This is a genomic window from Clostridium tyrobutyricum (assembly GCF_019144085.1).
Taxonomy (GTDB): domain Bacteria; phylum Bacillota; class Clostridia; order Clostridiales; family Clostridiaceae; genus Clostridium_B; species Clostridium_B tyrobutyricum_A.
Genome location: NZ_JAHHUY010000014.1, coordinates 1 through 57,671 on the forward strand (window position 1 = coordinate 1; position 57,671 = coordinate 57,671).

At 30.3% G+C, this 57,671-nt stretch carries 66 protein-coding genes (1 of these 66 running past the window's edge); 12 read left to right on the top strand and 54 right to left on the bottom strand.

Translation table 11 applies throughout. The features are described from left to right. The 8 genes from KM800_RS07765 to KM800_RS07800 form a co-directional block, all read right to left on the bottom strand. A partial coding sequence (locus tag KM800_RS07765) for a type II toxin-antitoxin system YoeB family toxin (protein WP_217812628.1) occupies positions 1 to 98 on the bottom strand: 98 nt, incomplete at its 3' end. Further along, complete coding sequence (locus KM800_RS07770; RefSeq protein ID WP_039657725.1) at positions 91 to 357, bottom strand: type II toxin-antitoxin system RelB/DinJ family antitoxin; 267 nt, start codon at positions 355 to 357, stop codon at positions 91 to 93. The genes KM800_RS07765 and KM800_RS07770, both read right to left, overlap by 8 nt. Before the next feature lie 304 nt (positions 358 to 661). Next, positions 662 to 1,072, bottom strand: coding sequence for an arsenate reductase ArsC (locus KM800_RS07775; protein WP_058953302.1), 411 nt, complete (start codon positions 1,070 to 1,072; stop codon positions 662 to 664). 68 nt (positions 1,073 to 1,140) lie between these two features. After that, on the bottom strand, positions 1,141 to 1,305 hold the full coding sequence (locus KM800_RS07780) for a DUF4177 domain-containing protein (protein WP_242862472.1): 165 nt from the start codon (positions 1,303 to 1,305) through the stop codon (positions 1,141 to 1,143). Between the two features lie 21 nt (positions 1,306 to 1,326). Next, positions 1,327 to 2,376 (bottom strand): ACR3 family arsenite efflux transporter, encoded by a 1,050-nt coding sequence (gene arsB / locus KM800_RS07785; protein WP_058953301.1) that lies wholly within the window; start codon positions 2,374 to 2,376, stop codon positions 1,327 to 1,329. Between the two features lie 20 nt (positions 2,377 to 2,396). Beyond that, complete coding sequence (arsA, locus tag KM800_RS07790; RefSeq protein WP_217812582.1) at positions 2,397 to 4,142, bottom strand: arsenical pump-driving ATPase; 1,746 nt, start codon at positions 4,140 to 4,142, stop codon at positions 2,397 to 2,399. After that, positions 4,142 to 4,513 (bottom strand): arsenite efflux transporter metallochaperone ArsD, encoded by a 372-nt coding sequence (gene arsD / locus KM800_RS07795; protein WP_058953299.1) that lies wholly within the window; start codon positions 4,511 to 4,513, stop codon positions 4,142 to 4,144. Before arsD ends, arsA begins: the two co-directional genes overlap by 1 nt. Before the next feature lie 25 nt (positions 4,514 to 4,538). Beyond that, the gene (locus tag KM800_RS07800) at positions 4,539 to 4,880 is read right to left on the bottom strand and encodes an ArsR/SmtB family transcription factor (protein ID WP_058953298.1); all 342 of its coding nucleotides are present in this window, start codon (positions 4,878 to 4,880) and stop codon (positions 4,539 to 4,541) included. Between the two features lie 332 nt (positions 4,881 to 5,212). Here KM800_RS07800 and KM800_RS07805 point away from each other — a divergent pair, with 332 nt between their 5' ends. Beyond that, the gene (locus KM800_RS07805) at positions 5,213 to 5,353 is read left to right on the top strand and encodes a hypothetical protein (protein ID WP_217812583.1); all 141 of its coding nucleotides are present in this window, start codon (positions 5,213 to 5,215) and stop codon (positions 5,351 to 5,353) included. 272 nt (positions 5,354 to 5,625) lie between these two features. On the opposite strand, the gene KM800_RS07810 is transcribed toward KM800_RS07805, so the two are convergent. From KM800_RS07810 to KM800_RS07830, 5 genes are all read right to left on the bottom strand, one after another. Next, entirely contained in the window at positions 5,626 to 5,799 is a 174-nt protein-coding gene (locus KM800_RS07810) for a DUF6440 family protein (protein WP_217812584.1), read from the bottom strand. Between the two features lie 156 nt (positions 5,800 to 5,955). Continuing rightward, entirely contained in the window at positions 5,956 to 6,726 is a 771-nt protein-coding gene (locus KM800_RS07815; protein WP_217812585.1) for a GNAT family N-acetyltransferase, read from the bottom strand. A 91-nt stretch (positions 6,727 to 6,817) separates the two neighbouring features. Then, positions 6,818 to 8,248, bottom strand: a complete 1,431-nt coding sequence (locus tag KM800_RS07820) for an MFS transporter (protein ID WP_058953290.1) — start codon at positions 8,246 to 8,248, stop codon at positions 6,818 to 6,820. 91 nt (positions 8,249 to 8,339) lie between these two features. Next, entirely contained in the window at positions 8,340 to 8,765 is a 426-nt protein-coding gene (locus KM800_RS07825) for a MarR family winged helix-turn-helix transcriptional regulator (protein WP_058953289.1), read from the bottom strand. Positions 8,766 to 8,907: 142 nt separating this feature from the next. Continuing rightward, entirely contained in the window at positions 8,908 to 9,357 is a 450-nt protein-coding gene (locus KM800_RS07830; protein WP_058953288.1) for a MerR family transcriptional regulator, read from the bottom strand. A 161-nt stretch (positions 9,358 to 9,518) separates the two neighbouring features. Between KM800_RS07830 and KM800_RS07835 the strand changes: the two genes are divergently transcribed. Beyond that, on the top strand, positions 9,519 to 11,003 hold the full coding sequence (locus tag KM800_RS07835) for an MDR family MFS transporter (protein ID WP_058953287.1): 1,485 nt from the start codon (positions 9,519 to 9,521) through the stop codon (positions 11,001 to 11,003). After that, entirely contained in the window at positions 11,003 to 11,737 is a 735-nt protein-coding gene (locus KM800_RS07840; protein WP_217812586.1) for a DUF4811 domain-containing protein, read from the top strand. Before KM800_RS07835 ends, KM800_RS07840 begins: the two co-directional genes overlap by 1 nt. Before the next feature lie 111 nt (positions 11,738 to 11,848). On the opposite strand, the gene KM800_RS07845 is transcribed toward KM800_RS07840, so the two are convergent. Further along, positions 11,849 to 12,640, bottom strand: a complete 792-nt coding sequence (locus tag KM800_RS07845) for an alpha/beta hydrolase (protein ID WP_217812587.1) — start codon at positions 12,638 to 12,640, stop codon at positions 11,849 to 11,851. A 145-nt stretch (positions 12,641 to 12,785) separates the two neighbouring features. Here KM800_RS07845 and KM800_RS07850 point away from each other — a divergent pair, with 145 nt between their 5' ends. Then, positions 12,786 to 13,664 carry an AraC family transcriptional regulator gene (locus KM800_RS07850; RefSeq protein WP_217812588.1) on the top strand — a complete coding sequence of 293 codons (879 nt, stop codon included), beginning with the start codon at positions 12,786 to 12,788 and terminating at the stop codon, positions 13,662 to 13,664. A 155-nt stretch (positions 13,665 to 13,819) separates the two neighbouring features. Here the strand turns inward: KM800_RS07850 and KM800_RS07855 are convergent, their stop codons facing one another. From KM800_RS07855 to KM800_RS07875, 5 genes are all read right to left on the bottom strand, one after another. Continuing rightward, complete coding sequence (locus tag KM800_RS07855) at positions 13,820 to 14,287, bottom strand: DUF6773 family protein (RefSeq protein WP_058953283.1); 468 nt, start codon at positions 14,285 to 14,287, stop codon at positions 13,820 to 13,822. Next, positions 14,274 to 14,486: a helix-turn-helix transcriptional regulator gene (locus KM800_RS07860; RefSeq protein ID WP_217812589.1), complete on the bottom strand. Its 213-nt coding sequence runs from the start codon at positions 14,484 to 14,486 to the stop codon at positions 14,274 to 14,276. The genes KM800_RS07855 and KM800_RS07860 overlap by 14 nt, the downstream gene beginning before the upstream one ends. 150 nt (positions 14,487 to 14,636) lie before the next feature. Further along, entirely contained in the window at positions 14,637 to 15,983 is a 1,347-nt protein-coding gene (locus tag KM800_RS07865) for a B12-binding domain-containing radical SAM protein (protein WP_058953281.1), read from the bottom strand. Between the two features lie 46 nt (positions 15,984 to 16,029). Then, a complete protein-coding gene (locus KM800_RS07870; protein WP_017752111.1) occupies positions 16,030 to 16,239 on the bottom strand; it encodes a helix-turn-helix domain-containing protein in 210 nt (69 codons plus the stop codon). 9 nt (positions 16,240 to 16,248) lie between these two features. After that, a complete protein-coding gene (locus KM800_RS07875; RefSeq protein WP_217812590.1) occupies positions 16,249 to 16,728 on the bottom strand; it encodes a DUF2975 domain-containing protein in 480 nt (159 codons plus the stop codon). Between the two features lie 201 nt (positions 16,729 to 16,929). Between KM800_RS07875 and KM800_RS07880 the strand changes: the two genes are divergently transcribed. Then, positions 16,930 to 17,745 (top strand): MerR family transcriptional regulator, encoded by an 816-nt coding sequence (locus KM800_RS07880; protein WP_217812591.1) that lies wholly within the window; start codon positions 16,930 to 16,932, stop codon positions 17,743 to 17,745. A 53-nt stretch (positions 17,746 to 17,798) separates the two neighbouring features. Here the strand turns inward: KM800_RS07880 and KM800_RS07885 are convergent, their stop codons facing one another. Beyond that, on the bottom strand, positions 17,799 to 18,647 hold the full coding sequence (locus KM800_RS07885) for a DUF1129 family protein (protein ID WP_217812592.1): 849 nt from the start codon (positions 18,645 to 18,647) through the stop codon (positions 17,799 to 17,801). Continuing rightward, positions 18,640 to 18,978, bottom strand: coding sequence for a PadR family transcriptional regulator (locus KM800_RS07890; protein ID WP_217812593.1), 339 nt, complete (start codon positions 18,976 to 18,978; stop codon positions 18,640 to 18,642). Before KM800_RS07890 ends, KM800_RS07885 begins: the two co-directional genes overlap by 8 nt. 168 nt (positions 18,979 to 19,146) lie before the next feature. Between KM800_RS07890 and KM800_RS07895 the strand changes: the two genes are divergently transcribed. Together KM800_RS07895 and KM800_RS07900 are read left to right on the top strand one after the other, a co-directional pair. Next, the gene (locus tag KM800_RS07895; protein WP_217812594.1) at positions 19,147 to 19,710 is read left to right on the top strand and encodes a TetR/AcrR family transcriptional regulator; all 564 of its coding nucleotides are present in this window, start codon (positions 19,147 to 19,149) and stop codon (positions 19,708 to 19,710) included. Positions 19,711 to 19,731: 21 nt separating this feature from the next. Beyond that, complete coding sequence (locus tag KM800_RS07900) at positions 19,732 to 20,823, top strand: radical SAM protein (RefSeq protein WP_217812595.1); 1,092 nt, start codon at positions 19,732 to 19,734, stop codon at positions 20,821 to 20,823. 26 nt (positions 20,824 to 20,849) lie between these two features. Here KM800_RS07900 and KM800_RS07905 read toward each other — a convergent pair whose 3' ends face one another. From KM800_RS07905 to KM800_RS07915, 3 genes are all read right to left on the bottom strand, one after another. Then, positions 20,850 to 21,584, bottom strand: coding sequence for a site-2 protease family protein (locus tag KM800_RS07905; RefSeq protein WP_017894994.1), 735 nt, complete (start codon positions 21,582 to 21,584; stop codon positions 20,850 to 20,852). A 92-nt stretch (positions 21,585 to 21,676) separates the two neighbouring features. Further along, positions 21,677 to 22,177: a hypothetical protein gene (locus KM800_RS07910; RefSeq protein ID WP_017752119.1), complete on the bottom strand. Its 501-nt coding sequence runs from the start codon at positions 22,175 to 22,177 to the stop codon at positions 21,677 to 21,679. Positions 22,178 to 22,233: 56 nt separating this feature from the next. Then, the gene (locus tag KM800_RS07915; RefSeq protein WP_017894992.1) at positions 22,234 to 22,461 is read right to left on the bottom strand and encodes a hypothetical protein; all 228 of its coding nucleotides are present in this window, start codon (positions 22,459 to 22,461) and stop codon (positions 22,234 to 22,236) included. A 571-nt stretch (positions 22,462 to 23,032) separates the two neighbouring features. Here KM800_RS07915 and vanR point away from each other — a divergent pair. Both vanR and KM800_RS07925 read left to right on the top strand, forming a co-directional pair. Further along, the gene (vanR, locus tag KM800_RS07920; RefSeq protein WP_217810748.1) at positions 23,033 to 23,731 is read left to right on the top strand and encodes a VanR-ABDEGLN family response regulator transcription factor; all 699 of its coding nucleotides are present in this window, start codon (positions 23,033 to 23,035) and stop codon (positions 23,729 to 23,731) included. Next, complete coding sequence (locus tag KM800_RS07925) at positions 23,709 to 24,854, top strand: sensor histidine kinase (protein ID WP_419195463.1); 1,146 nt, start codon at positions 23,709 to 23,711, stop codon at positions 24,852 to 24,854. The genes vanR and KM800_RS07925 overlap by 23 nt, the downstream gene beginning before the upstream one ends. A gap of 81 nt (positions 24,855 to 24,935) precedes the next feature. On the opposite strand, the gene KM800_RS07930 is transcribed toward KM800_RS07925, so the two are convergent. Beyond that, positions 24,936 to 25,640: a VanZ family protein gene (locus tag KM800_RS07930; protein ID WP_217812597.1), complete on the bottom strand. Its 705-nt coding sequence runs from the start codon at positions 25,638 to 25,640 to the stop codon at positions 24,936 to 24,938. Positions 25,641 to 25,795: 155 nt separating this feature from the next. Between KM800_RS07930 and KM800_RS07935 the strand changes: the two genes are divergently transcribed. After that, entirely contained in the window at positions 25,796 to 26,728 is a 933-nt protein-coding gene (locus KM800_RS07935) for a D-alanyl-D-alanine carboxypeptidase family protein (protein ID WP_217812598.1), read from the top strand. 6 nt (positions 26,729 to 26,734) lie between these two features. Here KM800_RS07935 and KM800_RS07940 read toward each other — a convergent pair whose 3' ends face one another. From KM800_RS07940 to KM800_RS07960, 5 genes are all read right to left on the bottom strand, one after another. Continuing rightward, positions 26,735 to 27,952: a DUF4179 domain-containing protein gene (locus KM800_RS07940; protein ID WP_017752720.1), complete on the bottom strand. Its 1,218-nt coding sequence runs from the start codon at positions 27,950 to 27,952 to the stop codon at positions 26,735 to 26,737. Further along, a complete protein-coding gene (locus tag KM800_RS07945) occupies positions 27,953 to 28,501 on the bottom strand; it encodes a sigma-70 family RNA polymerase sigma factor (protein ID WP_017752719.1) in 549 nt (182 codons plus the stop codon). 265 nt (positions 28,502 to 28,766) lie between these two features. After that, positions 28,767 to 29,177: a hypothetical protein gene (locus KM800_RS07950; protein WP_217812599.1), complete on the bottom strand. Its 411-nt coding sequence runs from the start codon at positions 29,175 to 29,177 to the stop codon at positions 28,767 to 28,769. Between the two features lie 165 nt (positions 29,178 to 29,342). Next, positions 29,343 to 31,277, bottom strand: a complete 1,935-nt coding sequence (locus KM800_RS07955) for a sigma-54-dependent Fis family transcriptional regulator (protein WP_217812600.1) — start codon at positions 31,275 to 31,277, stop codon at positions 29,343 to 29,345. 227 nt (positions 31,278 to 31,504) lie between these two features. Beyond that, entirely contained in the window at positions 31,505 to 32,641 is a 1,137-nt protein-coding gene (locus KM800_RS07960) for a glycerol dehydrogenase (protein WP_017895942.1), read from the bottom strand. Positions 32,642 to 33,017: 376 nt separating this feature from the next. Between KM800_RS07960 and KM800_RS07965 the strand changes: the two genes are divergently transcribed. Together KM800_RS07965 and KM800_RS07970 are read left to right on the top strand one after the other, a co-directional pair. Then, positions 33,018 to 33,485 (top strand): MarR family winged helix-turn-helix transcriptional regulator, encoded by a 468-nt coding sequence (locus KM800_RS07965; RefSeq protein WP_017752715.1) that lies wholly within the window; start codon positions 33,018 to 33,020, stop codon positions 33,483 to 33,485. Further along, positions 33,466 to 34,005, top strand: a complete 540-nt coding sequence (locus KM800_RS07970; RefSeq protein ID WP_217812601.1) for a GNAT family N-acetyltransferase — start codon at positions 33,466 to 33,468, stop codon at positions 34,003 to 34,005. Before KM800_RS07965 ends, KM800_RS07970 begins: the two co-directional genes overlap by 20 nt. A 53-nt stretch (positions 34,006 to 34,058) precedes the next feature. Here KM800_RS07970 and KM800_RS07975 read toward each other — a convergent pair whose 3' ends face one another. From KM800_RS07975 to KM800_RS15475, 24 genes are all read right to left on the bottom strand, one after another. Beyond that, positions 34,059 to 34,328, bottom strand: coding sequence for a hypothetical protein (locus KM800_RS07975; protein ID WP_217812602.1), 270 nt, complete (start codon positions 34,326 to 34,328; stop codon positions 34,059 to 34,061). Between the two features lie 34 nt (positions 34,329 to 34,362). Next, on the bottom strand, positions 34,363 to 35,724 hold the full coding sequence (locus KM800_RS07980; RefSeq protein ID WP_058952769.1) for a sensor histidine kinase: 1,362 nt from the start codon (positions 35,722 to 35,724) through the stop codon (positions 34,363 to 34,365). 110 nt (positions 35,725 to 35,834) lie between these two features. Further along, on the bottom strand, positions 35,835 to 37,238 hold the full coding sequence (locus KM800_RS07985) for a sensor histidine kinase (RefSeq protein ID WP_058952799.1): 1,404 nt from the start codon (positions 37,236 to 37,238) through the stop codon (positions 35,835 to 35,837). Between the two features lie 66 nt (positions 37,239 to 37,304). Continuing rightward, the gene (locus KM800_RS07990) at positions 37,305 to 37,652 is read right to left on the bottom strand and encodes a hypothetical protein (protein WP_058952770.1); all 348 of its coding nucleotides are present in this window, start codon (positions 37,650 to 37,652) and stop codon (positions 37,305 to 37,307) included. Between the two features lie 215 nt (positions 37,653 to 37,867). Continuing rightward, positions 37,868 to 38,032 (bottom strand): hypothetical protein, encoded by a 165-nt coding sequence (locus tag KM800_RS07995; protein WP_155594193.1) that lies wholly within the window; start codon positions 38,030 to 38,032, stop codon positions 37,868 to 37,870. 131 nt (positions 38,033 to 38,163) lie between these two features. After that, on the bottom strand, positions 38,164 to 39,024 hold the full coding sequence (locus KM800_RS08000; protein ID WP_217812603.1) for a PhzF family phenazine biosynthesis protein: 861 nt from the start codon (positions 39,022 to 39,024) through the stop codon (positions 38,164 to 38,166). 145 nt (positions 39,025 to 39,169) lie between these two features. Next, complete coding sequence (locus tag KM800_RS08005) at positions 39,170 to 40,123, bottom strand: 2-hydroxyacid dehydrogenase (RefSeq protein WP_217812604.1); 954 nt, start codon at positions 40,121 to 40,123, stop codon at positions 39,170 to 39,172. 224 nt (positions 40,124 to 40,347) lie between these two features. Then, on the bottom strand, positions 40,348 to 41,595 hold the full coding sequence (locus KM800_RS08010) for a dicarboxylate/amino acid:cation symporter (protein WP_217812605.1): 1,248 nt from the start codon (positions 41,593 to 41,595) through the stop codon (positions 40,348 to 40,350). 298 nt (positions 41,596 to 41,893) lie between these two features. Then, a complete protein-coding gene (locus KM800_RS08015; protein WP_254906493.1) occupies positions 41,894 to 42,676 on the bottom strand; it encodes an IclR family transcriptional regulator in 783 nt (260 codons plus the stop codon). Between the two features lie 190 nt (positions 42,677 to 42,866). Then, positions 42,867 to 43,847 (bottom strand): NAD(P)-dependent oxidoreductase, encoded by a 981-nt coding sequence (locus KM800_RS08020; RefSeq protein ID WP_217812606.1) that lies wholly within the window; start codon positions 43,845 to 43,847, stop codon positions 42,867 to 42,869. Positions 43,848 to 43,875: 28 nt separating this feature from the next. Continuing rightward, positions 43,876 to 44,976: an iron-containing alcohol dehydrogenase family protein gene (locus KM800_RS08025; RefSeq protein WP_217812607.1), complete on the bottom strand. Its 1,101-nt coding sequence runs from the start codon at positions 44,974 to 44,976 to the stop codon at positions 43,876 to 43,878. Positions 44,977 to 45,019: 43 nt separating this feature from the next. Then, entirely contained in the window at positions 45,020 to 46,207 is a 1,188-nt protein-coding gene (locus KM800_RS08030) for a pyridoxal phosphate-dependent aminotransferase (RefSeq protein ID WP_195510329.1), read from the bottom strand. A 33-nt stretch (positions 46,208 to 46,240) separates the two neighbouring features. Continuing rightward, positions 46,241 to 47,515: an aspartate aminotransferase family protein gene (locus KM800_RS08035; protein WP_217812608.1), complete on the bottom strand. Its 1,275-nt coding sequence runs from the start codon at positions 47,513 to 47,515 to the stop codon at positions 46,241 to 46,243. Positions 47,516 to 47,536: 21 nt separating this feature from the next. Further along, positions 47,537 to 49,195: a M20/M25/M40 family metallo-hydrolase gene (locus KM800_RS08040; RefSeq protein WP_217812609.1), complete on the bottom strand. Its 1,659-nt coding sequence runs from the start codon at positions 49,193 to 49,195 to the stop codon at positions 47,537 to 47,539. A gap of 92 nt (positions 49,196 to 49,287) precedes the next feature. After that, complete coding sequence (locus tag KM800_RS08045) at positions 49,288 to 50,154, bottom strand: AEC family transporter (RefSeq protein ID WP_217812610.1); 867 nt, start codon at positions 50,152 to 50,154, stop codon at positions 49,288 to 49,290. 13 nt (positions 50,155 to 50,167) lie between these two features. Next, positions 50,168 to 50,818: a GntR family transcriptional regulator gene (locus KM800_RS08050; protein ID WP_217812611.1), complete on the bottom strand. Its 651-nt coding sequence runs from the start codon at positions 50,816 to 50,818 to the stop codon at positions 50,168 to 50,170. Between the two features lie 23 nt (positions 50,819 to 50,841). Next, positions 50,842 to 51,693, bottom strand: coding sequence for a dimethylarginine dimethylaminohydrolase family protein (locus tag KM800_RS08055; RefSeq protein WP_217812612.1), 852 nt, complete (start codon positions 51,691 to 51,693; stop codon positions 50,842 to 50,844). Positions 51,694 to 51,717: 24 nt separating this feature from the next. Beyond that, positions 51,718 to 52,497, bottom strand: a complete 780-nt coding sequence (locus KM800_RS08060) for an amino acid ABC transporter ATP-binding protein (protein WP_303396673.1) — start codon at positions 52,495 to 52,497, stop codon at positions 51,718 to 51,720. A gap of 23 nt (positions 52,498 to 52,520) precedes the next feature. Beyond that, complete coding sequence (locus tag KM800_RS08065; protein ID WP_217812613.1) at positions 52,521 to 53,363, bottom strand: D-amino acid aminotransferase; 843 nt, start codon at positions 53,361 to 53,363, stop codon at positions 52,521 to 52,523. Positions 53,364 to 53,386: 23 nt separating this feature from the next. After that, on the bottom strand, positions 53,387 to 54,037 hold the full coding sequence (locus tag KM800_RS08070; RefSeq protein ID WP_023625289.1) for an amino acid ABC transporter permease: 651 nt from the start codon (positions 54,035 to 54,037) through the stop codon (positions 53,387 to 53,389). A gap of 35 nt (positions 54,038 to 54,072) precedes the next feature. Then, positions 54,073 to 54,909, bottom strand: a complete 837-nt coding sequence (locus KM800_RS08075; RefSeq protein ID WP_217812614.1) for an amino acid ABC transporter substrate-binding protein — start codon at positions 54,907 to 54,909, stop codon at positions 54,073 to 54,075. A 385-nt stretch (positions 54,910 to 55,294) separates the two neighbouring features. After that, on the bottom strand, positions 55,295 to 56,923 hold the full coding sequence (locus tag KM800_RS08080; RefSeq protein WP_254906494.1) for a PRD domain-containing protein: 1,629 nt from the start codon (positions 56,921 to 56,923) through the stop codon (positions 55,295 to 55,297). Beyond that, positions 56,895 to 57,410, bottom strand: coding sequence for a PTS sugar transporter subunit IIC (locus KM800_RS08085; protein WP_217812615.1), 516 nt, complete (start codon positions 57,408 to 57,410; stop codon positions 56,895 to 56,897). Before KM800_RS08085 ends, KM800_RS08080 begins: the two co-directional genes overlap by 29 nt. Positions 57,411 to 57,434: 24 nt before the next feature. After that, positions 57,435 to 57,671: the 3' end of a PTS system mannose/fructose/N-acetylgalactosamine-transporter subunit IIB gene (locus tag KM800_RS15475; RefSeq protein WP_254906495.1), read on the bottom strand. The gene runs 264 nt beyond the window's last position; the window shows 237 of its 501 coding nt (coding positions 265-501); the start codon falls outside the window, past its right edge; its stop codon occupies positions 57,435 to 57,437.

Here is a 57,671-nt window from a genome sequence, read left to right on the forward strand (position 1 = left end):
TCCTTAATAAGATTATTTATTCTCTTTAAAGTTTTCTTATCTTGAGATTGCCAATAAACATAATCATCCCAAGCTTCATCAGACCATACTTTATTCATCTTCTACCTCAACAATATCATGCATTTTACCTTTGCCATGATTAAGGTGACTTATAGATTTTTTCAAATAAGCAATATTAGTATCACTATAAAAAGGATCATCTGCAGCAATATCAAAAGGTATTCTTCTTTGTCTTACAACTGCTTTTAAAAAGATATTAATTGCAGTACTTGTATTCATGCCAAAATCTTCGAAAAGATTTTCTGCCTGTTTTTTTAATTTTTCATCAACACGAATATTAAGTGTTTTCTGCGCCATAATACCACCTCTTTTAATTACATTATATAACAAAAGAATGATAATGTACATACATTGTGTTTACGTTATATATATAATATTGCACAAATATAATTTTTTATTACAAAAACTAAAACTCTTAATTACACTTATTATCTATATTTATTATATTATGTGTAATTTAAAAATACACTTTTGTATTTTCAAATATAAAAAACAGACGTAAAGCCTTATATATCAAGATTTTACGTCTGTTTCACGAGTTCCACACAATAACGATTCTGTGGAATTCAGAATATTAAAATTACAGTATCTAATAAAATGATTACAGTTTAATTTCTTTATTTTTTATTTTTTTTATTAGATTTTTTACTTTTTCCTCAATTATTTTAGCTGTTTTAATAAATTTCTCATCGCTTTTTCCTGTAGGATCTTCGAGTCCCCAGTCCTCTTCATATTTAGATGGTAAGAATGGGCATGCAACATTGCAGCCCATCTTTACCACTATATCAATTTCGGGTAAATCATCAATCAGTTTAACATGTTGAATTTCACTTATATCAATGTTATATAATTTTTTAATTACTTTAACTGCATCTTTATTTATTTCAGATTTGATTTCAGTGCCAGCTGAGTATGAATCAAATACCTCACTTCCATATAATCTTCCTATTGCCTCAGCCATTTGTGATCTACATGAGTTATGGACACATATAAAAGCCACTTTTGGTTTCATCTTTTTCCTCCTATGCTAAATTTTTATATGATGAGTTATATTCTAATTTTTTAAACACTATTAAATCACTATCTAATTTTAAATGGTTTCCTCAATATTTTATAAGAATTTTGTAAAATTCCTACTAACTCCCATCCCTCTTTTCCATATTTATTTAGTAATCCTTCTATACTTAAATTTTCTTGTGAACTTAAAAAATGGTCAACCGTAAATACTTTATATTCCCATTCCATATTAACAATACCCCCTTATTCCTATCTATTTAATGCAAAATACTTTTTTCCCCAGTGCAATGCTACATTCACAAGTCCTATCATTACAGGCACTTCAATCAACGGCCCTATTACTGCCGTAAAAGCTTCCTTGGACTCTATACCAAATACAGCAACTGCCACAGCTATGGCAAGTTCAAAATTATTACTTGCAGCAGTAAATGAAAGTGTAGCTGTCTTTTTATAGTCTATACCTGATTTATAGCTTATAAAAAATGAAACTGAAAACATAACTGCAAAATAGATTGCAAGTGGTACAGCAATTCTCACTACATCTAAAGGTAATTCCACAATATATTTGCCTTTATAAGAAAACATTACAACAATAGTGAACAGTAATGCAATTAAAGCAAGCGGGCTTATTTTAGGTACAAATTTCTTTGTATACCATTCAGTACCCATTTTAGGTTCCAATAATAATCTTGTTAGTATTCCAACTGCAAAAGGCACGCCAAGATAAACTGCAACAGATGAGGCAATTTTTCCCATGGAAATATCCACACTATAGCCGGTAAGTCCAAACCATGTTGGAAGTACTGTTATAAATATATAGGCATATATGGAATAAAATATAACCTGGAATATAGAATTAAAAGCTACAAGTGCAGCTGCATATTCTGTATCACCATCTGCCAGGCTGTTCCATATTATGACCATGGCAATACATCTAGCAATTCCAATAAGGATAAGACCTGTCATATATGCAGGATAAGCATGCAAAAATATTACTGCAAGTGCAAACATAAGTATAGGTCCTATAATCCAGTTCTGGATAAGAGATAAAGATAATACCCTGGGATTTCTAAATACCTTTCCAAGTTCCCTGTAGTTTACTTTAGCAAGTGGTGGATACATCATAACAATGAGTCCAACTGCAATTGGTATGGATGTAGTCCCAACTGACAAACTGGATAGTCCTCTTGATATACCCGGTACACCCCACCCAAGCAAAATTCCTGCAAACATAGCAAGAAATATCCAAAGCGTCAAATAACGATCAAGTAATGACAATCTAGATGATTTACTTTTCATATACATTCCTCCTGTTTTCTTTAACCTAATAACTCAAATAATTTTTCATCTTTAATTTCTTCTGCTTTCCATTCTATCAATGCAAAATTTCCGTTGGAAATTTCGTTGACTTTATTTATCCATGGTATTTCATTGCTTGCTTTAGCCTTAAGTACACTATTCGTAGTATCAGCCGCATACATACTGGAATTTACAATCCACCACTTACTTGCAATTCCCGCACGTTCTAGATCCGCTTCAAGGCGTATGGATTCGTAAACTGGAGTATCCTCGGCCAAAGTTACAATAATGACTTCTGTATCATTAGCATTTTTAAGCTTAGGTAAAAGCTCTTTGACAGATTGAGGTATATTGCCCTCTGAACGTTGAATTTCTTTGTTATAGCTTTCAGTGGAGTCCAATAATAACAACGTATGCCCTGTAGGTGCTGTATCTATTACTACAACTTCATCTTTTGATTTCTCGACTATTTCTGCAAAAGCCCTAAATACAGCTATTTCCTGTGTACATGGAGATCTTAGATCTTCTTCAATGTATGCTATATCACTTCCATTCATAGTTTTCCTTGCATTACTTAATACTTCTTTCTTGTATTTTTCAAGCTCTTCTTTTTCATTAATATGGCTTAATGTAATTCCGTAATTTTTATCTAACACAAATTTTAAATGTGCTGCTGGATCAGTAGTAGTTAGATGAACTTTTTTACCCTTTTTAGAAAGTCCCAGGGCAATGGCAGCTGCAACAGTTGTTTTACCTACTCCACCTTTTCCCATGGTAAATATTACTTTTTTGTCATTATTATATAGATCATTAACTATATCTTTCAGCTTATTTATTTTATTTACATTTAATTCTGCAATTTTATATTCAACGTTATCTTTTTTTAAAAATGCTCTTATATTTTTAATTCCTGTTACATTGTATGGTCTAAGTGGTATTTCATAAATTTCAAGACATTTTATGCTTTCAGGCATATTCTCTAAAGCATTTTTCTGCTTTAAATAAATTGCGTTTGAAATATTGTCATCATGAATTTCAAGTACACCATTTATAATCAGTGACTGATTATTTATACCTATATCTCTTAATTCTTTAGATGCTCTTTCTGCTTCTTTAAGAGGTGTAATTTCAGGCCTTGAAACAAGAACAAGGGTAGTCTTTGCTCCATCCGATAAAGTTTTAACCGCATTTTTATATAATGATTTCTTATCTTCAAGTCCCGACAACTGCCCTAAACATGAAGCTCCATGAGTACTTTCTCCTATAAAATTACTCCAAGCCGAAGGAAGTTGAAGCATCCTCAAGGTATGCCCTGTAGGTGCTGTATCAAATATTATGTGATCAAATTTTTTTTCCAGCTTTTTATTGGTAATAAAAGTTGAAAATTCAGTAAAAGCAGCTATTTCAACAGTACATGAACCACTTAGCTGTTCTTCCATATTTTTAACAGCTGTCTCTGGTAACTTATTACGATATGGAGCTATCACACTTTCTCTGTATTCTGCAGCAGCCTCTTCAGGATTGAGATTTGCTACTGTTAAGTTTGGTAATTCTCCAATTTTGACTCCCTTATTATTAAGCTCTGTACTAAACACATCCTGTAAATTGGAAGCTGGATCTGTACTAATGAGCATGATTTTTTTACCCTGATCTGCAAGGGCAACAGCAGTAGCACAGGCAGTGGAAGTCTTGCCTACACCGCCTTTACCTGTAAAAAATAAATATTTAGTTAAATGTATACTGTCAGGATTAAATTTTTTAAACATTAACAACATCCTCCTCCACAATCACAACCTTTAGACTTTATCTTAAGTCCAGTTTTCAAATAATCCTCTGATATACCTAGTAATTCACAAAATTCCTTATTTGTTGGATATGCTTTTGTCTTTACTATTGAACCATCTACCATAGTTACTGGAAGTATTTCTGTACCTTCTTTATTCAATGCCTCATTAATTGTTTTATTGTCTACAAATATTTGGGGATTGCTGGTCAAATTATACCTTTCAACCAATATACCTTTTTTTTGAAGATTATTTACAACAGTAGAAACTCTCAATAGCTCTGGATCTATGGAAGGCCCACATACACCTGTAGAGCAGCACATTGCTGGATCAAAAATTATCATTTTTTTCATATAAATCTCTCCCTTTATAATTAATTTATTTTTTATTCTGTATTTCACATTTATTAATGCTATTACTGATTTTACAAATACAATCTTCTGTATCCGTTATGATATTCATTAAAAATAGTGCTATTTTATTCGTGTTATTTTTATCCAATGAATAATAGCTCCATAATCCATCTTTTCTGCATTTAACAATTTTACAATCTATCAACACCTTCATATGGTGCGATAAAGTTGGTTGTGTAAAATTAAAATTTTCCAGTATATCACAGGCACATTTTTCACCACAGGACAATATATCAATAATTTTTAATCTGTTCTGATCAGATAAAGCTTTAAATATTTTTGCATATAACTCATAATCTAATTTCAAAAAATCACCTCTTATATATAGATAGTCATCTATATATAAGATATATGATTATCTATCTTATGTCAATATAATTATATAAATAAGCACATTAATAGAATATTATATTTATAATAGTCTATGTATTATAATATTATTTGTTAATTAAAATTTATACATTTAATGAATTACGCAGAACTATACTTTTGTAGAACTCATTTTTAATAAAATATACCAAAAGGATATTGATTAATTATATTTGTATGTTATAATAAAGATAGATAATAGTTATTAATTAATTATAAATTTTATTTACATAAATGATTTGTTGAATTTAATGAATGGAAGAGTTAATTATGAAAAATGAAAGAAATTTAAAAGAAAAAGTATATGAAGATGTTATAAATAAGAAAGAAATATTTGCCTCTGAAGAAGATGAAGTAGTACTAAATTGTGAAGGTCAACCTTGCAACTTCTCTTATAATAAAGATTTATAAGAGATGAATTTCTCACCATTAATATTTAAAAGCAGCTTATTGGCTGCTTATTTTTTTATTCAAAGTATATATCTTCGTTCACATTTAGAATATTGCAAAACTAGACAGAATAATTATTTTGTCTAGTTTTATAATGTCTTATAACCATTGAAAATACTATATTAACATCAAAATAACCTATCTAAAAATTAGAAATACGTATTATAATGTCCAGTTTTTTAGTTGATGTACAACATAAGAAAAGTATCCATTAAATCAAATAATAAAAGTTACTATTTATCTTTTGTTATAATAGGCTTTCCTTCTGAATTTAATAACACAGTCAACCCACCAGAAGTACCATTACTAATGTATAGGTAATTTACTCCAGTTTCTTTATCAACTATTACTCTATAACTCTCTATAAGTCCTTCAGAAGATTCAACTTCAAATCTTTTAGCTCCCATAATAATTTCACCTCCAAAATTTAATTTAAAAATAAGTAAGCTCATAATAATTTACACTTGTGAATCAACTAAACTTAATTATGATATGACCTTTGGCATCCTTACCTGTGATTTTAATTTTTAAATCTTTAGTACTATCTCCAAAAACACTTTATATTAAAACATACTAATTTCATAAGCCGTATATTCTGTATCAAACGTATATCCCAGTTTTTCAGCCAAAGCAAGTGAACCTTTGTTATGAGCGTCCCAACTTGGATACAAATTCTGTTTCAAACATTCCAATATCAGTTTTGCACCGCAAACCAAAGCTAAACCCTTCCGTCGTTCATCTTCTCTGGTGTCAATTTCCACTTCAATTCCACCTTTATAAAAAGCATAGGAAGAAGCTCCGGAAACAAGTTCACCATTTTTTAGAATAGCAGCACCAATTCCATTTATCTTATAATCCTCATAACATGGATAATTCCCACACAAATCTTTCGCCCAAGGCAATACCCGCGATTGTTCATACAACACATTATCAATCATCCTTAACTCGTACTTACCGGGTAGTTGAGATACTATCATTTGCAGCATTGATTTGTTAAATGCACCTTTCTCCTTTTTCGTAGCATAACGTATAAAACGAAATGCTTTTTCTTGAAACACAAATTCTATTGCTTCTTCCCACTGCTTGTTCTGGGGCACCATAATAATAAATTCAGATTGGTGATTAACTGGTTTATTACGTATTATCTCATAATTGACAGTACCGGCGAAGAAACAGAAATCGCCAAGAATAATTTGTGCAGTCTGCGGCTTTCTCAAATCATCAGCATAGGCCATACCCATGCAATCCTGCAAACAAGACCAGATGAATGTTTCCTGCCATCCATTAAATAATGGTAAAATGGCTTTTTTATCTTTAACACTATAGATAGTCATGTCAAATCCTCCATGCAATTCTATTAACATAAACTGCTTCAAAAGTAATCTACTTGCCATTATAAGTTAATATATTTTAATTTACAATCGTTCAACTTAGTTTATCTTGGATTTTTTTACTGTGCATTCTAAAAAAGGTTAATACAGCTCCGACTAAACTTATTATTGCCGCAGTTATATATACTACTTTCATTCCATATATAAAAGCATCATTTCTTCCCACTACATAATCTGTAACACGATATCCGATTTTTAGACTCATCATACTATATAAAAGCGTTGTTGCCAAAACTATTCCGCATATCATCCCTAGGTTTCTTACAAGTGAATTTATACTTCCTGCAATTCCGAGTTTGTTCTTTGATACTGTTGACATTACCAAAGAATTATTAGGTGGTTGGAATAAGCCAATACCAACAGATATAACTGCAATAAATATTATAATACTGGCTAAGACTGAATTTACATTTAAAATGGACATTAATATTAAGCCTAAACTTATAAGCACCAATCCTATAAATGTTAAAAGTTCCGAACCAATCTTATCCGACAGGCTTCCACTAAAAGGAGATAAGACCATCATAATTATAGGATTGACCATAAGTATTATTCCAGCATATTCAGGTGAATAATTCATCACATTCTGAAGGTAAAATGGTAAAATAATATTATTGCAAAACATGACCACAAAACTTATAAATGCACAGAATATACTCAAGGAAAATAACTTATTTCTAAATATCTGTAATTGTATTAATGGATTTTCACGTTTGTTTTCTACAAAAATAAATACTATAAATGAAATAATAGCTACGACAAAACATAATAAAATTATTGGTTTTGTGAATCCAATATTTAATCCTGCATTTAAGGCGCCAAAAAGTGGAACTATAGTAAACATAAACAACACGCCGCCTATTCCATCCAGCTTTCCTTGCACTGTTTTATGACCTTTGGGTAATAATTTGCAAGCTAGAAACAAAGCTACTATGCCAATGGGTATATTTATTAAAAATATGAATTCCCAGCTGAATGTACCTACTATAAGACCTCCAAGTCCCGGACCTACTAAAGAACCCAGGGCAACAGCAGTTCCTATAAATCCAAGTGCTTTTCCTCTTTCATTTTTAGGAAATATCTCTGTAATAATTCCCTGATTATTTGCCATAGTTGCAGCTGCACCAACAGCTTGTACAACTCGTGCCAAAATTAATATTTTAAAGGAGCTTGTTATACCACATAACAAAGATCCAAAGGTAAATAAGCCCAATCCGAACTTGAATATTTTAGCCTTTCCAAGCATATCTCCAAGTCTTCCAAAAATCAATATAACTCCAGATACACCTATTAGGTAACTTGTTACTACTAATTGTATATTAGCCGTTGTTACATTTAAAGCATCGGCCATTTTAGGCAATGCTATATTTACAATACTTCCATCTAATGTTCCCATAAAAGTTGACATTAAAACTATAATTAAAATAGTCCATTTATTTCTATTGTTTTCTTTTACATTTTCCATTTAAATTTATCCCCCCTTATGCCTAATCCCCTGGCATTTGGCGTACTATTTATTATTAGGATTGTCATAACAACTAAAATGATAATAACAGCTAATTAAGATTATTATATATCTGATTCAACAGTTTTTTCATTTCTTTAACTTTATGTTTTTTTATTTTCCTTGTTGCTTCCTCTAATAATTGCATAACTTTAGGAATTAATTCATCCCGTAATTTCCAGCCATCATCAGTCAAGAAGATTTGAAAAGCCCTTTTATCTACAGGATGAGGCTTTCGAACAACTAATCCTTTTATTTGTAACTTTTCAACAATGCGATTAGTATTTGGTTTATCTTTAAAGACGATATCTGACAACTCTTTAGGGGTAATACCCTCTTGTTCCGATAAACAGTTAAGTACAGCCCATTGTTCTGGTGTAACATCATATTCTCTAAATCGTTGAAACAATTCATTTTTAAGTTTTGTATTCACCTTATTTATAATAAAACCTAGTGAATCATCTAATTTAAACTTCATACATACCACCGCCTTAGTTGTCTTAGCAACTATATTATATCTACATAATAATTACCTGTCAATAATATAAGTTCAGTAGGATATATTAAATAAAAGCCACAGACTATGCTCAAATTAACAATTTAACAGTCTGTGGTTTTTATTAAATTAAATCAAACTTTGTACCCTTTTCATCTATTCTGGCAATCAAATTTTGAGTTGGCTCAGCATCAAAAACTCCCAAATTAATTAATAATTGTCCGTCATTCTGGCTAATATTAATTACCCTATCAATAAATATCTTCTTTATTTTATGTGCCAAATCAGAATACTGAGCCGCCCGTTTTGCAGATGCTGATAGAGTGTAGCCTTGATTTTGAAAAATTTTTATACTGCGAACCATGAAGACAGTTTTAAGACTAAACTTATTTTTCTTATTATTTCCATAATTTTTAATATAGCCCTGGGAAACCCAGTATCTTAATTGTGCCGGTGTTACTCCAGTAGCATGGGATAATTCCGAAATTCCTAATAAAACGTTATCTTCTTTCATCATAGCTTCTATGAATTTTTGAAAATCCAGCAACTGGTTGTATGGTTGTTGTATATCCATTATTGGCACCTCCTTAAAATTATTATACTTCATTTCAATATATATAACAATTTATGATTTTAATTATCACTTTTTATGATAACTATATTATTAATATTTACAATCTAGATACTTAAATGTATAATAGATTACTATACGATTAATGAAAGAAGGTTTTAATTTTGTCTGAATCTATTGATACTAATGGTAAACCGTATAATAGACTTATGTTGGTTATTGTATTGTTGGTTGGTACTTTTTGTACAGTTCTAAACCAAACAATTTTAACAACTGCTTTTCCAACATTAATGAAAGCATTTGATATTTCAACTTCGACTGTTCAGTGGCTGACAACAGGATTTCTAATGGTCAATGGTATTATGATCCCCGTTTCAGCTTGGCTATCGACTCGTTTTAATACAAAGTGGCTGTATATTACTTCAATGATAATTTTTGAAATTGGAACTATTATGGCGTGTACAGCACCAAATTATAATTTTTTATTAAGTGGTAGATTAATTCAAGCAGTTGGTGTAGGAGTCTCCATGCCGCTTTTACAAAATATCATGCTGTCAATATTTCCACCTCACAGGCGAGGTATTGCTATGGGACTAGCTGGTGTTGTCATTGGAGTGGCACCTGCCATTGGGCCAACACTGTCTGGATTTATAATTGATACTTGGCAATGGCGTGACTTATTTGGAATGATAATTCCAATTGTAGCTGTAGTTATCATTTTTGCATTTTTCTTTATGAAACCTGTTCTTAAAACCCATGAAACAAAGCTTGACTGGTTATCGTTATTAATGTCAACTGTTGGATTCGGGTCACTGCTTTATGGATTCTCATCAGTAGGAGACAAAGGTTGGGGTTCTCAATTGGTCTTAACTACATTAATAGTTGGTCTGGTATTTATAGGATTGTTTGTTTGGCGTCAACTTACTATGAAAACACCATTTTTGGAACTTCGAGTATTTTCTTCCAAGAGTTTTACGGTTCCTACAATATTAAGTTCAATTGTTATGGTAGCTATGGTTGGTGTGGAAATGATTGTTCCACTATACCTGCAAATGATCCATGGCATGAGTGCATTCCATTCAGGTCTATTATTATTACCTGGTGCTTTGATGATGGCTGTTATGAGCCCTATTGCTGGACGAGCATTTGATAGAATTGGAGCTAAAAGACTATCAATAGCAGGATTATTTCTATTGACAGCCGGAACTTTGCCTTTCGTACTAATAACCAGAGAAACACCAATTGTCTATATTGCGTGTCTATATGCTGTTAGAATGTTTGGTATATCCATGGTAATGATGCCAGTCACAACGGAAGCTATGAATGCTTTGCCTACTAAACTAATTTCTCATGGAACGGCTGTTAACAATACTGTCCGTCAAATTGCCAGTTCTATCGGTACTGCCGTATTGGTTTCAGTGTTGTCAAACATCACCAATAGTCAGATGCCAGGAAAATCTCTATTAAAAGCAGCGCCATTAGAATATAAAGTTAAAGCACTTAATGCAACTATGTCTGGTTACCAAGGAGCATTTTTGTTAGCTGTGGGTTTTTGTGTTTTTGGATTCATAATAGCTTTCTTTATGAAAGGACATACTGCTGACTCTAACGAAATGCAAATTCAAAGTACTACAGGAGGGGAAAAATAATGATAATTATCTTAATGATCATAAGTGCTGTAGCTTTCTTTATCAGCTTTATTTATATTGATAAAGTAAAACTTAGAATACCATTTACACTTATTTCAGGAATAGTGTTTATTTTTTCTATAATTGGAATGGTTGCAAATTATCATAGCCACTATGGCATGCAGGAAGTTACAACTACAATTGAAAAGCAAATATATTCTGCAGATACTACTGGTGCCATGCAAATAATTTTGTATGAGCCAATTGGCACTAACGGAGATGAAAATATTTTTATTTATTCCCCTGATAACCACTCAAAAAAGGTTACACACACGAAAGTAGATGAATTTACTACAAACAAAACTGAAATTGTTAATTCAGATACAGCAAATCTTAAAATTACTGAAGTACATTGGAAATACAAGTCAGCCGCTTATAAATTCTGGTTTGGTATTGCGGACAATGATAATAAATTATCCAAACAAATTAACACATTTTACTTACCAAAAACATGGTATTTGTTGTCAACTAGTCAAGCAAAAGAATTGACGCAGAAAATGTCGAGTCCAGAGTTCAAAAAACAGAGTAAGTCTCAGGCAACTTTATATATTCAAAATAAGATGAAAAATGCAATTGTAAAAAATCCTGGCTGGACAACAAACAAGTCTAAACAACTTGAAATACAAAAAAAATTTGCTAATGAATTTCAAGACCAGATGTTAAAAAAAGCTATCCAGGATATTAAAAATAAATGATGAAATAGGTTTAATAAAGGCTAGAATTTCTATTAGGAAATTCTAGTCTTTATTATTTTTCAATATAATTTATCACTATTATTTCAAAGTTATTTATTATTAACATAACTATTAGCATCCATAAAATTTTAAATACTTTTCAATATTGGATTGAATATATTTGGCACTATGATTGCCAGTAAATATATGATTTTGAGAATTTATGCCTTTGTCTTGCAATATTTTATGTAAAATTGAACAACCTTCATAAAATCTACCTTCATCCTTATCTCCTGCATCCAGATAGACATCAATATCAGAATAAATATTGTTGTTTCTCGCAATATTTATTGGATCATATTTTTCCCATAACTCCATATTCTTGTAATATGGTTTATCTTCATCTTCAAGTTTTAGTTCCAAAGCAGGCATATGGCCTCCTACCTTTGAAAACATATTCTGATGTCGAAATGTATTATGAAGAGCTATATAACCCCCAGCAGATATCCCTCCTATATATCTTCCCTTTCTATCTTTTATAGTATTAAAAGTTTTATCTGTTAAAGGTATTACCTCTTTCATAAAGTAATCCTCATACATTCCCAGGTTTATGATTGTACTATTATCTCCATGGTCAGGTACCTTTTTACAAATTAAGGATGAATTCAATCCCCTACTGTTTTCAATCCTTGGACATACAATTATCATAGGTTTTATTTTTCCATCTTTTATCAGCTTATCGGCTTTACCATTTATATCTATTTGGGACATTAAATTCTCATTTCCACTTCTGCCATGTAAAAAGTATAATACCGGCAGAGGGGTTGAACTATTATAGCATCCAGGCAAATATACCAGCATTGACATTTCTTTAACAAGTACATTGCTGTGAAAATCTACTTTTTCCACTTTTGATTTATTCATTCTTATATCACCTCATTTGAAATTTTGTACTTGAATTATCATATTTATAATAGTAGGTACTTGTACTATAATAGATTATATTGGCAATATAATTCAATAATTGTATTGCTGAAATTTAGCACGATTTTGACATGAGGATATAATTATGAAAGATTTGAAAACTTATTATAATAAAAAAATGCCAGATCCAAATTTGGGTATAGATATATTTCTACGTAAAAACTTCAATAATGGAAGAAAGTTCAATACACATTGGCATGAAAATATGCAGCTGTATTTTTTTGCTAAAGGAAAAGCTTTAGTTGGATGTGATAAAAAACGTTACTATGTTAAAACTGGCAGTATTATAGTCATTAACAACAATGAACTGCATTTCCTTGAAAGTTTAAGTGATGATCTGAAATTTTATACAATCCGTATTGATTCTTCATTTCTGTTCAGCAATCAGGTTGATTTATGCCAGACAAAATTTCTTTCACCACTATCACAAAATCTAATATCCTTTCAAAATTTAATTGAAAATGACAAACAGATATTGGACTGTGTCAGCATAACAATAGACGAATACTTTTTCAAAAAAATCGGATACGAACTTGCTGTAAAATCCTCTGTTTATCAATTAATTGTGCTTCTATTGAGAAAATACATTAGTAAATTTTTAACTAAAAAAGAGCTTGCTTCAAAAGTAACTAATTTGAAACGCTTTGATCTGATTTTTAAATATATAGACAGCAATTACTCCCAAAAAATATGCACTGAGGATCTTGCAAATATCATACATATAAGTACCTATCATTTTTGCAGGATTTTCAAACAAATGACAGGCAAGACAACTACAGATTATATTAATGGAGTAAGGCTTGAAAAATCCATTGACTATTTAAATAATGGAAATATGAATATAACTGAAATAGCTTTGAGATGTGGATTTGACAGCATAAACTATTTCAGCCGTCTATTTAAAAGGCATTATAATGTTTCGCCAACAAAGTTTAAAAAGGATAATTTCCTTTCTTCTTACTAGCTATATTACTACAACCAATAGCTATGGTAACACAAATAATCAAAGCTATGATACTTGCAGTCGACCATCCACCAAAATTCATCTTTTTAACCCTCCCATTGTCAAGTTTTTATCCATATTACTAATATACAATTATTTACTATTTTATGACAATATTAATCCTTATATTTCTTTTCCAGTTGCTTTTGTCTTTTGATTGCATATTGCCCAGTTAAATACAAAGCAATGAATACAAGGACAAAAATACTTAAGGAAAATATACATGTGGCTATGATCAAATACTGTATATTATTCCTAAAATAATCCATTGTCAAATACCTAATTACCCCAAACAAGACGCCTACAATAATAGTGGACACAATGCTATAAAGCAGATATGTTTTAATACATGGTTTAGTATAATAATCCCATGCGCCTTTACGCAAGGAAGCTATTATTGTAAATATACATCCAATCATAAATACTCCAAACTCCACTCCAAACTGTTTAAAAGGCATTCCCATTGTAGTTTTAACAATAATGCTTATAAACAACAGCCAGAACATAATCCAGAATCCAAGATGTTCAACCTTTAATATTTCCAGTTCTTGCCTTTCATCTACAACTTTTTTAATTTTTTTCATTTTCTTTATCCTCCCAAAAAATATCATTTAAAGTTTTTCTCAGTGCCCTGCATATTGATATGCACAGCTGTAATGATGGGTTGAATTTGCCGGCTTCAATCATTCCTATAGTCTGTCTTGTAACGTCAACTTTTTCAGCTAGCTGTTCTTGAGATAAATCCAATGCTGCACGAGCCGCTTTCATTTTTAAATTTTTCACTACTCCAACCTCCTTACATTACATATTATACATTATAATTTGCTATATGTAAACTATATTTTGCATATAGTCTGTAATTAGGTACCTTTAAAGAAACATATTAGAAATTCTTCAACTAAATTATGGTAGGAATATAAAGATTTAAGCATCTTACTTTATATGATAGGACAACCATCTAAAAAATCTTCCCATATTTTTAAAAGAAACTATATTGCACAATAATTCTGTTAGCTTTCCAAATTTCCTATAAAACAAGTTAAATATTAGAAATGGAAGCCACTGCTTTTTAGATTTTGGCAGTCTTTTTATTATATTTTTAAATGTATATACTTCCTTGTATATCCATAAATATCCATCATACAATTCTTCTGCTGTCATATTCTTAGGTTTATATACTACGTGTGCAGTATTGTAATTTGACAAATTAAAATCTACAATTCTATTTTTCTCTATTAACGTTGAGTACAACTTTGTGCCAGGATATGGCGTAAGGATATGTGAAGTTACCGTTTCTATCTTATTTTTGATTATCCATTTTAATGTATTCTTAAATACAGATACATCATCTTCATCCAATCCGAAAACAAAACTTGCATTTATCATTATTCCCCTTTTATGTATTTCATCTACAAGTTTCTCATAACTGTTTACACTATTTTGGACTTTATGAACACTATTTATTGACTTGCTGTTTATACTTTCAAAACCTATAAATAGACTTTGACAGCCAGACTCCTTCATTTCATCTAATAGTTCGGGCATATCCACTATATTGGAAGTAACCGCTGCATTCCACTTTAGTTTAAGTGGTTTTATTTCCTTTAATAATTTTTTTGTCCACTTTGGATTTCCAATGAAATTATCATCAATAAACATTATATGTCTTGTTTTTAATGCATTTATATCTTTAAGTACATCATCTACAGGTCTATTAATATAAGTTTTAAGTACATTTTTACAACTATTGTAGCAAAAATCGCATTCGAAAGGGCATCCCCTGCTTGTACTAATTATATTGGTATATAAATATTTTTCATTATCTATAATGCAATAGTCGGGTGATACTATCTCTTTTCCTGAAATATTCTCCATGTCATAATATATCTTCTTAAGTGAATTGTTTTCTTTATCATCAAGAATTTTTGTCCAAACCCTCTCAGCCATTCCAATGCATATTGCATCAAAACTATTAACAGCCCCCTCTGGATCTGCTGTAATATGGATACCTCCTGCAATTACTGTTACCCCACGTTCCTTAAACTTATTTGATATTTCCACTGCTCTATTCATAACATCTACAGTAACAGTTATTGCCACCAAATCTACAGGTTCATCAAAATCTATATTTTCAACATTTTCATTTTCAATGATAACTCCATGCTTTTTTGGAGTAAGATTCGCTATTGTTAGTAAGGCCAATGAAGGGGCCATTCTTGTTTTTAACTTTGTATCCATAGGTCTTGGCAGCATTGCAGGTTGTATTAATTTAATCTTCATAATATTACCTCCTCAAAAAAACTTTACTCAATATTTAACTTTCCATTTATGTATCATTTCTGTATTCTAAAATATCACCTGGCTGACAATCAAGTGCTTTACATATTGCCTCCAAAGTTGAAAACCTAATAGCTTTTGCCTTCCCATTCTTAAGTATAGAAAGGTTTGCCATGGTTATTCCAACTTTCTTTGTAAGCTCTGTTACACTCATTTTCCTCTTAGCCAACATAACATCAATATTTATTATAATTGCCATATATTTACCTCACACAGTTAAATCATTTTCTGATTTTATATCAATAGCATCTTGCAGAAGTCGTTGAAGAACAGCCGAAAAGACTGCAACCACAGAAGCAGCAAAGATAAAAATGACTGGAAATCCCACTAGGCCCGGCGCATCCTCTGCATCCGCTACAGGGAATACGAACGGTATGAGTAATGCATATATAATACTGATTGTGATTGCACAGTACTTGATATACTTTAAAGACTTTATGGATAATTCCGAGAAAGCTTTGCTCTTATCAATATAGCATAGTATTTTAAAAGTTTGATATAAAGCAAAATAAAATGGTATAACTGTTACATATATACCTATTATAATAGGATATAGTATTAGCTCATGATTATTTGGATTTAATGGATACTTGTATAAATCAAACAATCCAAATATACCAAGGGCAAGAACTGGAATTCCAATAACAATAACAGCTATTTTCAAGAAAATTGTTGAATATCGTTTCATAAAAATCGCCTCACTTTTAATTTATATGTATATAATAGCATCTTGTTTATCGTTTATCAATAAATATTTATTGATTTTTACTGGAAATTTATTGTTTTGTTTAAAAATATGGTAAAGTATAAAATAGGATATTGACTCTAACATGGTGTGAGGCATTACTATTAGATTGTACTTATCAATGATATTTTAGGAGTTGATTTTATGTTTAAGATTGGAGATTTTTCTAAACTAACAATGGTATCTATACGTATGCTTCGATATTATGATGAGATGGGACTTTTCAAGCCAGCCAAAATAGATGCATTTACTGGATATAGATATTATTCAGCCAAGCAAATTACCAAGCTGAATTTAATTGTTTCTCTTCGGGATATAGGTTTTAATGTGTCTGATATATCAATTGCCATAAATGAGCAATCTGATGAAAAATTAAAAGAAATCTTAAAACAAAAGGAAGTAGAAATAAGAAACAATATTAAAGCTGAAGAAGAAAAGCTAAGAAAAATCAGTGCTAAAATTGAGAATTTAAAAAAGGAGAGAATCAATATGAATTATAATGTTACACTGAAATCAATACCCTCATATAAAGTTATCTCATTAAGAGATACTGTACCAACATATGAATTAGAGGGAATCCTCTGGCAGAGGTTAGGTGAATACATTCAGAATAAAAAAATTTCTTGTGATAATATGGCTTATTCAACCTATCACGATGAGGATTATAAAGAAGGTCCAGCTGACATAGAGGTTTCAGTTGTCGTTGAAAAATCATTAAATGCTTCTAATGGCTTTACTTTCAAAGAAACTTCACCAATAGACTGTGTTGTAAGCATATTAGTACCAGGTGAATATTCAAATATTGCCCCTGCATATAATTATATCGGAGAATGGATTGAAGAAAATGGATATGATATATGCGGCAGTGCCCGTGCATTACCTCTAAAAGGATCCTGCAATGAAGCAAACCCTAATGATTATTTAACCGAACTTCAAGTCCCGGTAAAAAAAATCATATAAGTATAATCTACAATCAATATAAAAACCAGCAAATTACTTGCTGGTTAAAACAACTATTCCTTCTTCTCTCTCAAATTAAAATAGGTTAATCCCCAAAAGACAATCATATCCAAAACAATTAATATCACTATTGTAATTTTACCATTACCACTTCTCATCCATTTTTCTGTTAAGCTTAGTCTTGAAATAATTCCAATAATTCCTGAACTCCATATAAAAGGTAAAAATGGCAACCAAATCTTTCTATCCTGCTTTTCATGACTAAATGCCCATATTGTAACAACAATAATCAGAATAACTATTGCCAAAATTCCCAATGACTTTGACAAGTGCAAAATCAAAATAGACGGAGTAAATAATTGAATCAATACAAATGAGCCAATTATCAAAACACAAAACACCCATAGAACAACAAAAGAAGCAATCTTCCCTTTAATAATTTTTGTATAAACGCTCTTGTGTATTATGAAAAATACAATTCCTACAATTAAAAAACTCAATAAACCATTTAAAATTAGTATGAGAATATTTATCCCCTTATCTGGATCAGTTAATGTATTTAATATTGTAAAGAAAAAGCTAATTCCAAAAATCAGCATTACTAGTTTCAATGTTTGTTTCCTGCTGCATTTGCCAAGATTATGAATCAATTCATCTGCTGCCACCTGAGGGCTTTTTCCAAAGAAATCCTCCGCTGATTGACTATCATTTTGAGCAGAAACTATATCCTGTAAAATTTGCAGCAATAAGTTTTCTATTTCGTAATCATCATAAAACAATCCAGCGCTGCGAATGTATAGCAATAATTGTTCATAATATTCTTTATTTTCATTGGTCAATTTTTCCCGTAATTGATTATTCAGGTTAATAATTTTCTCTACGGAATTATCATGTTTATTCATAAAGTTTTTCCCCTTTCAAGCATATGAGATTATTAACATTGGATACTAAATTTTGCCATTGTTGAATAAATTCCTGACAATGAACTCTTCCCTCTGAAGTTATACAATAGTACTTTCTATCCGGACCTTCCGGTGAAGATTTTATTTTACTTGAAAGATAGCCCTGTTTCTCCAATTTCTGCAGCAATGGATATACAGTACCTGCAACTATTTCCTTAAACCCGTATTCTTTCAACATCTGAACCATTTCATATCCATATACTTCATTTTCCAAAACAATTAGAAGTACACATCCTTCAAGTACACCTTTCAAAAGCTGAGTTTGTTTCAAAATATCCCTTCTCACTTTATCTATATTGTATTACATACTAGTGTAATATCATTATAAAGGAACTCGTCTACTATGTAAAGCATAATAGCTAAAGTTATTGATATATTTCACTAATTACTATATAATGAAACATGTATCAAACATGTTTGGAAATAAAGAGGTGCTAAATTGAATAAATCAGATAATACTAAAAATAAATTGATTGCATCTGTAATAGAGCTATTGCAGGAGTGTAATGATATCTCAGAAATAACATCAAGAAAGATAACAGAAAGAGCAAAAATAAATTTATCAACAATAAATTATTATTTTGATTCCAAAGATGAATTAATGAATATTGCAGTAAATAAATTAATAGGAGATTCTGCATACACCTATTTTCAGGATATTAAAGATAATATAAAATTACCAAAAGATAAACTTAGATATTTTTTAATTTCTATCAGTGATATAATTGTACACTATAAAAAATATACAAAACAAATTACTCCTTATATTTTACTTCACGGATCTTTTTCCCAAACTATTGAAATACTCCCATTGGTTAAAAAATGCTTTAAGGAAAGTAAAAGTGATGAAGAGTGCAAAATTATTTCATATCAACTAATTTCATTTATGCAATTAGTATTTTACAGATCAGATGAATTTAAATCCTTTAGTACAATTGATATTATGAATAAACAAGAAAGAGATAATCTTATTGATACAGAGCTTGATTTACTTATTAAATAAAGATTTTGGGGAGGTATAATAATGGTCAAATCATTTAATTTATCTGAATATATGAGTAAAAGCATTGAAAATATAGTAAAGAATATTTTAAAATCATCTATAAAAAGTCCAAAGGAAACTGAATTTGTAATAAAATATATGCTGTCGGTAAAAGCTGCTAAAAATAAAAGGTCTATATTGGAAAATAAGGGGGAACATATTCCACCATTTTTCATGGCAAGTATTGCTACCAATTGCAATTTACATTGTAGGGGTTGTTATGCAAGAGCCAATAACTCATGTGGAGATAATTTAAAAGATAGTGAAATGTCTGAAGAAAGATGGGGACAGATATTCAATGAAGCAAAGGAAATCGGCATTTCATTTGGATTGTTATTAGGAGGAGAGCCTTTAACAAGAAGAGACGTTATTGAAAAAGCTTCTGCTGTTAAAGAAATGGTCTTTCCAATTTTCACAAATGGAACTCTGTTTAATAAAAGTTATATAAATTTATTCAATAAGAATAGAAATCTTGTACCAATAATAAGTATTGAAGGTAATAAAGATCAAACTGATGCCAGACGTGGAATAGGCACTTATAATTCAATAATGTCTGCAATGACTAATTTGAATAAAAAGGCAATCTTATTCGGATGTTCTATAACTGTAACAACTGAAAATATAAGTACTGTTACAAGTAAGGAATTTGTACAGAAACTCTGTAGTAAAGGATCAAGAATATTGGTATTTGTGGAGTATGCTCCAGTAGACAAATCTACCAGGAATCTTGCACCTACAGATAAAGAACATTTAATATTAGAAGAAAATATAGAGGAATTGAGAAAAGGATTTGAAAATATGGTACTTTTATCATTTCCCGGTGATGAAAAATACATGGGTGGATGTCTGGCAGCTGGAAGAGGATTTTTTCACATAAATGCCAATGGTGGAGCAGAACCATGTCCCCTCTCACCATACTCGGATGTCAATTTAAATGAATACAGTTTAAGAACTGCTTTAAAATCTCCATTATTTAAAAAGCTTAAGGATAATGAAATGTTGACTGGAGAACATGATGGTGGATGTTTATTATTTGAAAAAGAAGATGATGTTAAAGCATTATTGGATCTGTAATAAATTAAATTCCAATATTCCTAGCTCTATTTATATCGCATTATACTTTTAAATAATTGATGAAAATTAAATGTATTGTAAAGATACACCGCACTAAGCACTAATATTAGCAACAATATACTATAGCTAACTATAAATTTTACTCTATTGCTTTTAGTAAGTTTAAAATAAGAGTCACTTTTATATTTTTTAGTAAAATTATATGTTTCATAAATCCCTATTACCAAAATAGCCAATGATAAAACCTTTTCCTTTAATCTCTTTGCAGATATAAGTAAATACAATATAAATGGCAATCCAATATAACATATAATGGGCGATATTGCCTCAGCTATATGTCCACCATCAAGTGGCTTTACAGGGATTAAATTCATTAAGTTTAATACTATTGAAGTGAAGCTTAACACTAAAAATGTAACATCCCCTGTAAAATAATAAATTATATAGTAAATAAGGCCAAGTATACTACCAATAAGTGGACCTCCTATTGCAACAATTGCATTTTCCTTACAATTGTCAGTGCTTTGATGAACTATATATGCTCCAAAAGGAGTAAATCCACCAAACACGACTTTTAATTTTAAAGATTTTGCAAAAATATAATGTCCAGATTCATGAACAATAAGAATAAATAAATATCCTATTGCATAATAAAAATTAATAGCACATCCTAATATTAATATTGTTAAGGAAACTATAAATATATTGAATATTATTTTGCCAGCATCCGGCTTTTTAATTAAATCCATATCCTCTTTCATATTGTAATCCTCTAATATTTTAATTTTTCAAATGCTCTTTTATTCTAAAATACAACTCCATCTCTTATATTAATAATAGTATAAATCTCCTACTAAAAAAATGGCCATAAATGGAATCCGCCATTTTTATCTTTGGGATTTGATGGTTGTCCTTTTTCTTTAGAATCAGCATCTTTTGCATCTTGTTTTGAATCAGGAGATTCAGCAGCTAGTGAAATATTGGATGAATCGAGATTCAATATGAATTTGTCCGCTTTACCCTCTATATTAATAGTAAAATTATCACTATTGACTTTAGCTAAATCCAATTCACCATTTTGGTTGGTCTTGGTAATATCAATACTTGATATAGTCTTGTCCTTATCATTATTTACAGATACTTTCACATTAGAACCATTTAATAACTCTGATTTAAAGGATATTTTACGTTTTGACTCTTTTTTATTAATTTTCAGTTTTATTTTTTCCACTTTGTTTAATGGTTGAAAAGAGTATTTAATATCTTTCGAAACTATTCCAAAATAACTACATCCATAAAACATAAAACTACTTAACAAACAAATAAATAACAATAAACATCTGTATTTTTTCATAAATTATATTTCCCTTCTCTTAATATGTAGAAAATCAAAAAATAATTTAATTTTTATTATTTATGCAGGTCAAATACCCTTGTTCTTACCAACTTCTTTAACAATACGACTTGTGTAATAGAAAATAAAATAAAGAAAAAAATGCCTGTTAAAATTATTCTTTTCATATTGCTAGGTATTGCTAAATTCACTAATGTAGTAAATATAATTGTTGAAATAGCAGCTGATACTAAAACTGCCTTTTTATTCAACTGTTTTTCCTTACTATCTAAACTTTTCTTCATAATACTTTCCCTTCTTTTTTAAGAATAATTCACTATTATTTCAATATTTTCTACAACTATGAATAATACTTTTTTAATTCAGCAACTATATTTTGAAATGTATCCTCGAGTGTAAAAATATCGCTATGTAGTGCATTATCTATCTCCACCACTGACAAATTTTTTTGTTTTAAGGTCGTTTACATAAAGCCTTTATCTCTGGTATATCTCTTGAAGCATAAATAATGGATTTTTTTGTGTTGGTGTTAATATTACGGAAGGTATTCTCAAATTATTGCCTTCAATTATTTTTCGTTCAATCTCCATTTGAATCCCTCCTAAATAATATAATAACTTAACTATTATAAAATCATTATATCATTACTTAGACACTTTTCCACCTTTATACATTCTAAAAGCAGTAAATATACATCCAATTTCAAGCACTTTGTGCAAATTAATTTGAAGTGCTTGCAGTGGTTTTTCCATAATAAAGCCTTAAGATTTTATTAAGAAAATTATTTATTATATAACTTTTTGTTTTGCAGTACTATAATGATAAGTGTTTAATCAAAAAGAAAGGATATACATTATGAGTGTCAATATTTTGGTTGTAGACGATGAGCAGTCCATAGCGGATCTAGTCGAAGTCTATTTAAAAAATGAAGGTTTTACAATATACAAATTTTATAACGGCCAAGATGCATTCCAGTGTGTTGAGTCAGAACATCTGGAGCTTGCGATACTTGATATCATGCTGCCGGATATTGATGGCTTCACTCTCTGCCAGAAAATTAGGGAAAACCATAATTTCCCTGTCATCATGTTGACTGCCAAAGAAGAGGAAATTGATAAAATCACCGGATTGACACTAGGTGCGGATGACTACATAACAAAACCCTTTCAGCCCTTGGAACTTGTTGCCCGTGTCAAGGCGCAGCTTCGGAGATTTACAAAATATAATTCTGCAGAACCAAACCAGGAAGAACACTTTATTGCCTTTTCCGGATTGGTATTGGATATGGATACCCATGAATGTACGCTAAATGAAAAAAAGATATCTCTCACACCTAAAGAATTTTCAATTCTTTGGGTCCTTTGTTCCAATCGCGGACGTGTGGTAAGTTCGGAAGAATTGTTCCACGAAGTATGGAGGGATAAGTATTTCACCAACAGCAATAATACTGTAATGGTTCATATCAGGCATTTAAGGGAAAAAATACACGACAGTGCAGAACATCCTAAATACATCAAAACAGTATGGGGAGTTGGCTATAAAATTGAAAAGTAAGAGAGATAGAAGAAGAAATGACTATACAAAATTAAAAGGAAAAGTATTTTTTCAAATGCTTATGATTACAGTTGCTGCCGCCGTCATTGTTTATCTATTGCGTCATATCCTGCGTGGACAAATTGGAGATCGTATTGTTCAATATTTAGTCAACGCTTTTCATTTTGAAAGTTCGGATGCACATGAAATCTATCAGCTGATAATTCGCAACAATATGGAAATGATCCTTTTTGTTATAATCCTAATATTTTTATTAGGCATCCTTTTTCGATTTTCTGTTTCCTGGTTTACAAAATATTTTGATGAAATCAGTAATGGAATGGATAAACTTGTTGGGGAAACTAACGATGAAATTATATTATCACCGGAATTGGATTTTATGGAAAATAAACTTAAGCAGATAAAAAACAAGTTGGAAAAGCAAAAGAGAGCCGCACTTGATGCCGAACAGCGCAAAAATGATTTGGTGGTTTACCTGGTTCATGATATAAAGACACCTCTGACCTCCGTTATAGGATACTTGAGCCTTTTGGATGAAGCTCCTGATATGCCTCCTGAACAGAAGGCAAAATATGTAGGTATTACACTGGAAAAAGCTTATAGATTAGAACAGCTTATAAATGAATTTTTTGAGATAACAAGGTTTAATCTTCAAACTATTTTTTTGAATAAAGGAAAAATCAATTTACTGTTCATGCTGCAGCAGATGGCAGATGAATTCTATCCAATGCTGACTCCGCAGAGAAAGCAGGTATCCGTGAATATACCTGACGGCCTCACTCTGTGGGGAGATGCAGACAAACTAGCCCGTGTTTTCAACAACATTCTGAAAAACGCAATAGCCTATAGCTATGAAAATGGTGTCATTAATATTTCTGCTGAAGAGCAGGACAAAAATATTGTTATAACCTTTATGAATCAAGGCAATCCAATTCCACAAGAAAAGCTGGAAACGATATTTAAGAAATTCTTTCGGCTGGACACATCCCGTTCTACCAATACAGGCGGTGCAGGGCTTGGACTTGCTATTGCCAAAGAAATCGTAAACGCACATGGAGGCAATATTTTCGTGCAAAGTAATACAGAAAAAACAGTTTTTACTGTCGTGCTTCCACAAAAATAAAGGAAAGGGCAATTTATCTGATTAAATCAGATAGATTGTCCTCTTATAAATAAAGATATTCTACAATTCGTAATATACGATTTATATATTAACTCTAATTTTAAGTACAAACTGCAGTAAAGGTATTAAAAATGGGTGAAACACAAAGAGCATACCGGCAAATGTACTGACCATATAAAAAACCGCCTCTTCATGAAGGAGCAATGGAGTTTTTTTTATATTGGTACTTTGGACAGAGACCTTTTCCTGTAGTTTTGACAAATGCTCTTTCATCATCCTGAAAATTACCCATCCGATTAACGCTCCGAGAGTATTCATCATCAAATCATCAATATCCGTTATTCTTCTATTGAACAATTGACTCAATTCTATTATAAGAGATAATGTAAAACCAGTTAATGCTGTTTTCCATAACACTTCATACTTTTTCCAAATAAATGGGATCATAAATCCAAGAGGTATAAAAAGCAATACATTTTCTATGTATGGACGAACATTCTCTGCAATCCAGCGAAATGGAATGAGATTAATATCATTTGGTGAAATATTCAACCCCTTTGATGCTATTATTCCAAAGCTGTTATGAACAACATCGCTTATGGAAGTAATACCAGTAAAAATCAGCACACCAGTAAGATAGTACACAAATATATATGCAATTACAATATGTTCAATTGACAGTTTACAATCAATCTTTTTGATTTGAGAGTTCAGTATTACATGGTATGGAATCAAGAATGGCAAAGTACCAATAAAACACGTAATTGACACTATAATAATAAACATTAAATTCACCTCCGTTGTACTTAACCCGTTCATAATAGCATATTTAAAAAAGAAATGTCTTAATAAAACCTTAAGAATTTCATAAGATGGAATTCCAACATGTCTCTTTTTTCTGTGGTTAAATGATACCAGTACAGAACAAGGAGCTGTTTTATATGGTACGAAAAGTAAAAAGAGAAAATCCAGGAATACTAATATTTATAATATTTCTATTAATTGCTGTTATTGCCTTTAGTGTTCATAAATTCATCATTACTCAAGAAAAACAACATATATTTAAGATAGAAACGGACTCAACTGTCTCCATATCTCCTGACAAGCTGACCAGTCCCAATGCTATTCTGGTCCGTTTAAAAGATGATGCTATCCTAATGCAAAAAAATAGCCAAGAAAAAATCTATCCTGCTTCTTTGACTAAAATTATGACAGCCATTGTTGCAATAGAAAATCTATCTAACCTCAATGAAGAAATAGAGCTTACCAACTACACATTTCAGGGACTGTACAAAGCAGATGCATCAATGACGGGTTTTCAGCCTGGTGAAAATGTACGCGCTATTGACCTTTTATATGGAGCACTACTTCCAAGTGGTGCAGAGTCTTGTATTGGGCTTGCAGATCAAATTGCAGGTTCGGAGCAAGGATTCGTAAAGATGATGAATCAAAAGGCGGCAGATATTGGTATGGACAATACCCATTTTGAAAATGCCACCGGCCTTCATAATAAAAATCATTATACAACAGTTAAGGATATGGCTATTCTTCTAAGCTATGCATTGCAAAATGATACTTTCCGTGAGATTTTCACTTCATCCCGTCATTCCACACAACCTACGAATAAACACCCTGACGGTATGACCTTTTACAGTACCATGTTTCAGGAACTCATCAATCAAAATACTATTGACGGAGAAATTTTAGGAGGAAAAACTGGATACACGGATGAAGCTGGTCTATGTCTCGCTAGTCTCGCCAAAGTAGGTAGACAGGAATACATTCTGATTTCAGCTGGTGCGAAAGGGGATCACCATTCCGAACAATATAATATTACCGATGCATTAGCTGTATACAGCAGTATAGAAAAATAATACGAACTATTTAATTTTTATTTTTGTCGGATTTATATTTATATAAGGTTCACCATTTGAATAGTTAAGTTGATTTATCACTAGATGTAATTTATTTATTTTGTTAAAGTAAGGGCTTTCAAATGATAAATTTACACAATTTTCCGAATCCATTCTTACCAAAGCATTTCCCGAAATACTATATTTATTTCCTTTCTCATCTGTTAAATAAGGCAATTTGCTAGTATCCCCTCCAATTATTCTTCCAATTGAACTACATTGGTATTTATCAATACTATTTTTACCTAATTGTACTCTGATTTCAGTATGGGTAGGATAGATTTTTACACTTTTTAAAGTAAAATTAGTATTATTAATTGAAAATGGAATATTATTATATTCTTCTGGCTTTTGTGATTTTAGATTTTTATCAAGCTTTATTGCAAAATTCCAATTACCAGATATATTTTTCGGTTCTCTATTGAATTTTGAAGTAAAATTATTATAAGCTTCTTTAGAATAAGACATATTATATGCTTCAGTAACACCTGAAATTGTTAAATTTATTTTATCAGGTATTTTCATATCCCTTATACTTATTAACTCTATTGAACCAAAAGTTTTCTTATTTTGGGAGTAATTTTCAATAGAATTACCTAATGATGAAATTATACATTTATAATTTGTATTGCTTAACGCTAAGCTATCTTCATTTTTATTATTCAATTTAGGCGGAAGTATTTGTGATCTAAAGTCATTACTGCTCAGGAGGGTTTTTCCATTGTTATCAGTTATAGAAAATTTTTCTAGCAAAATATTCTTGATGTCCTTATCAGCTATTATTCCATTTAATGTATATAATATAAATATATCTTTATCATCTGTTATTACATTATCAACAGTAATACTTATATTCTTATCTTTTTGAATTTTGCTTATATTTTGAGATAAATTTTGATTTACAGCACTATTTATATTTTTATCATAATGAAATTGTACAGCATTGGCAATAGATGATATTACAGGTACATCACTTAATGACTCTGCAAAAACAGGTATAAAATTAACACTGCTAATAAAAATAATAATCAATGAAGCTATTGCAACATTAATCTTAATCAGCCTTAGTTTTATATTTCTTATTTTTTTATCTCTCTTTGCTTTTGAAATAGATTTTTTAATTACGTCATCAAGTCTATTTGATATAGTAATTTTTTCAAATCCATTTTTAGGATCATGTTTCATTTAAATACACCCCTTTTCTAATTCAACTTTCAACTTTTTTAATGCTCTTCTTAAATAAACTTTTACCGTGCCTTCCGGATATTCCAAAAGTTTAGAAATTTGGGAAATAGTCATATCTTGAAAGTATTTTAAAATAATTAAGTTTTTATACTTTATATTTAAATTATCCATTGCATTATATAAGTCAATATTTTTAGATATGTTAAATTCCATTTCTGAAATATTACTATTCTTGTCTAATAAACTATAATCATCAACATAAATAATATTTTTATTACTTTTTAACTTATTTATAGATAAATTTATGAGTATTTTTATAATCCAGCTGCTAAAATACTGTGATTCTCTTAATTTGTTTATATTCATATAAGCTTTATATACAGTATCACTTACAATATCTAAAGCATCTTGTTCATTTCTTACATATATAAAGGCCATTTTATATAGATTTTGTTTATAAAAATTTATCAACTCAACAAATGATGTATCATCTCCTCTTTTAGCATTATTTACAAGATCTTGAATTTTATCTGATTCTTTGACTTTCACTACCTCACTCCTCTTCAAATACATTTGAAAACTATTTATCATACATTAATTAGACACTTTTAGCATATAAAAAGTTACACTTAATACCATTTATTAAGTTAAAAAGATTAGCAAAATTTCTAAAAAACAAACAAATATAACAAAAAAATTAGCAAAAAGAGTACAAATACTCTTTTTGCTTTTATATATAGTTAGAATAAAAGTAGCAATACTTAGCCCTAATCACCTCTATATGGAAATTCCAATCACTTTAAATATGTAATACTTAAAACAATTTTTTAAATATGTTATTATGCTCTTTTACATTTACAGATAAAATACCTTTAGTATTTATTGAATTTAGAGTTACATCTATTTTACCTCTATATCCCTTTTCAAAGTAACCTAGTAAATAAATTGAATGCTTACTACCCTTATTGTCAAAATAATACATTGTCATATTACTTTCATCAAAATCTTTAGATAGCTTTAACTTTATTGTATATTTACCATGTTTACTAATATTTGTAATTTTCACATCATTAATAAGTGCAGAAGATTTAATTTTTAGCCCACTTATTTCTTTAAATGTATTATTATTTATAGATATTTTAACGCCTGGTTTAAAAAAACTATAAATTAAATATAATGCTATTAAACAAATAGCAATTATTAAAAAATATTTACCTTTTCTCATTATATACCATTCCTCATCTTTAAATAAATAATAAATTCATTATATTAATATAACATAATGTTAATCGATGTGATATTTGGAATATAATTATATAAATTAAAATTTTATGCTAATCCTTGGGCAAACGTAATAGGTTTTTATAAAAATCAATACTAATTCCATTTCCTATTTCAAATACAATTCGAGAACATACTTTTTTATCTTTCTATATAAAGTGGACTTTCCTATTTTAAGCATCTTACTGGCATCCATTACATTGCCACTGCACTGTTTAAGAGCTTTTATTATAAGGTCTTTCTCTGCTTTTTCAAATGTTGGAATACCTTCCTCCACATATTCCGTATCCTTGCTGTTCTTTTTAATATACTCTGGAAGGGAGGATTCAGTTATGACCCCGTCCTGTGACAAATAATAGGCCCTCTGTATTACATTTTCAAGTTCCCTTATATTTCCCGGCCATCTATAGTTTTTAAGTATATTTATAAATTTTTGGTCTATATGCTCTATCTTTATCTCATTTTTTTCACTTAATTTGTTGATAAAGAACTTAATCAGCATATCTATATCTCCTTTTCTGTCCCTCAGGGGGATAAGCTCTATATTAAATACACTTAGCCTGAAATACAGATCACTCCTAAAATTATTACTTTCCACTTCACTTATAAGGTCCCTGTTTGTAGCTGCTATAAACCGTACATCAAGATCTCTTTCATACTTTCCACCTATTCTTGTCACTTTGTGGTTATCCAGTACTCTTAAAAGCTTGGGCTGAATTTCAAGTGGAAGTTCTCCAATTTCATCGAGAAAAATTGTCCCCCCGTTTGCAAGCTCAAACTTTCCTGGATGTCCTTCCTTGGATGCACCGGTAAATGAACCTTTTTCATAGCCAAACAATTCACTTTCAACGAGATCCTTTGGAAGTGCAGCACAGTTTATTGCAACAAAAGGCCCGTCGGCCATTTTGCTTCCATTGTGTATGGAATGGGCAAACAGTTCTTTTCCAGTGCCGCTTTCACCCGTAATAAGAACCGCAGCATCATTTTTTGCAATTTTTTTGGCGTCACGTATCATATCAAGCATTTTATTATCAGATGTAAGTATATTTGTAAAATCATATCTGGAGGAAAATCCCGCTATTTTATTTACCACATTTCTCATTGTATCGGCTTTTTTGACTACAAATACAAATCCTATACGTCTTCCATGCATTATAACCTGAGTCAAACTTATGTTGCATTCTACCCTTCTGTTTTTTATATAAAGACTTATCTCCCTATAAGTTATCTTGTCATTTTTATTTGGATCATACATATCTTTGACTATATCCCTGAGTACATCCTTCATATCCAGTTTATAAATTTTATTTTTGTCTATTCCAAGTATACTGCATATGTTGTCATTAAGATATTTAACCTTTAATTCATTATCTATAATCAATATTCCCTGATTTATTGAATTAAAAGCTACTTCCGTCCACTTTCTATGCTCCGCTATTGCAAATTGCTCCTGTATTGTATTTGAAGCTTCTACTACTATTCCAAGAGTGTGCTGATGGAAATCTCCATAACTTCCTGAAAGATCCATGCAGCCTATTATATTTCCCCTACTATCATGTATTGGAGATGCAGAACAGGTCCAGGTGTCCTGTCCCTTGCAGTACTGTTCCGTACCCAAAGTCTGTATTGGTTTGTCAAGATAAAGGCATGTTCCAACTGCATTGGTTCCCACATCCTGTTCCAACCATCTTCGTCCCTCTAAAAGGCCAAGTTCCCTATTCTTATTCATTATCTCTTCATTTCCAACGATTTTTAATACTACACCATTTTCATCAGTCAATATAATAGAATAATTTGTGTCCTTTAGAATATCATATAAGTTAAGCATTACAGGAAGACATATCTGGATAAATTCATTTTTTCTTTTAAGCACTGCATCGAACTCACCTTTGGAAAGAATATTAGGCTCATTTTGATCCTTTGTCACACCATATTCTTTACATCTTATCCATGAGTTCAAAATATCCGATCTTACATACTTGGGCATTTCGTTATATTGTATAAATCTTTGACGTTCTTCTGCAACCTTTTCTATATAACTCATAATTTTATCCTCCTCAATGAAAATTAAAAAGGCAAATAGTCATCCTATGATTATTCTACCTTTAGTAAAAATGAATGTAAAGAAATAAATTATGAAATTATATAGATAAGCCCTGCCCTGTTATTACTTCAGCAATATATAGTTAGTTTTTTATTAAACAACCCAAATGCTTCATGTAAAAAAGTAGTACACTGATGAAAATCAATGTACTAAGTTAAATTTTTATTTTACTTTGTTAATACTTTATTTGAACTTTTCATATTCTCAACTATTTCTGAAGCCTTTTTATTGGCATCAATTATTGCGCTGCATAGATTGTCCACAGTAACTTCAAATGGCATATGACCCATAGTATCATCTTTTGCACATGAAAGTTCTGCAACTTTTCTTACAAGTTCCCTGTCTATGGATTTCAAACCCATGTCCTGTAATGTTACCGGAAGCCCTACACTTGCCATGAATTCTACTGCCTCTTTTAGCTCCTTATCAGAAACACCCTCAAGAACCAACTGAACTGTTGTGCCAAATCCAACTTTTTCCCCATGGGATACATGGTGTAATTCTGGTATAACAGTAAGTCCATTGCTAATTGCATGAGCAGCTGCCAATCCTGAACTTTCAGCTCCAACTCCACTTAAATATATATTGGCCTCCACTATGTTTTCAAATGCTTTTGTAGAAACATGCTTTTCATTTGCATCTTTTGCTGCTAGGCCATCTTTTAAAAGTGTTTCACGGCAAGCCTCGGCAAGTGCCATAGCTGCATTTGTTATCTTGGTACCTACCAAATTTACTGCACCGGCTCTATAGCAGGCTCTTGCTTCATAATATGTTGCAAAGGCATCTCCAATACCTGCTGCCAGAAACTTTACAGGTGCTCCCAAAATTATATCTGTATCAACTATAACCATATTTGGATTTTGTGGAAGATACAAATATTTGCTGAATTCCCCATTTTCCTTATAGATTACAGCAAGAGCGGTACATGGAGCATCACAGGATGCCAATGTTGGTATTATAACAACAGGTAGATTAGCATAATATCCAATTGCCTTTACCGTATCTAATGTCTTTCCTCCTCCTATTGCAATAACTGCATCTGACTTTTCTTTTTTGGTAACTTCTATCAATCTATCAATTTCATTTTGTGTACATTCTCCATTGAACTTTTCATATAAAACTTTTGATGAATCATTTTCAAAACTTTTATCAATCTTTGATTTAGCATCATTAAATACAAATGGATCTGATACTATAAGAAAAGATTTACCCAAATTTTTTACATAATCTTTCAATACATTTAATATTCCTGCACCCTGTATATACTTACTTGGTGACTGAATTGATTCCACTGTCATTGACATACTCATTCCTCCATTTTTTAATTATTTATAGTTTTTATGATATGGTATAAAAATCAAAGTAAATAAATCATTTAATCGTGACACTTTTCTATAAAGCATAAACTGTGCCAAAATTACAAAACAACCAAATTGCCCATTTAAGTTAATTTAATATCAAACAACATCAAAAAAACAATACCAAAATGGGAATACACATTTCACCATTCCCATTTTGGTATTACTGCTTTATAAATATCTGATTTTATATTTTTGATTGCCTTGATTTTCCAAAATTATAATATCGTACTAAAGTTGAACTTTCAACTATCTTATGTTATTATAAATAACGTTGAACTTTCAACTTTATTTAAAGAGGTGAGCTTCCATAGAAACTTCAATGAATTATATATTAAGAGAAATAGGTGCTGTATCAAGATGTATTCATTCTATAAATGACTTGAAATTTAAAGAAATACATCTCCAGAAAGGTCAGTTTATATTTTTGACCAGGATATGCGAAAATCCAGGAATCAATCATGTTGATCTATCAAATCTTTTAAAAGTAGACAAAACTACTACTACAAAGGTTGTACAAAAATTTATTAAAGCCGGATATATAGATAAAAAGAGAGATATGAACGACAAAAGAATGTGGCGGCTCTACCCAAAAGAAAAGGCACTGGAAATATATCCTCTTATTATAAAGGAAGAAAACAACAGGGTTGAAATTTGTTTTGACAACTTCACTGAAGAAGAAAAAGAACTGGCTTACCAGTTAGTGAAAAAGATGAGAAAAAATATTGAAAATCACTGGAAAGAAATAAAAAAGACTAGAGGTGTTAATTATGATAAGACATGCAGTTAAAAATGATGTAAAAAATATTATAAAAATTATAGACAAGATTATTGTAGAGATGGATTCTTATGAAAACAACCAGTGGGATAAAAGCTATCCACGTGAAACAGATTTTCTCAAGGACATAAATGCCAAAAATCTGTTTATATGTGAAAGAAACGGCAAAATAGCTGGATTTATATGTGTAGACAGATTACAAGTTGATGAATACACTGATGTAGAATGGTCCTTGAAGGAAAATTTTATGGTTATACATAGAATGGCAGTCAATCCTGAATGCAGAAGAATGGGAATTGGAAGTGAATTGCTTGATTTTGCTGAAGAATATGCTCTGGAAAATAATATAAGGTATTTGAAAACAGATACTTATTCAATAAATGTAAAAATGAACAATCTATTTAAAAAGTTCGGTTATGATATCGCCGGACAAATAAAAATTCCTGAAAGAGAGAAACCTTTCAACTGTTATGAAAAGATATTAGATGAAGAAGTATTTCAGAAAAACATGGATTTTTGTAGAGAAGCCTAGATTTTCATGAGAATGAGCATGGATTTGTATAAAAACAATTCCATGCTCATTCTCTAACTCAATCGAGGATACACTCCATCTTCTATTTTTATAATTCTGTTACACTGACTTGCCATTTTGGAATCATGTGTTATTATAAATTCTTTAACATTTTTATTTATCTTGTCACTCAAGCTCAATTTATCAATCATTTTATTTATTATACTTTCTGTATTGAATGATATGTTTTTAAATACTGATTTGTCCACAGACTTATGAGTTGTTTTTGTCGTACCACAACTAAGATTACTTGCCTGAACAACTGAATTAATTCCAGTATTCAAAAATAATGGTGCAGAAATTATTTTATACTGTATATTAGTCAATTGGATATTTTAATATAAAGCTTACACCCTCTTTTCTGTTTATGGCTTCTATATACCCATTATAAAAATCTACTATCTTTTTTGAAATACAAAGTCCCAAGCCAAAGTTCCCGGATTTATCTTTATATATATTGTTAAATAGAAGCATCATATTATTACTTTTTATGCAATCTCCATCATTATATATTTCAATTACTGCAAAATTATTTTTACTCAGCAATGTAATATTTATAATGGTATTGGCATACTTGACTGCGTTATCCAATATATTTTCCAAACACACTTTTATTTGCTTTTCATCTATAAAAATAACAACACTTTCAAGATCCAATTTCCAATTTATATTTGGATTAATAGGTTTGAATTTATGTATTATACTTTGAATTACTTCTCTTAAATCTAAATTTTCGTTTATTATATTATTTTTTAAAGAATATCCAAGAGTATTTAAATAGAGTATTTGATTGACTTTTCTCTCAAGAAGCATGGATTGACTTTTTATTATTTCGGCAGTTTTTTCAACAGAATTTACATATATTCCATCTATGATTGCTTCTGCATGACTCATAATAACCATTACAGGTGTCTTTAAATCATGAGATATACTCTGAAGAAATAATTTTTCATTCTCATCTGAATTTTTTAATTTTTTCTGCATTATATTCATTGATTTTGCAAGACTTCCTATTTCATCATTACTATTAATCACTATAGGTTGATCCCAATTTTTATTTGCTATCTTATCTATATAATATTCTAATTTTCTAAGAGGCTTGGATATATATGATGCCACAATTTTTGATGTAAAAAAAGCTATTATAATAAATAATACACCTACAACAATAGCCTCGTAGATAAATTTATTATTAGGATGATAGGGCATGTAAGTAATTAAATATGCTTTAGTTGAATTTTCAATTTTTATAGGACTTAGTATAATCAAAAAAGTTGTTTTACCGTCAGAAGCTTTAAATTGAGTTTCAGATTTTATATTCTTGGAAAAACTACTTATCCAAAGCAATTTTTTATATCCAGGAGTATTATCCCTTGGCATAATTTCATTGGCTGAATTATTTATATATTGCATATTTATCACTTTTCCTTTAAAACTAACTATAAAATTCTCTATATTGGTGAGATCTTTTAATTGATTAAAATTTGAAGACCTGTCAAAATTATTATCTTTTATTACCATTTCATGATATTTTTTCATACTTGAAACATGTAAATTTTCATCAAAATTTCTGAAAGTAAAAATATCTATCAATGAAATGCAAAATATGATAATTGCTATTATTACTACAAACACTAGCCATATTTTCATCATAATTGATTTTGTTTTAAATATTTTCATATTAAACCAGCCCTATACTTTTTAGGCCCTACTTCCCCCTTATGAAATTATATTTTATTTAAGATAATATCATATAAATATTAAATATATCATAATAAATATTAGATTATTTAAAGTGGGAAAGAAATTATAAAGCTAACACCCTCTTCTCGATTTATCATCTTAATATTTCCTTTATAAAAGTCTATTATCTTTTTGGAGATAGCCAATCCAAGTCCAAAATTACCAGTTTTATCTTTATATAAACTATTGAATATATATTTAACTGCATCATTATTTATATTATTCCCGTCATTATAGATTTCAAGTATAGATTTATTGTTTTCTGTTTTTAAGCTTACCCTTATAATACTTCTAGCATATCTTAAAGCATTATCCAATATATTTTCTATACATACATTGATTTTTTCCTCATCTGCTGCAATAACAATTTTTTTTATATCAACATCCCAATTTATTTTATTATTTATTAATCGAAACCTATCAACCATATTTAAAACAATATCTTTTAAATTTATATTTTGGACATCATTATAGTTCTCTAGCGCATATTCTAAAGTATTTAAATATAATATCTTTTTAATTCTGTTGTCAAGATTAATAGCTTCTTTCTTTATTATATTTGCTGTTTTTTCAATAGAACCCATATACACTCCATCTATAATTGCTTCAGCATAACTCATAATTATCATAACAGGTGTCTTTAAATCATGTGATATACTCTGAAGAAATATCTTCTCATTTTCATCTGCATACTTTAGTTTTCTCTGCATAATATTCATCGAATCCGCAAGCCTTCCTATTTCATCATAACTCGTTATTTTAATAGGTTTGTCCCAATTTTTATTTGCTATTTTTTTTGTATAACCTTCCAAATTTTTTAATGGCTTTGATATGAAATTTGCAACAATCTTTGATGTAAAAAGTGCCATTATAATAAATATAACTCCTATAGCAATAGCTTCATAAAACATTGAATTATCTTTAAAATATGGCATATAGGTTACTAAAAACAATTTAGATATATTTCTATCTGCAATAGGACTTATTACTATTAAAAATTTTACTTTATTATGATACACTTTGAACTGAGATTCACCTCTTACATGTTTTGTTAAGTTTGACATCCAGTACATATTCATATTCTGGTCATGGTCAGAAAAATTATTAGAAGTTTTATTTATATGCAAAGTCTGACTACTTTCATTTAAATTTCTTTTCTCAACATACCTTCTTGAATTTGGAAAGTTAGGTAGTCTATTTAAATAAACTATTTTTCTATTATTATTTCTATTTTCAACTATAAAATTTTCTACCTTTTTTAAATTCCTCAAATTGTTAAATTCAACTGGATGACTAAAATCGTTGCTTTTTAATAACATTTCATGTGCTACCTTCATATCCTTCATATGTGCCTCTTCATCAAATGTACGAAAACTAAACATATATAAAAACGAAATACAGAATATAATTATTATACTTGTAGCTGTAAAAGTAATCCATATTCTCATCATCAATGAATTTATCCTAAATATCTTCTTAAACAATGCTACCACCTTAATTTTAATATTTGAACCAGCTTATTTATTCACTTTTTTCAGACTAGTACAGTATCCCCACACTTTATATTTAGAATTTTTAACATCTACTTTCTCATACAAATACCCCAAGTTATATACGGCTTTGCGAAATATATAATACTGTGAAGGATCTATAGTTATAATGAAACTTGATTTTTCAGCACTACATACTTGTATTTCCAAATATTCTTCCATTTCATATATCTCATATATATGAGAATTATTTTTATCATAATTGTAGGGATATATTCTATTTCTATTTCTCATATATCCAATTAATATAAATATACATGCTATAAAAAAACAAAGTACAAAGTATATTTCCAATGCATGAATTATAATATACATAATATTACCATTCCTATACAATATAAGTTTAACAATAATATAATAAAAAATTATGGTTATAAAATGTACTAATAATATTAAGTTTGTGTGATATATGTGAAATATATGGTAAAAATATGGATTTATGTATATAACATATTTTGTTACATCAATTTAGAGAAAATAAAATGAGTATAGATTTATATAATATCAAATCTATACTCATTCTTAAATCATTAAATAACTTTTTTATTGCCGTTTTTATCAAATATCATTCTTAGATAAATTTCAGTAGCTGCTATAGATGCAAAAATCATTATTATAGTTGTTGTTGAAGAAATTTTAGATGAATGTGCAAAATTATTTCTGTACATAAGATTACAAATTACTGATATTATCAAAGATGCAATTCCAATACATGCAATCAAAGTACCGAAAATTTATTTGCTTCACTCCATGTATCACTAAAATTATCCCAACTACATAATTAGAATTCAACATGATAAATATCAGCTACTTTTAATAATCTTGTCTATATAATTCTCTTCTCTATTTTTAAAGCAGTTCCCCCTACTCTGACCCGCCTTATGCAATTATTGTAAGTATCCAGCTCAACCAGAATTTCAGAAGGTCTACCCATACAATATCCCTGTTCGAAAACTAAATTTCTGGCAGAATCCTCATCTATAATACCATATTTGTAAAGATAACATCCTAATGCTCCATTTGAAGTACCTGTAGCAGATTCCTCATCAATATCATACAGTGGTGCAAAATTTCTGCAATGCGCTGTTGAACTGCACTTTGTCTCCATTGTAAAAACATGATATCCAACGGCACCTTCTTTACTGCAAATATGTGAAATCTTATTAAAGTCAGGCTTAACATCATACAAGGCTTTCAGTGATTTAACTGGAATTAAAATATCTTTCAATCCAGTAGATACAATTTGAATTGGAATATTATCCATAATATTATTTTCATCAATATTCAATGTGTGAGCTATGTATCTTTTATCTAATATTTTATGAAATTCAGGACTACATTGATCCATATAAATTTTATTATTTCTACATTCTACATTTAAAATACCAGACTTCGTCTCCTGCTTATATATACCTTCATTAATAATATTTTTATATAATAATAGTGTAAAGGTTGCAATAGTAGCATGACCACACAACTCTACTTCCCTATTGGGTGTAAAGAATAGGACTTTAAAATCAACATTATCTGATTTTTTAACAAATGCAGTTTCTGAAAATCCTACTTTTCTCGCTATTCTCTGCATATCTTTTTTAAATAAAGAATCTGCATTTAAAACAACTCCAGCAGGGTTTCCACCCATTCTTGTCTTTGCAAAAGAATTCATTGTATAAATTTCTAAATCCATTTTATTCTCCTATTTTATATATGAATATAATAACATTTTCAAACTTGAATTTACAATTTTTATATGATAAACATGTGAAAAATAACAGTCCTCAATTCAAGGACTGCCAAATTATTTAATCATTTGAAAGTTTTAAGCTTCATAATTAGCCGACAAGATTTTGAGGTGTTCCCTTAATCCATTTATCAATATTATCGAATACTATCTGTGCACGAGTATAAAGTGCCTCTTGAGTTGCAAATGCTACATGTGGAGTTAAAACTGTATTTTTAGTATGTACAAGAGGATGTGCACTAGCTATTGGTGGCTCAGTTTCAAAGACGTCAATACCTGCACCTGCTATTTTACCTTCATTAAGTGCTTTAGCCAAGGCTGCATTGTCCACAACTGGTCCCCTTGATGTATTTATTAATATGGAAGTCGGCTTTAAAAGAGCCAATTTTTTCTCGTCAATCAAATGCTTTGTACTTTCATTCAAAGGTACATGTAACGATACTATATCACTTTCTTTTAAAAGAGTATCAAGATCAACATATTTTACACCTTTTTCAATAGCCTCTTGTTTTTGAGTTCTACTATAAGCCAATAATTCGCAGCCAAATGCCCTTGCTATTTCAGCTACTCTAAGACCAATAGCCCCCGTTCCAACAATACCAAATTTTTTATTGAATAATTCTGTTCCTACAAGTCCATCTTTAGTTTTCTCAGTTCTAGTTGCATTATCACATGGCACTATATTACGAATTACTGATATTGCAAGTCCAAATGAAAGTTCTGCCACTGCATTTGTTGAATATCCTGCAGCATTGCAAACAGTAATACCTCTCTCTTTGCATACAGCTATGTCTACATGATCCACTCCTGTAAATGCAACAGATATCATCTTTAAATTAGGACAATTTTCGATAACTTCTTTTCTGAAAGGCAAATTTGCAAGCATAACAATATCTGCATTCTTTGCTCTTTTAATTAATTCTTCTGTATCCTGCGTTCTTGTATCATAATATACAAATTTATGTCCATTGCTTACTAGTGTTTCTGCAAGTCCATTAATTTTTTCTTTACTAATCCCTAAAGGTTCTATCATAACAATATTCATAAATAAAAAATCCTCCTGTTTTTTAATTACTGCAACTTGATTACAATCTTTAGAATATAGATACTTGATATTTTTTCTTTTTATATAAAATAGCCTATATGTCAATTTCACATATTGAAATTTAATTTCAATAATACTTTAATTTTATTATAAACGTTTTATAGTATTCTTGCAATAATCTTTGTAAATTTAATTCTCTATATACTTCTATTGTGATATTTGCATTACATAGCTTTACTTTCTTTAAGATCTCCTACAACTTCATTGTTAAAAATACTTCTATCTAACTCTTTTTCATTTACTGCAATAATAAATGCTACTATAACATCATTGAAAACATTCAATACAGTTCTAAACATACCTGAAAACCAATCTATTCCTGCCAATAATGCAATTCCTTCTACCGGAAGTCCCAATGTTGGAAAAACAATTGCAAGAGCAACAAGTCCTCCACCTGGAACAACTACTGTTCCCAAAGTTGCTAGAGTTGACATTACTACAACTGTTATTTGCTGTGATAAAGTTAAATTAATATTAAAGAATTGAGCAACAGTTAAACAAGCAAGTGCAAGATAAAGTGCCAATCCACCACTGTTTAAAGACATACCCAATGGAAGAACCAAACTTGAAACTCTCTTATTTATACCTATTTTTTTCTCTGCATCTTCCATTTCTATAGGTAGTGTAACTGCTGATGAGGTAGTAGTAAACGCAACAACTAACATTCTATAAAATTTAGCTAATAATTTTACAGGACTTACTTTTGCATATAAAGCAGCTATCAGAACTGTAACCAACAGTATTCCTATACTTCCTATGCCCATAGCTAATAAAAATTTAGCAAGTGGAATTATTACTTTAATACCAGTTGTTCCTACAACCCATGCAATTAATGCAAATATTCCTATTGGTGCTGATTTCATGACAATTTTAATTATGTGAGTTAATACAACATTAATTTGTTTTACGATATTTAATATAGTAGTATTGCCTTCTTTTTTGCCTATTATACTCAATGATAGTCCAAATAGCAGTGCAAATATAATAACCTGTATTGTATTTCCTGTACTTAAAGATTCCATAATATTTTTAGGGAAGAAATTAACTATTATATCTGAGAAGCTTTGATTTACAGCTTTAATGCTACTATGAAGATTATTCATTCCTATTATTCCTGAACCAGGTTTTAAAATATTAGCCAATACTATACCTACTGCTGCAGCTATTACCGTAGTTACGAGAAAACCAATAAGTGTTTTTCCTCCCAGTCTTCCTAGTTCATCTGGATCCAGGGAACCAACAGCTTCTATAACTGCTCCCATTATGAGAATAACAACAGACATCTGTATTAATCTTAAAAATATATAACCCAAGAATTTAATATTTCCTATGGGTTTTCCAATAAGTACACCTGCTGCAATACCTAAAATCATAGCAATTATTATTAATTTAATATCTGATATTTTTTTCATACTCTCTCTCCCCTTTTATATTTAAAAACTAAATTTAAACCTTTAATAACCTATGACATTTAATATAATTTCATATATTGAAATTATATTCCTTTATTTGTTTATTTAATTATATTTCACATTTTGTTTTTTTACAATAGTTTAATTGCCACTTTATTGTATTTTTTTATTTTTTATTGATAATTTATTAATATTTAAGCTAAATTGATGCCAATTGTTTTTTAGTAAATAAAAAAAGCCAGAACAAATTGTTCCAACTTTTTTAGAATATTTAATGTATTTTATTTTAATTACTAAATTAATATCCCAATGTACTTGATATCTTCTCCGACGCTTCAAAAAGATATTTTATATTTTTATCAACAAACTCATCAGTAATCTTAAAAATAGAACCTGTTACGCTTATTCCTGCAACAATCTTTCCAGTATAATCTTTTATTGGAACTGCCACACACCTAGCACCTATCTCACATTCTTCATTATCAAAAGCATATCCCAGTTTTGATATTTCTTTTAATTCATTCATCAAACTCTCTTTAGTTATCAAAGTATTGTCAGTGAATTTAGTGAGGCCTTTATTTTCTATCATGTAATCTATATCTTCTTCACTTTTATCCAACAATATCAATTTACCGATACCAGTACAATGCATTGGAGCAATATTGCCTATTCTCTGCATAGTCTTTAGCATTTGATCTGGGCCGTCAACTACATCAATATATATTATAGTCATATCCTTTTCTATTGCAAGGCATACAGATTCTTTAACTATTTTTGATAAAGAGAATAAATATGGTTTAGCCACATATGATATTTGATTATTTGATTTCACTTTATTTGATATAGCACATATTTTTAGTGTCAAATAATATTTTAAAGTCTCCCTGTCCTGTTCAACATATCCGCACTGCATTAATGTATATAAAAATCTCAGAACTGTAGTAGCCGGTATATTCAATTCTTGTGATATAGTCTGCAATCTCATTGGTTCACCATATTCGGACATTAATTCTATTATTTTAAAAACTCTCTCAACAGATTGATTATTGCTGACAGATTTGTCTAATTTACCTTTTAGCAACTTAATATAACACTCCTTAATTCATACTATATAGACTCTATCAACTTTAACAAACTCGAATTTTCTTTAATATTAACATTTTTTAAAATAGCCTTATCATTTTAATAATTACTATTATATCAATAGTCAACACTATTTGCTACCCGATGAGATACACTATTGATGTTTTTATACTCAATTTTGTTTAATTTTAAAATATCATCTTAAACACCTTTTCATATTCACCCTTTAAAAAATATGCTATATTTTCACAGGAAATCCTCTGTAGATCTTTTATAGATGTCTGAGAATAAAATGCTGCATGGGGAGTCAAGATAACATTTTCCCTGTGTAGGAATGGATTATTTTTTAAAATAGGATTTTCATCTTCCAGAACATCCAAACCTGCACCGCGAACAAGTCCTTCATCCAACGCCCTTTTCAAATCCGCTTCTTTTACGGCAGCACCTCTTGCAACATTGATAAAAATTGGACACTTTTTCATCTTCTGAAATTCATCAATGGCAAAATAATAGGTTGTCTTATCAGTTTGATTCATATGATTTGAAATAATATCCGCATCTTTTAATGCAGTTTCCTTATCTACCATTTTAACATTTAATTTTTTAGCGATTTCCGGAGGAAGAAAATCATCTACAGCCATGACCTTCATTCCAAAAGCCTGTGCCATTTTTGCTACAACTTGACCTATTCTTCCCAGACCAAATATAGCCAAAGTTTGTCCCTTTATTCGTCTCATTCCAGAAGCAGTATTATAGTCCCAAATATTTTTTTCTTCTATATCATTTTGATAGTGCTTTATTTGCCTGGACAATGATAATATAAGGGCAAGTGTGTGTTCAGCCACTTCCTGGGTGCAATATTCATGTACATTGCACAAGCCAATTTTTCTCGCTTTTAACTCTTTAATATCAACATTATTGTATCCTGTTGCATTAATCGATATACATTTAAGTTTGGGTGCCCTGTCAAGAACTTCACCATCAATTTTAATAAAAGCAGTAATCAGTCCATCTGCATCTTTCAGCTCTTTAAAAAATTCTGCTTTATTTTCATCTGAATATTCATGAAAAACAACTTGAACATCTTTAATATGCTCTTTTAAAATCTTCTCTTCGTAACAAGTATCCCTGCCGCAAGTACCAGGATAATCACTAATCAAGATCTTCACAGTTTCACTTCCCCTTCTTTTAATTCCTTTATTTTTGAGTTTGCTCCCAAAGATATCGGATGGCCTCTTTGTCCACCTTTCTAGCTGTATTCGACATGCTTCCTTTCTGAAGCAGTGTAAGTTCTGTATAATGTTCAATTTCTTCTTTTGTAAGTTTGGGAGGATTTCCAAGTAATTTTCCAAGCAAATCAGTAAATTCATCAATGGATTTAAATCCCATTTTATTCATGGCTGTATCTATTCTTTCTTTTTCCTCTATGTAATTAAATCTAATATATGCATCCATCAAAAGACCATTTGCTTTACCATGTGGTATATTTTTGAAATAGGTATAGCAATAACCCATACCATGGGCAATTGTAACTCCAGTTTGAGCAATGACAATTCCTCCAAGCAAAGATACATACATAAGTTTTTCTCTGATTTCATCATCAATTTTATTTTCTGCAAGTGCTTCAATGCATTCTCCAAATATTCTGATTCCATCCAAAGCAAATGCTGAACTTAAAATGGTACTTCTTCTGGAAAGATAACTTTCAAATACATGTGTAAATGCATCTACCGCAGTATTGACTGTAGTTTCTATGCTCAATGAATTTGTGTACTTTGGATCTAAAAAAGCACACTTTGGAAAGGTATCCTTCGTTCCAAAACTAACTTTTGTTTCCAGGTCCTTTCTGAGTAAAACACTATAAGGAGTTGCTTCACTTCCAGTTCCAGCCGTTGTAGGTACTGCAACAACAGGAAGGGACTTATTGAATTCATTGAGAAATAATTCTTTTTTGGCTATATCATTAGCTATAAGAACTCCAATTGCTTTTGATGCATCGATCGGAGACCCTCCCCCAATTCCTATAACAAAATCAACTTTTTCAGTTTTTCCTATATTAGAAGCATCAAGCACATTTTCTATAGATGGATTGTTTTCTATTTTATTATAAATAATGTAAGAAATATTATTGTCATTCAATGCATCCTCAACGTCTTGAAGTGCACCACATGCCCTTGCTGAATTTCTTCCTGTAACAATCATAGCTTTTTTCCCATATTCAGCTAATTTGTGTCCATTTTTTCTTATACAATTTCTTTCAAATATTATTTTTGTAGGCAATAAAAATTCAAATTTCATTTCATCCTCCATATTTTTAGTAAATTATAGGTGATACTACCCATTATTTTATACTCATAGTTATACCGGTACACTTTTTATGCAAAATATTCTCAATTCTATCAAAAGCTTCTTTAAGGGTTTCAATCCCAACAGTACAGGCAATTCTTACATATCCCTCTCCACTTTCCCCAAAGGAAGTGCCCGGTATGACGATAACATGAACTTCCCTGGCAAGCATTTTTGCAAATTCATTTGAAGTCATCCCTGTACCCTTGATATTTACAAAATTATATATACCTCCTTTAATTGGAAGCACACTTAATCCATGAATTCCATTTATTCTCTCATATGAGTAAAACATTCTATTTTTAAATTCTTCTATCATTTCAGGCTGTACTTTTTTTCTCAGCCTCAATGCATGTAAAGCTGCTCTTTGTGAAACAGATGGTGCTGAATAACATATATTTTCATTAATATTTTTCATACAATTTACTATGAAATCAGGAGCAATAACATGTCCAATTCTCCAACCTGTCATAGCATATCCTTTGGAAAAGCTTCCAATAGTTATTGTTCTTTCCTTCATGCCTGGTATGGAAGCAATAGGGCAAAATTCTCCTTCATAAGTAAAAGCATCATATACTTCATCAGATATTACTATTAAATCATTTTCTATAGCTACCTTTGATATTTCTTCAAGCAATTTCCTATCAAAACAGGCTCCTGTCGGATTATTAGGCGAGTTCAAAATTATAGCCTTTGTCTTTTTAGTTATAACCGATTTTAACCTGTCTATATTGATATTAAAGTCATCTTCTTCCAAAGTCTTCAACATAACTGGTTTACAACCGACTAAATTCACTTGTTCTTTATAAGGTGTAAAATAAGGCTCGTGAATTATGACCTCATCTTCTACGTCAGTAACTGCCTCCAGTGCCAGGTACATTCCATGACAGGCACCCACTACCGTCATCACCTCATTTTTTTCAACATTAAAATTATATTTATCGGAGTAGAACTTCACTATTTCTTCAATCAATTCAGAGTCACCTATGGGTGCAGTATACTTGGTATGTCCATTTTCAGCATCCTCCATTGCCCTGTCAATTATTTCCTTAGGAGTTATAAAATCAGGAACACCTATACTTAAATTTATTGTATCATCATGTTTTAAATTTTTTGCCAGGTCATCATCCATAATGGTAGTTGCATCTTTCCAGTATCTCTTTGAAATAAATCTATGCTCCATATATAATCACCTTTCTTATAATATTTTTAACTTCTAACATTCTTTTACAATAGCTTCTTCTATTATTACAAGTGCTTCTTCTATTTCGCTCTTTGAAACTGTAGTTGGAGCAATAAATCTTAATACATTTTTATATGTTCCACAATTTAATAAAATCAATCCATGTTCTATACTGTAATTAATAATATTTTTTACGGCCCTGCCATTTGGAACATTATTTTCTCCTACAAATTCCATGGCAAGCATCAAACCTATTCCTCTTACATCACCTATTATTGGATACTTTTCTTTTAGCTCAAACAATCTTTTCTTCAAATATGCACCAGACTCAACACCATTTTCTATTGCACCATTTTCCAATTGATCTATAGTTGCCAATGATGCTGCACAGGATACAGGATTTCCACCGAAAGTTCCTCCATGAGCTCCTGCAGGCCAATTTTTCATAATTTCCTTTTTACCTATTACGGCACTAAGTGGAAAGCCGGAAGCAATAGCTTTGGCACAGGTCATAATATCAGGTTTTACATCAAAATTCTCATGTGCAAACATCTTTCCTGTTCTACCAAAACCAGTTTGTACTTCATCAAAAATAAGATATATACCATACTTGTCGCAAATTTCTCTTATAGCCTTCATAAATTCTTTTGGTGGTACAATATAACCGCCCTCTCCCTGAATGGGTTCCATAATTATTGCAGCTACACTATGTGGATCAATAATTCTTTTGAATATATCGTCAAATTGTTCAACACATTCCATAGAGCAACTTTCCTTCTTTTGCTTGTAAGGACATCTAAAACAATTTGCATATTCTGCAAAATACACACTTGGCAAAAGTCCCTCATAATTCTTTCTATAGGCAGAATTTGAAGCTGTTATAGATGTAGTACCAAGAGTTCTGCCGTGAAATGAGCCTTTAAAGGATATAATTCCCTGTCTTTTACTTACGTACTTGGCTAATTTTATGGCACCTTCATTGGCCTCCGCACCACTGTTGCTAAAATAAACCATAGTATCCCCACCTGTTAATTCAACTAACTTCTCCGCCAGTTTTACATAGGTTTCATAATAGACTACATTATGCCCTCCGTGTATTAATTGTTGGATTTGCTTTGTAGCTGCTTCTACTACAGCTTTATTGTTATGTCCTATATTGCATACAGCTACACCACTGGCAAAATCAAGTATCTTTTTTCCATCCTCCGTTATCAGATAAGAACCTTCTCCCTTTACAACCCCCAGCTTTGTAGCTCTTGCTGCCACTGGTGGGATTACATTCAAACTTCTTTCATATAAATTGCTCATAAAGTACACCTCTCAAATTTATTATTTTAAAAATTCATACACTGTTGACGAAATTAATTTTGGTAATGTATTAAAGGAATATGGTTTGTACACTCTTTCCGTCCACTTATGAGCATCCTTGCCATAGCATCCATAGTTAATTGCAGGTATATTTAATTTTTTCATTTCATTTACAGGTATATTGTATATTTCAGCCCAATTGGGAAGATTATTCTTTAAATTTTCTATAGAGTTCAAGTCATCATCTATTTTAAGATAACTACTATCAGACAGACTCGGGAAAAATTGCAATACTTCAAAATCTTCATTATTTTCTTTTCCAACAGTATTTACACACTTTTTAATTTTTTCTATTATACTATTCTCAAATTCATTTTCATCCTTCAAAGTATTGTGAGGACAGTAAGGTGGTGCAAAGAATAGAACAATAGCAGGTTTTTTCTCCTTATTCATCTTCCAAAGTTTATCTACAACATTAAGACAAACTTCTCTTATATCCATACCCTGATCCAATAAAGTTTTACTTAAACCATTTATCTCATCATCTAATTTATGCCCATATTTGGATTTTACTTTTTTATACAGTTCCGAATATGTCATTACATTGGTTTTCCATGGAAGAGGTTCATATTTCTGATTCGCTATTTTACAGAATTTTTTATAGTTATCATTCACATTTAAAATTACTTTATCAAAAGACTCTTTTGATATAATCTTTAGTTTTTCTATAATTTCATTAATGGAAGCATTATGAATAAAGTAATTAAAATAAGTGAATGCTGCAAAAGGTGTTTGTACATTATAGCTTTTCTTTAAATCTTCATATTTTAAGACGGAAGGTGGAAGAGTGTATTCTCCCTTATATCCATCACATAAATCTGTATTTAAATTTATATCTTTTATTAATTCCGAAGCTATCTGATTAGGATTCAATCCTTCAAAGCATTGTCCTACATGAGTCTCCTGTCCAACAATATAAAATGAAGGAAGGATTTTGCCTACTGCACCAGTATAAACATATTTTTTATTATCACCTGGATACAAAGGACAGATATAATCATTATTTATAGCCAATTTATAATCTAGACCATATTTTCTTTTTAAATCATTTAATACATCCAGAGACTCAATTACACCTGTATGCTGATTTTCTTCCACAGGGTTGGACATGAATAAAATATTTCCACTAAAATTTTCAACATTTTCACTTAATTCCTTTAACACTGCTAGATGAACAGCTACACCACTTTTCATGTCTGCAGCGCCTCTTCCAAATATCCAGTCTCCACTATTCAAATCTTTTTTTACTTCTTCGGGTAAATCCAGTTCTTTTAATTTTTCTTCTAATTTATCAGGGTAGAAAGCCAATTCTGACAAACTTCCAAAATCATCTACACCTACAGTATCCATATGTCCATGTAAAATTATTGTCTTGTTTGATGGCTTCTTTTCTCCTCTTAATAATGCAAATACATTCATCCTTCCATAAGGATCTTTAATTAAAGGAACTTGAAAACAATATTGCCCATGCTTTTTAAAATATTCAATATTTTTTATATATTCGTATATTTTATTGGATACATTTCTTTCACCTTCGCTGCCATTGATACTCGGTATATTAACTAATTCCAATGTCAATTTTTCTATTTCTTGAGCTAGATTACTCAATAAATTATTCAATTTAAATCCACCTCACATTAAAGTATTTGTATTTGTATACAATTCTATATATTTAATAAAGTTATTACTAAAGGTATTGTAATTATAGACACCTAAGTTGTAATAAAAACAGCCTGTGATGCATATTTTACATTTCCACCATAACTTTGAGCTAGTATTGGACAAAGAGTTGCCGCCGGCATAGCCTCTGAAATAACTATTATACTTTTTACCAAGTTATCCACTTTTAATAAAGTTAATATCAGATAAATTAAAAATGGTATAATTAATAATCTCAATAACGAAATATAATACAAAGAAAAATCCTTGAAAATCTCCTTTATTTCCACCTGTGTAAGTATGGAGCCAATTACAATCATAGATAGTGGAGTAGTCATTCCCCCTACTGCAGTACAAAAATTTTCTAGAATAGATGGAATACTAATAGAAAATACAATTAATATTAGTCCAATGAATACAGAAATTATATTGGGGTTCACAAGTACTTTTTTTAATATATTTTCATCAGTTTTTTTTACAAAAATCCTTATCCCGAATGTCCATACAAATAAATTATAAACGAGATTGAATATTGAAGCATATAATATCCCTTTTTGACCATAAACTATATTCAAAATTGAAAAACCTATAAAACCACAATTGGAAAATATTCCTGTAAATACTGCTATAGATTTTTTTCCCCGGCTGATTTTAATATTTAGTAAATTACTTATAATTATACTGAATATAAATATTAATACCGTAAAAACTAGTATTTTTATAATAATAGACATCATATCCGGTAAATAATTACCTTTAAAGGAACTCAATATCAGCAAAGGCAATGTTATTCTAACAATAAAATCAGAAAGACCTTTATTCATCTTTTCATCAATAATTCCTTTTTTGGAGGCATAGTAGCCTACTCCAATGATTAAAAACAACATAATAATTTGCCTAAAAACAATCAAACTCTTCATCATAAGATATCCTTTATTTTAACATTCTGTCATTAACATTTATTATATGATATTTCATATTTTCTGAAGCCTTTTCAAATTCACCATTTTTTATGGATCTTACTATTTCTTCATGTTCTTCTATGGCAACTTTTGCATATTTATTCAAACTTCCCGACAACACCAAATACCTTTGGACAACAGTATTTGAAGTTTTGACCATATCATATATCCATTTATTTTTTGTATATTTTGCTATTTTAACATGAAATTCATATTCCATTTCTATAAGTTCATCATAATTTTTATGCTCATAGGCCTCAAATTGATCAGTTACTATTTTGCCCAGTTCTTTTATTTCCCATTTAGTTATATTACTTTTTAATTCCATAACTGCAGTTGTTTCCAATGCCTTCCTTACAACAGCAATTTGATTCAATTCGCCCTGATCTATATTGGTAACCATAACATTTCTTGAAGAATTAATTGTAACTAAATGATCATAAGACAACATTTTTAAAGCACTTCTCAAAGGGGTTCTACTTATCTCCAATTGTTCTGCCAACTTTTCTTCAATCAATAGTTCTCCAGGTTTAAGTTTATTTGTAAGAATTGCTTCTTTTATAGCATCGTAGGCTTTTTGTGTTAACGAAACTTTATTTCCTATTTTGGGTAATATGTTCATCTTATTCTCCTTTAGTTATTAATTTATATTCTTTCTAACGGGAAAGTCATACAATGAGGTCCACCGCCACTTTTAAGCACTTCCTCTAAATCTAATTCTATTACTTTGATCCCAAGCTCCTTTAGTTTTCTATTTACTTCTACATTGGATTTAAGTGATATTACTCTCTTGTTTCCCAGTGCCTGTAGATTACAATGATGCTTAAAAACACCTTCCTGAGGAATATCTATCAATTTAAAATCTCTCTCTTCCAATGTGCGAAGGAAACTATCAGGTAAAGCTGCTTTACATGCTACTGCTATTTTTTCATCTACAATATTAAAACACATATCCAGGTGAAGATTTTCCTCTGAACACTTAACTGGTGTTATTTCATATCCAAATTTACTAATTTGATCATTTATTTCTATTATAGCAGTTTCATCTGTTCTGGCAATAACACCAATTGCTAGAGTATTATCATCTAAAAACCAAAAGTCCCCACCTTCAAAATAGCCTTTACCAACTTTTGCAACACATGGAATTCCCAGCTCTTCCATCCTATTCTTATATGCTATTGTTTCACCATATCTAATCGGTTCTTTAAAATTTCCTAAAATATATCCTTCTCTTATACAACCTCCAAAATCTCTTGCAAATACTTCATTTGTAAGTTTTGCTTCCGGTTTCATCAAAACTACTTCAACACCGTTTTCCTCATAAGCTTTAATCAAAGCATTGTGCTCTTTGATACATTTCTCTATATTTAGTCCATTATTTTCCTTTATCCATTTATCAGCTATAACATTAATTGGCTGAAGTTTCATATAATTAGGTGGACAAAGCAATACCTTTTTTAATACTCCAGTCGAATTTTTAACAAAACATCTACTCATCTTGAAATCGTCCCTTCTATTTTGTTATTTAAATACCTTGTTTAGAAAACTCTTTGTTCTATCCTGCTTAGGATTGTCAAAAACATCCTCCGGAGTTCCCTGTTCAACTATTTTTCCTTCATCCATAAATATGACTCTGTCAGCAACTTCTTTTGCAAATCCCATTTCATGAGTTACAACCACCATGGTCATGCCATCCTCTGCAAGCTTTTTCATTACATTCAAAACTTCTCCAACAAGTTCTGGATCAAGTGCTGATGTAGGTTCATCAAACAGCATTATATCTGGATTCATGGCAAGTGCTCTTGCTATTGCAACTCTCTGTTTCTGACCGCCTGATAATTTTGAAGGATAATAATCCATCTTGTCCGATAATCCAACTTTATCTAAAAGTCTTTCCGCTCTTTCACGAACCTGCTTTTTATTCTCTTTTTTTACTACAGCAGGTGCTTCCATTACATTTTGAATTGTTGTCATATGAGGAAAAAGATTGAAATTCTGAAATACCATACCCATCTTTGTGGCTATCTTTCTAAGAAATTTTTTATCCTTGGGATTCAATTTTTCTCCTTCTATAATAATTTCTCCGCCATTTATATCCTCCAAATGATTTAAACATCTTAAAAATGTACTTTTCCCTGAACCAGAAGGTCCTATTACTACTAATACTTCACCTTTCTTCACTTTTACATTCAGGTTTTGAAATACTGTCAAATCATTGAATCTTTTCGTTAAATCTAAAGCTTCTATCATATATTTATCTTGATCTAAATCTTCATATCCATCTACAGCTGCATGTTCCATAAATATTCACCTCTTCTTTGTATTTATTTTGTTTCTTCCAAGAATTCATCAACTAATGCATTCTGGAGCTTTTCAACTATTTCTGGCGCCTTTCCTCCTACAGGTTTTCCATCAATTTCGCAAGCTGTCATACAGAAATCCCCCGAGCTTGTGACTATGACTTCATCAGCATCCATTAATTCCCTTAAAACAAATGGAGTCTCATCTACAGGAATTCCAAATCTTTTACACATCTTTATAATATGTGCTCTTGCTATACCCGGCAAAATCAAATTATCCGTAGGTGCTGTTTTAAATATACCGTCTTTTATAATTGATACATTACTGTGAGCACATTCCGTTACTCTATCACCTCTGTGAAACACTGCTTCCTGGCAGTTATTTTCTTTAGCTTTCTGGGCTGCCATAACATTTGGAAGCAAATTTAATGTTTTTATATTACAATGGAGAAACCTAGTATCTTCCAAAGTAATTAACTTTAATTTTTGTTGTTTATATTCTATATTCCATGGTTCCAATGTAATCCATATATTTGCCTTTACATCATCACCTGGAAAAACATGATCTCGCATAGCTGTTCCTCTTGTAACCTGCCAATATACAAATTGTTCTACTGCATCAACTTTTTTAACCATATCGATCAGCAGTGTTTTTAATTCATCTTTGGTATATGGAATTTTTATTCTAAGTAAACCTGCACTGTTAAAGAAACGATCTATATGTTCGTCCAATGCAAATATAACATTATTCCTGCTAAATGCAGCATCATAAACTCCGTCACCAAAATAACATGCACGATCGTTCATTGGTATTGTCATATTTTCAATCAAATCATACTTTCCATTATAATATCCCAAAGTTTTCATTTAATTTCCCCTTCTCACATCAATTAATTATAGACTGATAATTTCCTCTCTATTATACCAAATACAGTTGTAAAAACAGTAGTCATTATAAGGTAGAATACTGCTGCTGTTAAAAATACAGATATTGGGTCAAAACTAGTTGCATATATCTGTTGGGCAGATCTCATAAGTTCGACCATTGCTATAGTTGAAACAAGGGAAGTATCCTTTAATATAGATATAAATTCATTTCCTACTGGAGGTATTATAACCTTAAATGTCTGAGGCAGTATTATCTTTTTCATAGTCTGAGCATAGCTGAAGCCTAAAGCTTTTGCAGCTTCAAATTGCCCTTGATCTATAGATTGGATTCCCCCTCTTATTATCTCTGACATATATGCACCGCAGTTTAATGCAAGACCTATTACAGCCGCTGTAAAAGGAGTTAATTCTATACCTATAAAAGGTAGTCCATAATAGAAAAAGAATAATTGAAGCAATAGAGGGGTCCCTCTGAATATCCAAGCATAAAAGCTTGAAATATATTTTAAAACTTTATTATTTGATAATCTTAGAAGTGCCAGTAATATACCAAGTATACTCCCTAATATTATAGTTATAATTGTCAATTCAACAGTCATTACACTTCCCTTTAAAAGAATGGGAAGTATATTTTTGATAAAATCTATATTCATTGCTCCTGTACCTCTCTCATGTAATTTTATGATAACTATTTTTTATATTCATCAGTTCCAAACCACTTAATTGAAAGTTTAGACAATGTTCCATCCTTTTTCATTTCATCTAATGCCTTTTGAACTGATTCTTCCAATTCTTTATCACCTTTCTTGAAACCTATTCCCATTGGTTCACTTGTAAGTTTTTCAGAAAGTACAGTATATTTTCCCTTTTTGTCAGCAGCAGATACATAATATCTTCCTACAGGCTCATCAATTATTACAGCATCACTTCTTCCAGTCTGTAAATCCTGAAGTGCATCTGTAGCCTTGTCGTATTTCTTTATTTCCTTTATTCCCTTGGATTGTTTTTCCTTTAATTTCTTGTCAAGATCCTGTGAAGACTTGTCACCTGTAGTTCCAAGTTCCACTCCTATAGTTTTACCTACCAAATCATCTGATTTTGTTATGCTTTTATTTCCATTTTTAACAATTATAATCTGTCCTGACATAAAGTAAGGTTTTGAAAAATCTATCTGTTTCTTCCTCTCATCAGTTATACTCATTCCAGATATTATTGCATCAAATTTTCCTGATTTAAGTGCAAGTATTATTCCATTAAAATCTGTAGGTACAAATTGAGTTTTCACACCTAGCCTCTTGCCTATTTCTGCTGCCATATCTACATCAAAACCCTTAAGTTGGTTTTTGCTGTCCCTAAATTCCATTGGAGGAAATGAATCCTCAAGTCCTATTTTAAGAACACCTGCTTTTTTTACACTTTCAAGTGTATTGGTACTAGCAGTGCCTGTTTTTCCACATCCAGATAACATAATAATGGAAACTGTAATCATAAAAAATGTTATTAATAGCGTTTTTATCTTTTTCATATTTATAACCCCTTTATAAAATTTATTTCTTTTTTCAAGAATACTATGTACATTTCTAGATAGTATATTTTTTAAGTCTACTTTACTGTTATGCTTAGAATTTGTATTCGTATTTGTATACAATTCGTTTTAAGATAAAATGGTAAATATTTAGGACTTTATCTGCTTTTGTTAACAGTATGATAACATATGTCTTGATAAATTACAATACTAATTATAAAAATAAGTTTTTTTAATTGATTTATCATAGCCATTAACATAATCTAATTAAATTGAATACTAAAAAATTTCTTAGATTAAGTGAAAAATACAGTTCACTTAATCTAAGAAATTTTCCTACTACTATATATACGCTTTCATACCCAATATAAAAGTCTTTTATCTATTACAATATAACATTTTTAAATAAATCATATAATAAGGACAACTCGTATTGATTTATCTTAATATGATATTTTTTTTCTATCTTTCTAAAAACATCTTTGGAAATTTCATAAAATTCTCTTTCACTATCTGTATAATTCACTTTTTCTTCCGGTTCATAATTATCGGAAGTCATTAACCTTTCAATCATAAAAGCTATGTGCATATACAAATTTAACTTTATATGGCCAATTAAATTTGTATTATAATACTGCTCATATCTATAAATAACATCCTCTACTTCATTAATTACTACATTTGGATTTAGAAATGTAAGCCTACTAGCAATTCCTTCTATGGAGAAAAACTTGACGAACTCCCTTTTCATGGATTCGAACTTTTGTTTATCCATTTCAGATTTCAGACCTTCCCATAGATATCGTTCGCCTTTACCGTCTAAAATATCATAGGCATTAACCCACGGTATGAATGTAAGCTGTGGTAAATTTGAAGTAGTAATTATAAGTTTTGTATATTTGAAATTGTCCTTGTTGTTCTGCTCAATCAAACTTTTTAAATTTTTATAATCCATTATAATAATATCCATAGTCTCGTAATTGACAAACTGTTCAATAATTTCTTTTATCTTGCTGGAAATCCCAACTCCCGACATACAGGATATAATTATATTGTTCCCTCGTGCTATGCCTTCAAAATACTGTATACCAATTTTATAAGCATTGTTTGAGCGTTCTGCAATATCTTTAAACGACATATTTTGAAGAATTTTTATTCCTATATCCATGGCAATTGCAGTTGTAACATTGTTCATAATCAGCAAATCCCCAGACAAGTGATTTTTAATAGAAGAATACATCTGATTTAAAGATCCCATATCTACCAATAATATAAGACCTTTGCTTGTATTTACTTTTTCAAGATATTTATTGACCTTTTGTATTGTTTCATCTGAAGATATTTCCATAGGCATATCGATGGATTCAAATACAAATGTACCGCAATTTTGATTGGCTACGGACTGGATACTGCTTGCAGTTGCATTTCCATGTGCTACAATCAATCCTTGAAGTTCAATGGTCTCCACAACATATTCTTGAAAGAAAATAGTATTTATGATCTCTAAAGATTTATTTACTCCAGATGCAATTGTACCTAATTCTTCACTGAGCTTTACAGCTATATAGTGAGTTCTCGGCCATATAGAATCCAAAAATTCTATAATTTTATCAAAATCAAATTTAACCAACATATCATCCTGAAATATTAAAATCAAGCAGTATATTAATTTCAGCGATTCTTTCGGACAATCAATCCCATAACGCTTAATAATTTTTTTGTAATTTTCTCTAAAGCTTTCTCTAACGAACAAATTCTGTTCTAAAAGTACTACTTCAAAGTAATTTTTAGTAGAATTTATCAAATTTTTAAATACAACAGAAATTTCTAATTTGGCTGATTCAACATTATAAAAAGAAGTTTTAGAAATATACTGGAAAAATTCGATGAATTTTTGTCTTATGTTTGAAATATCATCATACTCAACTTTAGGTAACTTATCATTATAAAGTATTTTAAGCGGACTCAATTTCCTAATAGATGGGTCAAAAGATATATAATGCTTGTACTGCATTAGATCCCAACAGGATTCCAAAGAAAGCAACTAGTGAATATAAAAACCAATTAACAGCCCAAAGTCCAAAATGTAAAGTTACAATCTTATGTTCTTCTCCTCTTGCTGCAAGTTTATCAAAAACAGGTGCAAAAAAACCTACCAGGAAAATATATAAAAAATTTTTAATTTGAAGCCCTAAAATTCCAATAGGTATAGCCAGTGTCAATGCAACTTTCGCTCCACCTCCTACCATAATTGCAAATGCTACCCCCACGGCAGTAGCAATACCTGGCTCGGCAGCTTGTGCACCTCCAATATTGACTACTCCCATAAATACAGCTTCAAGTGATGCTCCTATTAAAATCCCTGTATTCAGATCTCCAAGCAGTAAACCCACTACAGAACCTATAACAATAGGCCTGTTAAGCATGGTAAGTCCTGCTAATTCAGCACCCCCTACACATATGAAAACAGAAATCGCTACTAAAATAGCCTGTACTAACATGTTTATTCTTCCTCCCGCAAAATCTTATAAGTTCATCTTTTTAATAATATCTTTCATGGGTTTTTTCTCATCAGAAGGTACAACCTGCAAACTAGTACCTGGATCAATTTCGACTAGTTTTTTCAAAGAATCGATTTCATCCTTTGTAAGCATAACGGTTGGACTTACCATTGTTTTTTCAGATGCATCAATTCCATCAAATCTTCCAACATTACCTATATTCACATATTCTATATTTTCCGTATTTTCACGAACCTTCAA

Bases quoted from the DNA above. Each gene is read 5' to 3' on its own strand.
- KM800_RS08010 (WP_217812605.1), bottom strand. From the start codon at position 41,595: ATGAAAAAAATATCAGATATTAAATTAATAATAATTGCTATGATTTTA.
- KM800_RS07775 (WP_058953302.1), bottom strand. From the start codon at position 1,072: ATGAAACCAAAAGTGGCTTTTATATGTGTCCATAACTCATGTAGATCA.
- KM800_RS07770 (WP_039657725.1), bottom strand. From the start codon at position 357: ATGGCGCAGAAAACACTTAATATTCGTGTTGATGAAAAATTAAAAAAA.
- arsD (WP_058953299.1), bottom strand. From the start codon at position 4,513: ATGAAAAAAATGATAATTTTTGATCCAGCAATGTGCTGCTCTACAGGT.
- KM800_RS07845 (WP_217812587.1), bottom strand. From the start codon at position 12,640: ATGAATAAATCAAAAGTGGAAAAAGTAGATTTTCACAGCAATGTACTT.
- KM800_RS08050 (WP_217812611.1), bottom strand. From the start codon at position 50,818: ATGAACATATTACCCAAAATAGGAAATAAAGTTTCGTTAACACAAAAA.
- KM800_RS07905 (WP_017894994.1), bottom strand. From the start codon at position 21,584: ATGAAAGAGGATATGGATTTAATTAAAAAGCCGGATGCTGGCAAAATA.
- KM800_RS08080 (WP_254906494.1), bottom strand. From the start codon at position 56,923: ATGCAGTACAAGCATTATATATCTTTTGACCCATCTATTAGGAAATTG.
- KM800_RS07830 (WP_058953288.1), bottom strand. From the start codon at position 9,357: ATGGATATACAACAACCATACAACCAGTTGCTGGATTTTCAAAAATTC.
- KM800_RS07880 (WP_217812591.1), top strand. From the start codon at position 16,930: ATGTTTAAGATTGGAGATTTTTCTAAACTAACAATGGTATCTATACGT.
- KM800_RS08005 (WP_217812604.1), bottom strand. From the start codon at position 40,123: ATGAATATTGTTATGATAGAACCTTTAGGGATTAGTAAAGAAAAAATT.
- KM800_RS07900 (WP_217812595.1), top strand. From the start codon at position 19,732: ATGGTCAAATCATTTAATTTATCTGAATATATGAGTAAAAGCATTGAA.
- KM800_RS07955 (WP_217812600.1), bottom strand. From the start codon at position 31,277: ATGAGTTATATAGAAAAGGTTGCAGAAGAACGTCAAAGATTTATACAA.
- KM800_RS08085 (WP_217812615.1), bottom strand. From the start codon at position 57,410: ATGTTAGTACAGGCTATTTTAGTAGCGATTTCTGTTTTCATATGTGTA.
- KM800_RS07870 (WP_017752111.1), bottom strand. From the start codon at position 16,239: ATGGCAATTATAATAAATATTGATGTTATGTTGGCTAAGAGGAAAATG.
- KM800_RS08030 (WP_195510329.1), bottom strand. From the start codon at position 46,207: ATGGAGCATAGATTTATTTCAAAGAGATACTGGAAAGATGCAACTACC.
- KM800_RS07850 (WP_217812588.1), top strand. From the start codon at position 12,786: ATGAAAGATTTGAAAACTTATTATAATAAAAAAATGCCAGATCCAAAT.
- KM800_RS07810 (WP_217812584.1), bottom strand. From the start codon at position 5,799: ATGGGAGCTAAAAGATTTGAAGTTGAATCTTCTGAAGGACTTATAGAG.
- KM800_RS07820 (WP_058953290.1), bottom strand. From the start codon at position 8,248: ATGGAAAATGTAAAAGAAAACAATAGAAATAAATGGACTATTTTAATT.
- KM800_RS07915 (WP_017894992.1), bottom strand. From the start codon at position 22,461: ATGAAGAAAAGTTTAGATAGTAAGGAAAAACAGTTGAATAAAAAGGCA.
- KM800_RS07935 (WP_217812598.1), top strand. From the start codon at position 25,796: ATGGTACGAAAAGTAAAAAGAGAAAATCCAGGAATACTAATATTTATA.
- KM800_RS07875 (WP_217812590.1), bottom strand. From the start codon at position 16,728: ATGAAACGATATTCAACAATTTTCTTGAAAATAGCTGTTATTGTTATT.
- KM800_RS07930 (WP_217812597.1), bottom strand. From the start codon at position 25,640: ATGTTTATTATTATAGTGTCAATTACGTGTTTTATTGGTACTTTGCCA.
- KM800_RS08075 (WP_217812614.1), bottom strand. From the start codon at position 54,909: ATGAAAAAGATAAAAACGCTATTAATAACATTTTTTATGATTACAGTT.
- KM800_RS07885 (WP_217812592.1), bottom strand. From the start codon at position 18,647: ATGAATAAACATGATAATTCCGTAGAGAAAATTATTAACCTGAATAAT.
- KM800_RS07910 (WP_017752119.1), bottom strand. From the start codon at position 22,177: ATGAAAAAATACAGATGTTTATTGTTATTTATTTGTTTGTTAAGTAGT.
- KM800_RS07855 (WP_058953283.1), bottom strand. From the start codon at position 14,287: ATGAAAAAAATTAAAAAAGTTGTAGATGAAAGGCAAGAACTGGAAATA.
- KM800_RS07815 (WP_217812585.1), bottom strand. From the start codon at position 6,726: ATGACTATCTATAGTGTTAAAGATAAAAAAGCCATTTTACCATTATTT.
- KM800_RS08055 (WP_217812612.1), bottom strand. From the start codon at position 51,693: ATGAGTAGATGTTTTGTTAAAAATTCGACTGGAGTATTAAAAAAGGTA.
- KM800_RS07980 (WP_058952769.1), bottom strand. From the start codon at position 35,724: ATGAAAATATTTAAAACAAAATCAATTATGATGAAAATATGGCTAGTG.
- KM800_RS08060 (WP_303396673.1), bottom strand. From the start codon at position 52,497: ATGGAACATGCAGCTGTAGATGGATATGAAGATTTAGATCAAGATAAA.
- KM800_RS07780 (WP_242862472.1), bottom strand. From the start codon at position 1,305: ATGGAATGGGAATATAAAGTATTTACGGTTGACCATTTTTTAAGTTCA.
- KM800_RS08065 (WP_217812613.1), bottom strand. From the start codon at position 53,363: ATGAAAACTTTGGGATATTATAATGGAAAGTATGATTTGATTGAAAAT.
- KM800_RS07825 (WP_058953289.1), bottom strand. From the start codon at position 8,765: ATGAAGTTTAAATTAGATGATTCACTAGGTTTTATTATAAATAAGGTG.
- KM800_RS08000 (WP_217812603.1), bottom strand. From the start codon at position 39,024: ATGGATTTAGAAATTTATACAATGAATTCTTTTGCAAAGACAAGAATG.
- KM800_RS08025 (WP_217812607.1), bottom strand. From the start codon at position 44,976: ATGAAATTTGAATTTTTATTGCCTACAAAAATAATATTTGAAAGAAAT.
- KM800_RS07985 (WP_058952799.1), bottom strand. From the start codon at position 37,238: ATGATGAGAATATGGATTACTTTTACAGCTACAAGTATAATAATTATA.
- KM800_RS07950 (WP_217812599.1), bottom strand. From the start codon at position 29,177: ATGAGAAAAGGTAAATATTTTTTAATAATTGCTATTTGTTTAATAGCA.
- KM800_RS07970 (WP_217812601.1), top strand. From the start codon at position 33,466: ATGATAAGACATGCAGTTAAAAATGATGTAAAAAATATTATAAAAATT.
- KM800_RS07865 (WP_058953281.1), bottom strand. From the start codon at position 15,983: ATGAAGATTAAATTAATACAACCTGCAATGCTGCCAAGACCTATGGAT.
- KM800_RS07840 (WP_217812586.1), top strand. From the start codon at position 11,003: ATGATAATTATCTTAATGATCATAAGTGCTGTAGCTTTCTTTATCAGC.
- arsB (WP_058953301.1), bottom strand. From the start codon at position 2,376: ATGAAAAGTAAATCATCTAGATTGTCATTACTTGATCGTTATTTGACG.
- vanR (WP_217810748.1), top strand. From the start codon at position 23,033: ATGAGTGTCAATATTTTGGTTGTAGACGATGAGCAGTCCATAGCGGAT.
- KM800_RS08045 (WP_217812610.1), bottom strand. From the start codon at position 50,154: ATGAAGAGTTTGATTGTTTTTAGGCAAATTATTATGTTGTTTTTAATC.
- KM800_RS07940 (WP_017752720.1), bottom strand. From the start codon at position 27,952: ATGAAACATGATCCTAAAAATGGATTTGAAAAAATTACTATATCAAAT.
- KM800_RS07990 (WP_058952770.1), bottom strand. From the start codon at position 37,652: ATGTATATTATAATTCATGCATTGGAAATATACTTTGTACTTTGTTTT.
- arsA (WP_217812582.1), bottom strand. From the start codon at position 4,142: ATGTTTAAAAAATTTAATCCTGACAGTATACATTTAACTAAATATTTA.
- KM800_RS08070 (WP_023625289.1), bottom strand. From the start codon at position 54,037: ATGAATATAGATTTTATCAAAAATATACTTCCCATTCTTTTAAAGGGA.
- KM800_RS07960 (WP_017895942.1), bottom strand. From the start codon at position 32,641: ATGTCAATGACAGTGGAATCAATTCAGTCACCAAGTAAGTATATACAG.
- KM800_RS07965 (WP_017752715.1), top strand. From the start codon at position 33,018: ATGAATTATATATTAAGAGAAATAGGTGCTGTATCAAGATGTATTCAT.
- KM800_RS08035 (WP_217812608.1), bottom strand. From the start codon at position 47,515: ATGAGCAATTTATATGAAAGAAGTTTGAATGTAATCCCACCAGTGGCA.
- KM800_RS07805 (WP_217812583.1), top strand. From the start codon at position 5,213: ATGAAAAATGAAAGAAATTTAAAAGAAAAAGTATATGAAGATGTTATA.